40 protein-coding genes, 4 tRNA genes and 1 pseudogene are annotated in these 46,316 nt (G+C 66.9%); 22 read left to right on the forward strand and 23 right to left on the reverse strand.

All coding sequences use genetic code 11. The features are described from left to right. The first annotated feature begins 342 nt into the window (after positions 1 to 342). Positions 343 to 1,536, forward strand: coding sequence for a cytochrome P450 family protein (locus tag AC069I_RS19245; protein WP_478266095.1), 1,194 nt, complete (start codon positions 343 to 345; stop codon positions 1,534 to 1,536). Between the two features lie 161 nt (positions 1,537 to 1,697). On the opposite strand, the gene AC069I_RS19250 is transcribed toward AC069I_RS19245, so the two are convergent. Then, the gene (locus tag AC069I_RS19250) at positions 1,698 to 2,963 is read right to left on the reverse strand and encodes an MAB_1171c family putative transporter (protein WP_478266096.1); all 1,266 of its coding nucleotides are present in this window, start codon (positions 2,961 to 2,963) and stop codon (positions 1,698 to 1,700) included. A gap of 263 nt (positions 2,964 to 3,226) precedes the next feature. Between AC069I_RS19250 and AC069I_RS19255 the strand changes: the two genes are divergently transcribed. Beyond that, positions 3,227 to 5,530 (forward strand): AAA family ATPase, encoded by a 2,304-nt coding sequence (locus AC069I_RS19255; RefSeq protein ID WP_478266097.1) that lies wholly within the window; start codon positions 3,227 to 3,229, stop codon positions 5,528 to 5,530. Positions 5,531 to 5,533: 3 nt separating this feature from the next. Here the strand turns inward: AC069I_RS19255 and AC069I_RS19260 are convergent, their stop codons facing one another. From AC069I_RS19260 to AC069I_RS19285, 6 genes are all read right to left on the reverse strand, one after another. Further along, positions 5,534 to 6,169 carry a class I SAM-dependent methyltransferase gene (locus AC069I_RS19260; RefSeq protein WP_219152385.1) on the reverse strand — a complete coding sequence of 212 codons (636 nt, stop codon included), beginning with the start codon at positions 6,167 to 6,169 and terminating at the stop codon, positions 5,534 to 5,536. After that, positions 6,150 to 7,166 carry an ABC transporter permease gene (locus AC069I_RS19265; RefSeq protein ID WP_478266098.1) on the reverse strand — a complete coding sequence of 339 codons (1,017 nt, stop codon included), beginning with the start codon at positions 7,164 to 7,166 and terminating at the stop codon, positions 6,150 to 6,152. Before AC069I_RS19265 ends, AC069I_RS19260 begins: the two co-directional genes overlap by 20 nt. Further along, entirely contained in the window at positions 7,159 to 8,226 is a 1,068-nt protein-coding gene (locus tag AC069I_RS19270) for an ABC transporter permease (protein WP_478266099.1), read from the reverse strand. Before AC069I_RS19270 ends, AC069I_RS19265 begins: the two co-directional genes overlap by 8 nt. Continuing rightward, on the reverse strand, positions 8,223 to 9,689 hold the full coding sequence (locus AC069I_RS19275; RefSeq protein ID WP_478266100.1) for an ATP-binding cassette domain-containing protein: 1,467 nt from the start codon (positions 9,687 to 9,689) through the stop codon (positions 8,223 to 8,225). The genes AC069I_RS19270 and AC069I_RS19275 overlap by 4 nt, the downstream gene beginning before the upstream one ends. After that, on the reverse strand, positions 9,686 to 10,696 hold the full coding sequence (locus tag AC069I_RS19280) for a BMP family ABC transporter substrate-binding protein (RefSeq protein WP_478266101.1): 1,011 nt from the start codon (positions 10,694 to 10,696) through the stop codon (positions 9,686 to 9,688). Before AC069I_RS19280 ends, AC069I_RS19275 begins: the two co-directional genes overlap by 4 nt. Positions 10,697 to 10,834: 138 nt before the next feature. Beyond that, entirely contained in the window at positions 10,835 to 11,389 is a 555-nt protein-coding gene (locus AC069I_RS19285; protein WP_478266102.1) for a hypothetical protein, read from the reverse strand. 247 nt (positions 11,390 to 11,636) lie between these two features. On the opposite strand from AC069I_RS19285, the gene AC069I_RS19290 reads away from it, so the two are divergent. From AC069I_RS19290 to AC069I_RS19300, 3 genes are read left to right on the forward strand one after another with little or no spacing between them, the layout of a single operon-like run. Next, on the forward strand, positions 11,637 to 12,095 hold the full coding sequence (locus AC069I_RS19290; RefSeq protein WP_478266129.1) for a helix-turn-helix domain-containing protein: 459 nt from the start codon (positions 11,637 to 11,639) through the stop codon (positions 12,093 to 12,095). A 23-nt stretch (positions 12,096 to 12,118) separates the two neighbouring features. After that, positions 12,119 to 12,670 (forward strand): hypothetical protein, encoded by a 552-nt coding sequence (locus tag AC069I_RS19295; RefSeq protein WP_478266103.1) that lies wholly within the window; start codon positions 12,119 to 12,121, stop codon positions 12,668 to 12,670. Between the two features lie 9 nt (positions 12,671 to 12,679). Then, on the forward strand, positions 12,680 to 13,870 hold the full coding sequence (locus tag AC069I_RS19300; protein ID WP_478266104.1) for an MAB_1171c family putative transporter: 1,191 nt from the start codon (positions 12,680 to 12,682) through the stop codon (positions 13,868 to 13,870). Between the two features lie 58 nt (positions 13,871 to 13,928). Here AC069I_RS19300 and AC069I_RS19305 read toward each other — a convergent pair whose 3' ends face one another. Next, positions 13,929 to 14,654, reverse strand: a complete 726-nt coding sequence (locus tag AC069I_RS19305; protein WP_478266105.1) for a hypothetical protein — start codon at positions 14,652 to 14,654, stop codon at positions 13,929 to 13,931. Between the two features lie 1,182 nt (positions 14,655 to 15,836). On the opposite strand from AC069I_RS19305, the gene AC069I_RS19310 reads away from it, so the two are divergent. From AC069I_RS19310 to AC069I_RS19360, 11 genes are all read left to right on the forward strand, one after another. Beyond that, positions 15,837 to 16,136 (forward strand): hypothetical protein, encoded by a 300-nt coding sequence (locus AC069I_RS19310; RefSeq protein ID WP_478266106.1) that lies wholly within the window; start codon positions 15,837 to 15,839, stop codon positions 16,134 to 16,136. 95 nt (positions 16,137 to 16,231) lie between these two features. Then, the gene (locus AC069I_RS19315; protein WP_219152396.1) at positions 16,232 to 17,002 is read left to right on the forward strand and encodes a hypothetical protein; all 771 of its coding nucleotides are present in this window, start codon (positions 16,232 to 16,234) and stop codon (positions 17,000 to 17,002) included. Further along, positions 16,999 to 17,406, forward strand: coding sequence for a hypothetical protein (locus AC069I_RS19320; RefSeq protein ID WP_478266107.1), 408 nt, complete (start codon positions 16,999 to 17,001; stop codon positions 17,404 to 17,406). Before AC069I_RS19315 ends, AC069I_RS19320 begins: the two co-directional genes overlap by 4 nt. Before the next feature lie 360 nt (positions 17,407 to 17,766). Next, complete coding sequence (locus AC069I_RS19325; protein ID WP_478266108.1) at positions 17,767 to 19,692, forward strand: S53 family peptidase; 1,926 nt, start codon at positions 17,767 to 17,769, stop codon at positions 19,690 to 19,692. 91 nt (positions 19,693 to 19,783) lie between these two features. Then, complete coding sequence (locus tag AC069I_RS19330; protein WP_478266109.1) at positions 19,784 to 20,761, forward strand: L,D-transpeptidase; 978 nt, start codon at positions 19,784 to 19,786, stop codon at positions 20,759 to 20,761. 38 nt (positions 20,762 to 20,799) lie between these two features. Next, positions 20,800 to 21,495: a hypothetical protein gene (locus AC069I_RS19335; RefSeq protein ID WP_478266110.1), complete on the forward strand. Its 696-nt coding sequence runs from the start codon at positions 20,800 to 20,802 to the stop codon at positions 21,493 to 21,495. A gap of 191 nt (positions 21,496 to 21,686) precedes the next feature. Continuing rightward, a complete protein-coding gene (locus AC069I_RS19340; protein ID WP_478266111.1) occupies positions 21,687 to 22,301 on the forward strand; it encodes a hypothetical protein in 615 nt (204 codons plus the stop codon). 324 nt (positions 22,302 to 22,625) lie between these two features. Beyond that, the gene (locus AC069I_RS19345; protein WP_478266112.1) at positions 22,626 to 23,375 is read left to right on the forward strand and encodes a hypothetical protein; all 750 of its coding nucleotides are present in this window, start codon (positions 22,626 to 22,628) and stop codon (positions 23,373 to 23,375) included. Beyond that, entirely contained in the window at positions 23,375 to 23,629 is a 255-nt protein-coding gene (locus AC069I_RS19350) for a hypothetical protein (protein ID WP_478266113.1), read from the forward strand. Before AC069I_RS19345 ends, AC069I_RS19350 begins: the two co-directional genes overlap by 1 nt. Before the next feature lie 18 nt (positions 23,630 to 23,647). Beyond that, complete coding sequence (locus tag AC069I_RS19355; RefSeq protein WP_478266114.1) at positions 23,648 to 24,163, forward strand: hypothetical protein; 516 nt, start codon at positions 23,648 to 23,650, stop codon at positions 24,161 to 24,163. Further along, positions 24,147 to 25,208, forward strand: a complete 1,062-nt coding sequence (locus AC069I_RS19360; RefSeq protein ID WP_478266115.1) for a pyridoxal phosphate-dependent aminotransferase — start codon at positions 24,147 to 24,149, stop codon at positions 25,206 to 25,208. The genes AC069I_RS19355 and AC069I_RS19360 overlap by 17 nt, the downstream gene beginning before the upstream one ends. A 340-nt stretch (positions 25,209 to 25,548) precedes the next feature. Here AC069I_RS19360 and AC069I_RS19365 read toward each other — a convergent pair whose 3' ends face one another. The 3 genes from AC069I_RS19365 to AC069I_RS19375 all read right to left on the reverse strand — a co-directional run bounded on the left by AC069I_RS19365 (position 25,549) and on the right by AC069I_RS19375 (position 30,175). Beyond that, positions 25,549 to 26,280 (reverse strand): hypothetical protein, encoded by a 732-nt coding sequence (locus AC069I_RS19365; protein ID WP_478266116.1) that lies wholly within the window; start codon positions 26,278 to 26,280, stop codon positions 25,549 to 25,551. Between the two features lie 1,347 nt (positions 26,281 to 27,627). Further along, the gene (gene pdxS / locus AC069I_RS19370) at positions 27,628 to 28,566 is read right to left on the reverse strand and encodes a pyridoxal 5'-phosphate synthase lyase subunit PdxS (protein WP_478266117.1); all 939 of its coding nucleotides are present in this window, start codon (positions 28,564 to 28,566) and stop codon (positions 27,628 to 27,630) included. Between the two features lie 190 nt (positions 28,567 to 28,756). Further along, a complete protein-coding gene (locus AC069I_RS19375) occupies positions 28,757 to 30,175 on the reverse strand; it encodes an FAD-binding oxidoreductase (protein WP_478225930.1) in 1,419 nt (472 codons plus the stop codon). A 164-nt stretch (positions 30,176 to 30,339) separates the two neighbouring features. On the opposite strand from AC069I_RS19375, the gene AC069I_RS19380 reads away from it, so the two are divergent. Beyond that, positions 30,340 to 32,448 carry an elongation factor G-like protein EF-G2 gene (locus AC069I_RS19380; RefSeq protein ID WP_478266118.1) on the forward strand — a complete coding sequence of 703 codons (2,109 nt, stop codon included), beginning with the start codon at positions 30,340 to 30,342 and terminating at the stop codon, positions 32,446 to 32,448. 80 nt (positions 32,449 to 32,528) lie between these two features. Here the strand turns inward: AC069I_RS19380 and AC069I_RS19385 are convergent. From AC069I_RS19385 to AC069I_RS19415, 7 genes and pseudogenes are all read right to left on the reverse strand, one after another. Continuing rightward, positions 32,529 to 33,406 (reverse strand): annotated as a pseudogene (locus AC069I_RS19385) (IS5 family transposase). 47 nt (positions 33,407 to 33,453) lie between these two features. Further along, a complete protein-coding gene (locus AC069I_RS19390; RefSeq protein ID WP_478266119.1) occupies positions 33,454 to 33,927 on the reverse strand; it encodes an XdhC family protein in 474 nt (157 codons plus the stop codon). A gap of 12 nt (positions 33,928 to 33,939) precedes the next feature. Continuing rightward, positions 33,940 to 34,422 carry an NUDIX hydrolase gene (locus AC069I_RS19395; RefSeq protein ID WP_478225927.1) on the reverse strand — a complete coding sequence of 161 codons (483 nt, stop codon included), beginning with the start codon at positions 34,420 to 34,422 and terminating at the stop codon, positions 33,940 to 33,942. After that, positions 34,419 to 35,564, reverse strand: a complete 1,146-nt coding sequence (locus tag AC069I_RS19400) for a glycosyltransferase family 4 protein (protein WP_219153844.1) — start codon at positions 35,562 to 35,564, stop codon at positions 34,419 to 34,421. The genes AC069I_RS19395 and AC069I_RS19400 overlap by 4 nt, the downstream gene beginning before the upstream one ends. Before the next feature lie 22 nt (positions 35,565 to 35,586). After that, the gene (locus AC069I_RS19405) at positions 35,587 to 36,504 is read right to left on the reverse strand and encodes a phosphatidylinositol mannoside acyltransferase (RefSeq protein ID WP_478266120.1); all 918 of its coding nucleotides are present in this window, start codon (positions 36,502 to 36,504) and stop codon (positions 35,587 to 35,589) included. Beyond that, a complete protein-coding gene (pgsA, locus tag AC069I_RS19410; protein ID WP_125683102.1) occupies positions 36,501 to 37,142 on the reverse strand; it encodes a phosphatidylinositol phosphate synthase in 642 nt (213 codons plus the stop codon). Before pgsA ends, AC069I_RS19405 begins: the two co-directional genes overlap by 4 nt. A gap of 103 nt (positions 37,143 to 37,245) precedes the next feature. Beyond that, positions 37,246 to 37,788, reverse strand: a complete 543-nt coding sequence (locus AC069I_RS19415) for a MarR family winged helix-turn-helix transcriptional regulator (RefSeq protein ID WP_478266121.1) — start codon at positions 37,786 to 37,788, stop codon at positions 37,246 to 37,248. A gap of 118 nt (positions 37,789 to 37,906) precedes the next feature. Here AC069I_RS19415 and AC069I_RS19420 point away from each other — a divergent pair, with 118 nt between their 5' ends. Continuing rightward, a complete protein-coding gene (locus AC069I_RS19420) occupies positions 37,907 to 38,449 on the forward strand; it encodes a YceI family protein (protein ID WP_034307837.1) in 543 nt (180 codons plus the stop codon). Between the two features lie 551 nt (positions 38,450 to 39,000). On the opposite strand, the gene AC069I_RS19425 is transcribed toward AC069I_RS19420, so the two are convergent. From AC069I_RS19425 to AC069I_RS19445, 5 genes are all read right to left on the reverse strand, one after another. Beyond that, positions 39,001 to 39,537 carry an HIT family protein gene (locus AC069I_RS19425; protein WP_478266122.1) on the reverse strand — a complete coding sequence of 179 codons (537 nt, stop codon included), beginning with the start codon at positions 39,535 to 39,537 and terminating at the stop codon, positions 39,001 to 39,003. Then, complete coding sequence (gene thrS, locus AC069I_RS19430; RefSeq protein WP_478266123.1) at positions 39,534 to 41,594, reverse strand: threonine--tRNA ligase; 2,061 nt, start codon at positions 41,592 to 41,594, stop codon at positions 39,534 to 39,536. Before thrS ends, AC069I_RS19425 begins: the two co-directional genes overlap by 4 nt. A 138-nt stretch (positions 41,595 to 41,732) precedes the next feature. After that, positions 41,733 to 42,347 carry a malonic semialdehyde reductase gene (locus tag AC069I_RS19435; protein ID WP_125683095.1) on the reverse strand — a complete coding sequence of 205 codons (615 nt, stop codon included), beginning with the start codon at positions 42,345 to 42,347 and terminating at the stop codon, positions 41,733 to 41,735. A 108-nt stretch (positions 42,348 to 42,455) separates the two neighbouring features. Then, complete coding sequence (locus tag AC069I_RS19440; RefSeq protein ID WP_478266124.1) at positions 42,456 to 43,982, reverse strand: sugar transferase; 1,527 nt, start codon at positions 43,980 to 43,982, stop codon at positions 42,456 to 42,458. Positions 43,983 to 44,863: 881 nt separating this feature from the next. Then, positions 44,864 to 44,935: transfer RNA gene (locus AC069I_RS19445), tRNA-Val, on the reverse strand. A gap of 400 nt (positions 44,936 to 45,335) precedes the next feature. On the opposite strand from AC069I_RS19445, the gene AC069I_RS19450 reads away from it, so the two are divergent. The 4 genes from AC069I_RS19450 to AC069I_RS19465 all read left to right on the forward strand — a co-directional run bounded on the left by AC069I_RS19450 (position 45,336) and on the right by AC069I_RS19465 (position 46,141). Next, positions 45,336 to 45,761 (forward strand): SsgA family sporulation/cell division regulator, encoded by a 426-nt coding sequence (locus AC069I_RS19450; RefSeq protein ID WP_005159130.1) that lies wholly within the window; start codon positions 45,336 to 45,338, stop codon positions 45,759 to 45,761. A 135-nt stretch (positions 45,762 to 45,896) separates the two neighbouring features. Then, a tRNA-Gly gene (locus AC069I_RS19455) sits at positions 45,897 to 45,969 on the forward strand. 25 nt (positions 45,970 to 45,994) lie between these two features. Continuing rightward, positions 45,995 to 46,065, forward strand: a tRNA-Cys gene (locus tag AC069I_RS19460). Between the two features lies 1 nt (position 46,066). After that, a tRNA-Val gene (locus AC069I_RS19465) sits at positions 46,067 to 46,141 on the forward strand. Positions 46,142 to 46,316: the final 175 nt, after the last annotated feature.

A 46,316-nucleotide genomic window follows, 5' to 3' on the forward strand; every position in this document is an offset into this window, starting at 1 on the left:
GCGGAGTCGGAGGCGGGGGCATCGCTCCGGCGGGAGGGAACGACGACTGCGTAGTTCTGGGGCGGGGCGTGAAACCATGGTGCTGCTGATTCGGCGGCCCGTAGGGTCTCTCCGGCGGTGGAAAGCGCCCATTCATTCCTTCATCCTCCCTGTGGAACGATCTTGTAGATCGACATTGATTCAGCCTTGTGATGCCTATGCCGAGGCATCACATTCCCTGCATGGCCAGTCAGGCCCGCGATCCCGCCCGCACAGCGCGCGCCTGCTGCTGGAGCGGTGGTCTCCAGCCTGTCGCGGCGCTCTACGATCGGATTGGTAGTGCACCGACAGGGGAGGATCGACATGGCCGTGCCCGGCCACGACATTGTTCAGTTCGACACCACGTTCCTGAAGGACCCGGACGCGGCTTACGCCGCGCTGCGAACCGAGCAGTCTGTGCACCGTGCGGTGTTGTCGCCGGACGGTGCCCGGGTATGGCTCGTAACGCGGTACGACGACGTCCGAGCCGCGCTCGCGGACCCGCGGCTGTCGCTGGACAAGCGAAATGCGGGCACCGGCTATCGAGGTTTCGACCTGCCGCCGGAACTGGACGCGAACCTGCTCAACAGGGACGCGCCCGACCACAGTCGCCTGCGGCCGATCCTCGGACGCGGCTTCGCCCGAGCCCGTGTCGAAGGCATACGTCCCCGGATTCAGGAGATCGCCGACGGCCTGCTCGCCACCCTCCCCGACTTCGGCGAGGTGGACCTGATCGAGGCGTTCGCCGCGCCGCTGCCGATCACCGTGATCTGCGAACTGCTCGGAATTCCTTCCGCGGACCGTCCCGATTTCCGCTCCTGGACCGATCGGATGCTCGCCCCCACCAGCGCCGCCGACGTCGGCCTCGCGGTGAAATCGCTGAGGCGGTACCTGCTGGGGCTCGCGGCGGCGAAACGCGCGGACCCGGGTGAGGACCTCATCAGCGCGTTGATCGACGAACGCGACGTCGAAGGCCGGATGTCCGAGGCAGAGCTGATCAGTGCGCTGTTTCTCATCCTCGGGGCAGGCTACGAGAACGTGGTGCACCAGATCGGCAACAGCCTCGCCGCGTTGCTGTCCCGGCCGCAGCTTCTTGCTCGGCTGCGCGAGGAGCGTGCGCTGCTGCCATCCACTGTGGAGGAATTGGTGCGGTTCTGCTCTCCGGCACAGCTCGCCATTCGCCGCTTCCCCACCGTCGACGTCACCATCGGCGGGGTCACGATTCCCGCCGGCGACACGGTGATGCTGTCCTTGGCGTCCGCCGACCGCGACCAGGATCGCTTCGCCGACCCGAACGTCCTCGATCCGCGCCGCGAGGACAACCCGCACCTCGGATTCGGGCATGGACCGCACTACTGCATCGGCGCGCCACTGGCACGGATCGAGATCGAGGTCGGCCTGACCGCACTGCTCGACCGGTATTCCGAACTGACCTTGGCGCTCCCCCACGACCACTTGCGATGGCGGCTGTCGTTCCGTAACCGGGGCCTGCTCGACCTTCCCGTTCACGTCAGCTAGGTCAGCCCTGCGCAACCGCGTACCCGGAGGACAGCGTCGCCGGTCGCGTGGCGGCGGCGACAGGTCGTGAACAAGGCACCGCCTTGCGGTGCCTTGATGTGCCCACGCGCTGGATGTCGTGAGCAGCTGGACACGCGAGTCGCGACCGGCCGGAGCGATGGTCATGATCGACAGGAGGCGACCGGGGTGGCGGCGTGCTCGGGGTTCTCGGCGTGCGGGCGCAACGAGCGGCGCACGAACCGGACGGTGCGGCTAAACCGGAACGCCACAGCGACTGTCGCCAGGTGGCGGGCTTCGTCGAACGGCGTGGCCACAATCCGGTCGTGGTCGACGTAGTCGACCGCCGGGATTTCCGAGGTTGGATACTGCCGCCGTACACGGAAGCCGTCCAGCCCGGTGGCCAAGGTCGCGGCCTCGATCAGTGCGAGGCTGTGCTCGTGTGTGGGTTCCCGTCGTATTCGGGCCGCGGCCATGCGCTGGGCGTCTGGATGGACATAGGGCGTCAGCAGCAGTTGGATGTCCCGGATCTCGATCACCCGTCGGTACAGCATCGTTGTCCGGCCACAGTAGGCAACGTCGACTACGACCTCCGGGAAGGCACGGACCAGGGGACGCCACAGCAGACTGACCATGGCCAGCCCGAGCATGACCCGAACATGGGCAACTGGTCGCAGCAGAACCCGTCCAGTCCGGGTCCGCAGCAGCGGTGGCATCCACTCGGGGAAGGACACACCGGCGGCCAAGAGAATTGCGCACAACCCCGGTAGCACGGTGTGGCAAGCCACCGGCGTCGCGATCGGCCAGCTGGTGTGACGAGCGAGAACGTCCGCCAGCTGCGTCAGCAACCACAGGTAACCGCACCAGAGACCGCCCTGCACCATCCTGAATCCTGTTCGGGCGACGATCGTGGTCGATGGTGCGTGGAAGTAACGATGCCCCAGCAAATGGAAGGTCACCATGCTCCAGATCAGATATCCCGCATAGATCGCCAGGTAGAGGGCGATCAGCGGGTCGTGTCCATACGTTGAGACGAAGGAGCTGGTCTGTGCCGTATTCGCGGCGTCGAGCAGAACGGCCATCACCACGGCACCGATGACGAACACAGCCCCGTGGCGGAAGAGGCGGCGCCGAGGGTGGGGGTCTCGGTCGGGAGCTGCCGTCGACAGGGCGAGTATGCAGTAGGCGGCCCCCATCGCCAGGAGGTCCGCGCCGAGACGTCCCAGGTTCGGCATGGCCGCGCAAAGCCCGATAACCTGCATAGATGCGGGCGCGGCGAGCACCAAGGCAGCAGCCAATAGGAGCAGGCCGGTGATCAGGAACCGCCGGGCTCGTGTCCAAGGACGTCCTGAGTCGCGGGTGGCCAGAAACTTGGTCATAGCGGCGGCGATCGTGAGTAGCGCCGCGGCGTAGCTCAGCCAGCTAGTCACCCGTGGTCTCGCAGAGACTTCCAGAATTCATCATGTTCTCCCATCCCCATCGAGAATTCTGGCGTCACGGTGCGTGGCAGTGCTAGTACCTGCTGTTTCAAGTTCGATGTAACAGCTGCGGAAGCTACCGGCGGGTACTGTCGGCGTCGTCCTCCCTGCGTCGCCGCAGGTTCAGTCGGGTGTCGACGTTGTCAATATCGGCTTTGCCCGGTAACGATGTATGGCACGATCATGAAAGTGCAACGGGGTGGAAGAGGGGCGGAATGCCGAGGAAGTCCGGCGGCTCGAACTCTGAGCCGCCTACGGCCATTAAGCAGTTCGGGGATGCGCTCAGAAGCTGGCGGGAACTGCGCGGTCTGACGCTGCGCGATTTGGACAAACTCGGCGTCGGCTACAGCTACAGCATGCTCAGCAGGATGGAGAACGGCAGGCTACCGCCGACGATGGAGGGCGCAGCGCTCCTCGATAAGGTCCTGGAGGCTGGCGGAACCCTTATTCTCCTGGCGGCGGCCGCTAGGGCGGAACCGTATGCCGGGCTACCTCCGGCGACTCCGCATTTCGTTGGTCGCGAAGACGCACTCTCAGAGCTGACCTCCGAGTTGATCGATAAGGCTCGCTCGGACCGGTCGACCGTCGCCTTCGTGAAGGGACCTCCGGGGGTCGGTAAGACCGCGTTGCTACGCCGGTGGGCCAATACCCACCAAGAGAAGTTTGACCTGGTCTTATACGCCGACCTGCATGGTTTTGGTCCACGCTCTCCCGCGCAGACCGGGGACATCCTGGAGGCACTGTTACGTGGGCTGGGCGTCGACGACACTGCGCTCCCCGGCGCTGACAATCTTCGCCTGGCGTTGCTTCAGGGACGGCTGCGAGCGTTGGATGCTCAGCCCGTGCCCAAGCGAGTTCTTATTGTGCTGGACAACGCGAAGAACTCCCGCCAGGTCAGCGAGGTCCTTCCTGGTTCCCGTAACGCCTCGGTGCTGGTGGCCAGCCGGGTATGGCTGTCAGGCCTGGCAATGTCGTCGAAAGCGGAGGGGATTGACCTCGGTTCAATGGGCAAGTCCGACGCGATCATGTTGATCCGCAGCTTCGTCGGTGACGAGCGTGTTGATGCCGAACCTGACGCGGCCGCTCGCCTGGCGAATCTGTGCGGCATGCTTCCGCTGGCCTTGACCATTGCCGCCGAGCAGGTCGCGTCGAACGAGGCCCTGACGATCAGCCAGCATGTGGACAACCTGGCCAACCGCGCTCTGGAATTGCAGGTTGAAGACGACGTCGACAGCGGCGTCCGGGCGGCGTTCAACTATTCCTATAGCCGCCTCAACGGCGCACAGGCCCAGGCGTTCCGACTCTGTGGGCTTCATCCGGGCCAGCAGTTCAGCGCGGCATCCGTCGGCGCGCTACTCGGCGTTGCCGCGGACGAGGCGAATCGCTTGCTGGAACAGCTGGTGCAGTTCTCTCTACTGGAGCAGGTCGCGCTGCATACCTTCCGGCTGCACGATCTGTTGAGGGTCTTCGCGGCCGAGGAAGCGGCCCGATCCGAGTGGACCGACGAGCGGGAAGCCGCCGTTGACCGAGTGGTGCAGTGGTATCTCTATGCGGCCAACGCCGCGTCCTGGCGTATCACCCCTAAGCGGCCGGATCATCACATTCACCTTCCGCCACCGCCGGAGGGACTGAAACCGCCGGTGTTCGACTCGTTCGACGAGGCTTACAAGTGGTCGCAGCAAGAGCTGCCGACGATCGCGGGCATAGCGGAGCTGGCTTACAGGAACGGCTTGTTGTTCCCCGCGTGGCGGATTCCCGTGGAGTTCTTCGAGTTCTACATCCATCACAGGCCGGTCGCGGCTTGGATTGAGGGTCACGTGGTGGCCTACGAGGCCGCCGAGAAGTCGGGTGACCCGCTTCGGATCGCGCAAGCCGCCGAAGAGCTCGCCGAAGGCTACATCCGCCGCGGTGGCGCGGAGGATCTCGACCGCGCCTGGACGCTCAATGAACGTGCCATCCAGGTGTGTGAGGGCTTGGAACCGAACCGGTTCGTCGCATTTGCCTATGTCGAGATGGGAAACATTCAGTTCGAGCGGGGCGACTACGCCGACTCCGCGCGGCTATGCGAGTACGCGGTCCGTACGGCGCAGGCCGCCGGCGCGGTCATCGGCGAGACCCTCTCACGAACTCACCTGGGTGCAGCTTGTCGCGAGCTCGGGCAGTTCGATCGCGCGATAGAACACGGCTCCCGGGCCGTCGAGATGCTGGTCGAGACCGACGATCAACACGGGGTGGCGTTCGGGGCTGTGCCGCTGGCCCGAACCCACCGGGCCGCGGGGAACCTCGACCTCGCCCTGCGGTACTGCGAACAGGCACAAGCGGGCTATACCGCGACCAGCGACCCGCAGGGATCCGCGGAAGCGCTCGGAGAGAAAGCTCTCGTGCTCGCCCAGCTCGGCGAGCACGAGGCGGCCTCTGCCGCCTTTCGCAGCGCGCTGTTCCGGCTCCGGGAACTGGATCTCCGCAAAGCCACCGTGCTCGAGGCGGACTGGCACACGCTGACAGCCGGGTGTGGCTGAACCTCACGACGGGTCCGGCTTCAGCGCGGTGAAGTAAATTTGTGGCTCGGCGCCAGCTTGGTCGCTTGCCGGTTCGAACTCCACGAAGGTCTCGCGCACGACTCGCAGCCCTGTGCTCTCGATCCGTTGCCGCAACACCGGCGTCGGATAGCTGTAGGTCTGTACCCAGTGCCCCATCCACTCGCCGACCTTGCCGGGGTTGTCCCGGGGAACCGTCGCCAGGACGAGGTAGCCGCCGGGGGTGAGCCACTGTGCGAACCGGGAGATCATCGCGTCCTGGTCCACTCGTGGCAGCTGCAGCATCGAGAAGAACACGAGGACCGCGTCCCATGCCTCGTCGAAGTCCAGATCGCGCATGTCCTTCAGTTCGAATTTCGCAGTGGGTACCCGGGACCGCGAGAGCTTGATCATTTCCTCCGACACGTCGTAGCCGGTGACGTCATGTCCGGCGTCTGCGCAGGTCAGTGCCAGAGCGCCGGTCCCGGATCCGATGTCGAGAATCTTGGCCCGCCGCGGCAGCAACGGCAGCAGGTGCTCCAAGGTGGCGCACAAGGCGGGCTGGCCCCCGAATGCGTCCTCATACGCGGCGCCTAGGGCGTTGTAGAGCTGCGCCGCAGTTTTAGGAGTTCGGTCTGCCATGAGGGGAACCTTTCGGATGGGGACGAGAATCCTGCGTGTCCGATGGGAGGACATCGGCACCGGGTGTGACGGGCGAGGAGGTCGGGATGGGGCCGTCGCTGATCCTCCTGGTGTCTCGGCGGGTCTGCCGGGCGGCATGGACACACAGCACGATCAGCGCGGCGAGGTACGGCAGTGCGTGGTAAGCCTCGGTGGGGAGACCGAGATCGCGGGTCTGTGCCAATAGCCCCAGCCCGTCCATGACCGCGAACAGCGCGGCACCGGCCGCCACACCACTGGGTGTCTGGCGTCCGATGATGACGACCGCGAGTACCAAAAACCCTCGCCCACCGGTCATGAGCGGGGTGAAGGTTCCGATGGTGGTAAGGGTCAGAGTCGCCCCGGCGACCCCGGCGAGCCCACCGGCTATCAGCGCCGCCACCAGCCGGTAGCGGCCGACCGCGATGCCACGCTGCACTGCCGTCTCGCGATCGGCGGCCGCCCGCATCCGCAGTCCGGCGCGGGTGAACCGCAGCGCCCATGCCGCCACGATCGCCACGGCGACCGCCAGCCACAGCCCCACGCTCAGCGTCCGCAACGGCGGCCCCACCACCGGCAGTTCGGCCAGGCCCGGCACCGTGACCGTCGGCAGCAGCGGCCCGGAGATGTTCGTTTGGCCCGCCGGGGCGATGACCTCGAACGCATAGGTCGAGGCTCCGGCTCCGACGATCGAGATCGCGATGCCGGTCAAGACGACATCCAGCCCGAGAGCCACACTGACCGCGTACACGAGCCCACCTGCGACACCGACGGCGAGCCCGGTCAGCAACCCGACCCACGGCCCAGCGGCGACCGAGCCGAGCACGCCCGCCAGAGCCCCGATCAGCATGATCCCGTCGAGGCCGAGGTTGAACCCGGCCCCGCTGCGTTCGAGGACCATCTCGCCGATCCCGGCCAGGATCAAGGGTGCGGCCGCGATGAAGGCCGCTCCGAGGAGCAGCGTGAGGAACTCAGTCATCGGCGGACCTCCGGCGTGCCCGATACCGCTGTGTCAGCGCGAGCGCCAGTGCCACCGCGAGCAGCAAGACACCTTGCGTCACCTGCCCGATCGAGGACGGCGTCGTCGGAGAGTACAGCTGAATCCCGCTGGCCCCGGTGGTCAGCGACGCCATGATCAGCCCGGCGGCGACGATCGGGATCGGGCGGCTGGCGCCGATTACCGCCACGACCAGGCCGGTGAACCCGATGCCGCCGGCGACCCCGGGGGTGAGGTTGCCGTCGACTCCGGCGACCTGTATCCAGCCCGCGAGTCCGGCGGCCGCGCCGGACACCGCGCCGGCGCCCAAGATCGCCTGCGCGGGCGTCAGCTCCAGCCGCCCGGCGAGCCAGCGGTTCTCGGCGAAAACGTCGAGAACCCGTGCCGTTCGGGTGCGATGCCACCAGACACCGGCACCAACCAGCAGAGCTACCAGGATGATTCCGGCCGTGAGCCGGCCCGCAGTGGGCAGCAGCGGAATCTGCGACGGCTCGGGCAAGGCGGCACTGCGCGGTGTCGAGTGGCCTTCGGGATCACGCATCACCGTGCGCAGCAGGTAGGTCAGCAGGTACACGGCGAGGTAGTTGGCCATTAACGCGGTGAGGATCTCGCTGACCCGCCAGCGCAGCAACGGGATCGCGGGGATCATCGCCCATGCCGCGCCGCCGAGCGCGCCCACCATCGCGCCGACCGGTAACGCCAGCACCATCGGCAGGCTTCCCAGGGGTGACAGCGCGATCGCGGTCGACGCGATAGCCCCGGCGATCACCTGTCCTTCGGCGCCGACAACGATGACACCGGCCCGCAGCGCGGGTGTCGCGCCGAGCGCGATCAGGATCAGCGGTGCTGCGTAGGCAACGGTCTGACTGATCGCGTACGGGGTGCCGACCGCGCCGTAGGCCCAGCCGGACATCGTGACGGCGAGGTCGCCACCGGTGGCTGCGAGAATTCCTGCCACCACCGTGAACCCGCCGAGCACGCACGCCGCGCCGATGGCGTAGAGCCGGCCACGGCCGCTCGCAGGCACACGCAACCGCGTCATTGCCGGCCGTCCTCGTCCGGCCGGGCATCGACCAGGCGGTGAACGGCGTGGTCGTACTCGGCCGCGGTGTACACGCCGATGATGCGGCCATCGCGCAGAACCAGGACCCGGTCGGCGAGCGCACGGGCTTCCTCATGGTCGGCGGAGATGAGCAGCACTGCGGTGCCCGCGTCTGCCGTGTCGAGAATGAGGTCTCGGATTCGCTGTGTGGCACGCAGATCCAGGCCTTGGGTGGGGGCGTGCACGACCGCGACAGCGGGCGCCGTGTCGAGTTCTCGGCCCATCACCAGTTTCTGGGCGTTGCCGCCTGACAGGGCGCCAGCGGGCAGGTCCGGGTTCGGCGGGCGGACGTCGAAGCGGACGAGCAGGTGGCGTGCGAAGGTGTCGACGACGTCTTCGCGCAGGACGCCGAAGCGGGTGAAGCGCTTATCTCGCAGTCGCGGCAGGACCGCCGACCATTTCAGCGGCAGACTCGGTAGCAGCGCTTCGGCGCGTTGCTCGGGAATGTAGGCGACTGTCCCGGTGACTCGGCGAGTCCCGCGCTCGGGCGGCACGATGCCGGCAGCGGCCTCGGCGAGTGCCCGCTGGCCGCTGCCCGCGGTGCCGATGACGGCCACGATCTCGCGGGGCCGTACCCGTACGGTGATGTTCCGGACCGGCGCCAGGTCGTTGGCCGCTGCCCATAGTCCCTCGAGGACCAGGGCGGGCTCGGTGCTCTGGTCGATCGGTGCCCGCGATGGCGGAGTGCTGGCCTGAAGTTCGCCGACCATGGCCCGCGCGAGGGTTTCGTCGTCGACGTCAGCGACCTTTCCGCTCCAGGACACGGTGCCATGGGAGAGCACGGTGGCGGCGTCGGCGACCGCACGGACCTCGGCCAGCCGGTGGGTGATCAGGACGACCGTGATCCCGTCCTCGGCGAACGCCCGCAGGATGACGTGCAGCCCATGGATCTCGTCGGCGTCGAGGACGGAGGTCGGTTCGTCCAGCAGCAGGATCCGGGCTCCTTGCGCGACCGTGAGCGCGAGCTCGCCGAGCTGTTGCTGCGCCCGGCCCAGCCGCCGCACCGGTGTGGTGAGGTCTATTGCCACTCCGACGGAGGCAGCCGCGCGTTCCAGTTTTTCGCGGAGAGCTCGGCGCCGGACCAGCTGGCGTGGCTGAGTCGACGCGAGGTTCTCCAGCAGAGTCAGCTCGCCGATCAGGCTGCCAGTTTGCGGGATCAGTCCGATTCCTCGCTCGAGGGCCGAATCTCGTGTACGTAGCCGGACCGGGTTCCCGGCCATTTCCACGGTGCCGGTGTCAGGCTGGTCGAGACCGGCCAGGATCTTGATCGCGGTGGACTTGCCCGCTCCGTTCTCTCCGAGCACGGCGTGCACCCCAGGCCCGAAGTCCAGGTCCACCCCCAGCAGAGCCTGGACGGTACCGAACCTGCGGGACACGCCGCGCAGGGAAAGAACCGGATTCACGACCCGATCTTGATCTTGCCGTCGGCGATCTGCTGGGCGAGATCCTGCGCCCGGGCCTGAAGGTCGGCCGGAAGCGCCGGCGTCGCCTGGACCTTCGTGATGTTGTCCAAGACCAGTGAGCGGTTCGCGATCGAGCTCGTCGAGGTCTGATTTCCGAAGCTGCCGTCCTTGACCCGGTCGATGATCTTGCGCATCAACGCGGACATGTCCAGCCTCACCCTGCCGATGTTGACACGCGGTGTCTCCGGGCTGGCGGTGGGCGCAATGCCAATCGTGGCCACGTTTCCGGCCTTCACGGCGGCCGAGACAATGCCCGGCGTGAAGCCTTCGGCGTTAGTGGCGATCATGCGCACGCCGCTCCCGATCTGCGTGGTCGCAGCCTGATTCGCCAACAGGGTGTCCTTCCAGCTGCCGATGAACGTCGGCTCGCGAATCTCGGCGTCCGGCCGGACGGCTTTCACGCCCAGTGCGAAACCTTGCCACTTCTTCTTCTGCGCGGGCAGCGGCTCACCGTCGATGATGCCGATCGGCGACAGTTGTGCTTGTGCCGTGATCCACCCCAGCAGATAGCCGTAGGAGAGGTTGTCGTAAGTCCAGTTCTCCACGTTCGCGGACGGCTTCTGCTTGTCACTCGAGTCGCCGGTGATCAAGAACTTGGTCTTGGCGTACCGCGGGTCCGTGCTGAGCCTGTACAGCGAAGCCGAGAAGGTAGCCGACCAGCCGATCACCAAGTCGTACCCCTCCTCGGCGAACTGCTGGAAGTAGGCCTCTGCCCGGCGCAGGTCGGCTCCCTGCCGAACTTGCGTGGTGATCTTGCCTTCCTTCGTCAGGACGTCTAGCGGCTCGGCCCCCGACTGGTTGAAGCCGCCATCGTTTGCCTGACCTCCCAGAATAAGCGCGACACGCGTAGTGCCGGTGCCTGCCGCCGAGCCCGAAGGGCCACATCCGGTGGCCGATGCCACCACGAGAAGTACCCCCACGACAGCTGTCGCTGCTTTCAAGCGCATGTCTTTTCTGCTCCCCACTGAGTGCTCACCAAACTGTGCCATCTCTGGCCGTGTTTCACGGAAACCCGAAACAACCGCCGCAGGCGTACACCGCAGCGGCCTTCGGACAACGTTCGGGACGACGACGCCTAAGAGGCGTCAGAAAACGGGCTGCTCGCTGTCCCGCACCGGAACATCGAACAGCGCCCGCAGCCCGGAGGGGAATTCCTCGTCGACCCGCTGGTGAGGAACTTGGGCACGCAACTTGGCCTGCGCCATCGTCGCGAAGTATTCGGCCTCGTGCTCCTGCGTGTCCTCGTAGGTCGTGCGTGCGCGAAGTCTCGCGACCAGATCCGGATGCAGGTCGGGGATCAGCTGCCGGACTGCGCGTTCAAACTCATGGTTGCGCGGCGGTTCCGGGGCGTCAGCATTCGACAGGTGCAACAGCACGTGGGCCAGCTCGTGGTGGGTGATGTGCGTGCGGTGCAGCTTCGAGGTGTTGCGCGGGCAGAGAATCGTGTAGGTGGTGGCTGTTTCCAGCACCATGCCGAATGGCATCGGGCCAGACAGCTTGGCGGGCTGGACGATGACCCTCCGGCCGGTCTTCGCGCTGGTCGCATCCAGCAGATCCTGGGTGGTGAACCGGTCGGGCAGGTTCAGCGATCCTAGCGCCGCATGGCATTTCGCCTCGATGCGTCGCGTCTCGGCATTCACTACAGCAACCTCCCCATTGCCATAGACGGCTCCCCCCGCGCGCGTGGTGGCTACGTGAGAGAAACGCCGTTGATGAGCGAGCCCTGCTCTCGTTTGACGCTTGCGGCCCCGTCCGCGATGTGACGCCCCGTGAAGAGTTCCCGCGTTTTCCGTTATGTTGGGCGACGATAGCCCGGACAGGTCGTATTGTGCAACGAACTGCCGATTGTGCAGTACACTGCACATCCCAATGGGGGGAGTGATCGCGATGTCCGAATCAGCACCAGATGCGCTGCTGGAGACGGTGAAATCCGACGTCGGCCGCCGGTTGAAGTACGCCCGGACACATCACCCGAATGGCCGCCTCCGGACCCAGGCCGCGCTCTCCGAAGCGACAGGTGTGTCGAGGCGCGCACTCGGCGAAATCGAGGCGGGCACCGCCAACCCGAGCCTGGACACCCTGGTCAAGCTCACCGCCGGACTCGGTGTCGAACGCGTGGCCTATCTACTCGATGAAGCGGTGTTCGACCAGGTCAACAGCGAGTTCGACGCCCTAAGGCAGAATCTCGAGGCCAAGGAAGAACTCGGCGTGTCCTCAGTCGTGTTTCGAGCGGATTCGGAACCCCCGTCCCCACAGGACATGGGCGGCATTTTGCGGCAGCTGCAGAAATTGGTGACAGCGGCACAAAAAGCCAACAACCACGACGGCGGCTCCCCTCGGTCGTGACGGATTTCTATCGCTGGAGAGTCATGGAGCACGACACCGGGGCAGGCACCGCAGGAGACGGCCTGCGCGAGGACGCGCGCGAGCGGCTGGCGCGTCTCCGACTGCCGAGGTTCACGAAGATCCGTCTGCCCGAACTGTGCGAGCGGGTGGGCGAGGCACGAGGACGCGAAACCCGGCTCGTGCCAATGGAATTGCCCGACCAGGTCACCGGGATGTGGCTGTCGACCACGGCCGGCGTCGACTACATCGCGTTCGAGAAGCGGGCGGCGCCCGACTACCAAGCGGCCATCGTCCGGCACGAACTCGGACATGCCATCTGCGAGCATCAAGCAGGCCCTGTGGTCGACCTCACCGCGATCAAGACGCTGTGGCCCTCGCTCAGCCCGAGCATGGTCCAAGGCGTGCTCGGCCGAGACCATTCGGATTCACCCGCGGAGTGGCAGGCCGAGTACCTGGGAACCGTGCTCGCGAGCCGGACCCGCTGGACAGCGGACTTGACGCGCCGGATCAGCGGCGACCAGGAAATCCTCGACCTCGCCGCGCGACTGTCCGCGCTGTTCGCGCCTCGGAGCTGACCAGACCCAGTGACCACCATCGTGTACCCGCTGTGCGCGGGAATCGCCTTCCTCGCCCTGCTCTACCGCATCCGTAAGGCCGTCGCGGTCCCCAACCTCGCCAACATCGGCCTCTGCGGGATCTTCTGCTTCATCGTTCTCGGGTGGGGGCTGGTCACGCCGTGGCTGTGGCACCCCATCGCGGAGACCGTCGGGATCAGCTCGCTCGGCGGCCTCCTGGCGCAGATCTCGGTGATCGCGATCATCGCCTGCAACACCGTCGTCCTCCTGCACTACGGCTACGATCGCAAGGAAGCCTGGCGCCGGGTGACGCCACGGCTCGCCCTGGTCACCGCCGTCGTGATCACCATGGTGGTGCTGTTCAACGCCACATACACCGACGATCGCGCCGCATTCGCCGTCTCCCGCGCCATGTCCTCCCCCGCCTATCTCGCCGTGTACATCTCGGCGTTCGCCGTCGGGCAGTACGACGTCCGCCGCCTCGCCCGGCGCGCGATCCGCGCCGCGCCGACCATGTGGGTCCGGCGCGCCTTCCGTGTCATCATCGCCGCGACGCTGCTGCAGCTGATCTACATTGTCGGCCGCGTCGCGGACATCCTCGCCCCGCTGCTGTTCGGCATCTCCGGAGCGGCGTGGGAACCGATCACGGTCGCCGCACTCGGTGTGGGGTCGATCCTGTACACCGTCGGATGGTTCCTGCCCGACCTGGGCCCTCACCTCTCGGCGGCATGGGTACAGCTGCGGCGGCGGTCATTCGAACGCGAGCTGGCGGGATTGCACGCCACGCTCGTGACAGCCGTTCCCCAGGTCGATCGCCAGCTCACCGACCGGGACACCGGCGACGGCACAGCCTTCCGGATCACCCGGTACCTGGTGGAGAACCGGGACGCGCAACGGTCCCTCACGGCCTGGATGAACCCCGCTGCGACCGCGGCCGCCACGCGCATCGTCGACGCTGAGCGGCTGAGCCCGGAAAAGCGGGCAGCGGCGATCGAGGCAGCACAACTGCGGGCCGCGATCGCCGCCAAGACCAACGGGTTCCCCGCCGGGCCACTGGATCCCGACAGCCGGATCGCGGAACCGGACGGCAGAGCCGAGGAAATCCTGTTCCAGCTCAGGGTTGCACGCGCTTACCGCACTCCGCTGGTCGGCACGGCCACCAAGGCCATGATGGCCGATGTGAAGTCACACCGACTATGAGCGGCCCGGCCACCGAAACCGCGGGAACTGCCGTTACACCCGGCTCGTCTCATTGATTCTAGGACTCGGTGGCGTGCTCCCGTAGTGCTTCAACGGAGGCCCGGATTTCTGCCGCCAACTGCAGCAGGTGTTCAGAGTCCATCGCTTGCCCCGGTTTGAGCTGCCGGAAAGCGGCCTGGAAGTCTCCGCCGACCTCCCGTAGTTCACTCAGGGCGGCGATGAAGGCGCCCTGAGCTTCCAGCTTTTGCTGGTCGGCGCGCGACTTCTCGTCATCGAAGAAGAACGCCGGTGACACATCGAAAAAGTCCGCCAGGGCTTCGATCTTGTCCCTCGCGAGTCCCTGGGAATCGCGATCGTTGAGCAACTGGGCGATGTACTTGTATGTGCAGCTTCGACCCGTGTAGGTGCGGACATGCTCTGCGATCTGCTCGAGTGTCGGAGGCTTGCCGTTGAGTCGTTCCTGTCCGTACCGGTATCGCAGATGCTGGAGCCGTTGCCCGAACTTCCCGTGTGGATCCCCGCGGTCCTCCAGGTCGGCGAGTGATTTGCCGAACTGCGTCAGGATCGCTTCCAGCCGTTCGTCGTCCGGATGCCTGTCCAGCTGCCCCGTGAACAGCTTTTCGATATACGTCGGACCGCACCGACGGCCGGTCACACGGGTGACGGTGTCGGCGATCTCCTCGAAGCCGAGCATTCTGTTGCCCAGTCCTCGTTGCGTGAAGCGCATGTATTGCAACTTTTGCGCGAGACTGCCGCGCGGGTCTCCCCGATCCTCGTCCGACACCGTGCTTCAGCTCCAGCCTGTTAGACGCGGCACCTTGCGGCGCCGGTGTTCTCCCCAGTAGCGGACGCTAGCGGCTCCACCCGCGGCGTCTGCAGGTGCAGATGGTAACTGAGGCGACCATGGCGGAGAAACTTGTGTCGAGCTTGAGTGAAACAAAAAGCGCCGCGGGCACTCCTCTGACCTGCGCATACGCCTGAACGGGCGCTGAGTTTGTCAAAATCTGGTCAACACGCCAGAGGCAGATCGAGGCACGAGACAGGCGCTTCAGTTGACTTTCGTGGGTGACTCCATATGCTCGTCAACGTCGAAGCCGCCCGGAACACCGACGCGGCACTGGTAGCGGGGCAACGTTGCTGACCCGGATGGCATCGATGCAGGTCCACCGCCTGCGGGGATAGGGGATCAACAGGAGGGGCTGGGGCCGGTGAACACGCGGACGGGGATCGCGCACGGCGCTAACACGATCGTGGCGTCGCGGCGTGACGTGTTGACCGGCCTCAGCGAGCACGCCGCTAGCAGGCACCTGACGGTGATCGTGACAGGCCTGCGCCCGGCTTCCCAGGACGCGGCAGTCGACGCACTGGATTCGGTGCCCGGAACACATGAAACGGATACACCTTCGTGCCGTACGCAAGCTCCACTACGGCACCTGCCGGGCGGGCGCTGCCACCCTCGACTGCGGTAGCGCCCGCCCACCTTCTAGACCGAGAATCCGCGGGGTGCGCAGTGAGGGCCACGGCCCCGCACCCTTATCTGCACCTGCTCGATCAAGGCCTGACTCACATCGTCGAGCCCGACACAGGCTGACCACGACCAGCATTGCTCCAGGGGAAGACATGCACTCGATTGAGCTCTACAGGCTCGCACCCGCCAGGCCGGATCGAACAGCAACCCCGATCACCCGCCCCAAGCGCGGAGCCGGCGCAGCCTCTCACGGCGAGGTGCCCAACGCGTCGAGCCGGATGCCGCAGGACTCCTCCGCTCTGACCAGACCAACAGTATGCGCCTGGAAGCCGGGACACCTTACCTCAGCCTGAAATCGGCGGACTCGTCTCCAGCATTGCATTAAGCCGCTCGTACCTCACCGACCTTGCCCAGCGGGTCGCTCATCACCGCAACGATCGTCGCAAATCCTCACACGACCGCGACATCACACAGCACGAATCTTCAAGGAGGCACTTCATGACCGACTCCGGCATGCCCATCCCCCGGCTCCTGGTCCTCGTCCGAGACGAGGAATCGGGCTGGACGCACGTCGCTCAACAACCCCGCGATCCGCACGCTACCCCGCTTTTCACGGGATTTTTGCGCACCACTACCAATGGCGAACTGATCACCGCGATGCACAAAGCCCGCTACCACGCGTTCGCGACGTACTCGATCGACCACGATACGACCGCTTACTGGTTCGAGTCCATCTCACCACCCACATCGCCAGAACTCCCGCAGCCCGTCACGCAGTCGATGGCGGCCACGGCGTGACCAGACCAACATCCAAGGCCCTGGCCGGACCGTGGTGGGAAAGCGCTCCAGACGATCGCGGCCTCGTATTACACCTCGGAGAGCGCACCACAGCCGTGCCCGACGAAGTCGCAGAGGTGCTTCTCGAGCAACGTCAGTCCAGCGGTGACATCGCGGTCGATGTCCTGCGAACGGAGGCCCATCTCCGCGACCTCGAACGCAGGACTGCCGGCAAAGTCGCCAGCGAGATGGCTGAGTACGCACGGCTGCGCCGTTTGCTGGCGGACACCGGGTCATCGTGGTTCGCGCGCATTCGCCGCGCTGAACTGCGGGCCAAATCCGAGAGCGCACGTACCCGCTATCTCGACGCGAACCGAATCCACGCAGAAGTCGTGGCGTTGAAAGTGAACCTTCGATCATTCGTGATCGCCATGCAGCCCCAGGAGGGACTGCTCGCCGAGGCCGCCGCCGGCTGGACCCGCTCACCGGCAGTACCAGCTGGGGTGTCCGTCTTCGATGATGTCTCGTCGTTCCTGATCGATACCCGGCGCGACGCGGACCCGGACGGGCTCGCGGGCACCATCGGAGGTGAGGACTTCGGGGACCTGTGGCGACGCGATGGCGACGATCCGACCGCGCAACCTCTCGCTCGCGCCGGATGCTGGCTGGTGGGACACCTCGCGCGCACCGGAGAGATCTACGCAGTCCGGCGCTGCGGCACCCAGCTCAGAGAAGTATGGCTTATGGGCCGCAAGTTCAGCACAGCACGCGCACATGACCTATTGGCCCCGCTGATGTCCCGGATGCCGGAACCGAACTCGTTGATCCTGGTAGCGGAGGCCGTTGTCCAGGCGGCGCGCGACCATCGGCGCGACCGGCCATCATGAAACTCTGGAAAGGCAGATGTGGCCATGCCGTCATGCTTGCCGTGGCCGCGATATCGGTGACCGCCTGCAGCCACAGCCCTCCGGCACCGCTCTCACCACCGGTCACCGACCGGGTACATCCGGCACTGCCTGGCAAGCCCGGCCCCCAGATCGTCGTCGAGGGCACCGCGACGTGGCGTACCGACCATGTCGGATGCGCGACGATGATGACCGATCACGGCCAAATGCTTCGTCTTGTCGGTCAAGTCGCGACGGACCATGAACGAGCGGTGTTCGAAGGCGGCCCGACGCAAGAACACGTCCGCATCGTCGGTTACACCTTCGACCCGATGACCAACGCGACCGTATGCGGCTCAGGACTCCCGTTCGTCGCGGAAAAAGTGGAGCCAACGACACCTCAGTAATAGTACAAAAAGCTAATCAGTAAATATGCAGCCCGTTTGCAGCCCCTTGGGCTCACGGGCAATAAAAGCTGCACAAAAACAAACCCAAAAAGACGATTGTAAAATCGGCACGACAACCAGTTGACAGACCGTTTACCTGTTGTGCAAAGTTGATCCCGAGCCAGAAATCACAGCTCACAGGCCAGCGGAAATTGCTGGAGCCACATCGGAACCGCAAGCGGTCCGCAACGATCATGCCGAGATAACTCCTTCTTGATCACCAATGCGCCTTACTGACGTTTGGTGATCCGGTCAATGGTCCGCCGATACGCGAGCGACTCCGATCTATCACATACGCCAACCAAAACGGGGGCATCACCCATGTCAGTACGACCATCTCGCGCAGCCGGCGCAATTGCCGGATGCGCGGCACTCGCCGCGATCTCGGCCGCCACGCCCGCGATCGCCGTGACCGGGCAGGACGGAGAGCGGGTCGCCGTCGCGAGCAGCACACCGGCCTGGGCCACACCGGCTGCCAAGATCGGCGGCACCGATGGCGGCGCCCAGCGTCGCATCCAGGTCGCGCTGGCCCTGCGAGATCGGGCCGGCGCCGAGCAGCTGGCGAAGGCGATCAGCACGCCCGGCTCACCGCACTACCGCAAGGTCTTAACGGCCGGCCAGTTCACCCACCGGTTCGCCGCGACCAACGACACCGTCGACAAGGTCCGCGGCTGGCTGCAGAAGCAGGGCGTCCGCATCACCGAGGTGTCGGCGAACCGGCACATCATCGAGGCGGTCGCCGACAACTCCACCTTGGAAAAAGCCTTCGGCGCCAAGCTTTCCACCTACCAGCACCGCGGAAAGCACGGCAAGGTCGAGAACCTGGTCGCCCCGGAGTCCGCGATCACCCTGCCCGCCTCCCTTCGTGATGCGGTGACCGCAGTGGTCGGACTGGACGACTCCGAGAAGACCATCACTCCACAGCGGGTGGATCGCCGCGCGCCTGCGGCACAGGCACAGGCCGCGGACGGAACGGGCTGCGCGACGTACTGGGGCCAGACCGTCAACACCGGCGTGCCCCGCAAGTATCCCGATCAGTCCAACGAAATCTGCGGCTACAACACGGCGCAGACGCGGGGACTGTACGGACTGACAGCCACGCAGACCGGGGCGGGAACCAACATCGGCATCGTCGCCGCCTACAACGGCGACCGCACCTTCGCCGACGCCAACCGCGCGGCCGCGAAATTCGGCTCGCCGCCACTGGCTCCCGGCCAGTACACCGTGAAGCTGCCCGACGGCGGATTCAACCCGGACCCCGCCTGCGAGCCCGACGGGTGGGCAAGTGAACAAGCCCTCGACGTGCAGGCCGCGCACACCATCGCCCCGGCGGCGAAGATCACCTACTACGCCGGGCGGGACTGCCGCGGTCTCTACACCGCGCTCAACAAGGCCGTCGCGGACAACGAAGTCGGGATCATCACCAACAGTTGGGGCTACAACGGCGACGAGACGACCGCGTCGCCCGCGGCCCGGCAGTTGATGGATTCCATCGGTGTCCAGGCCGCCATCCAGGGTCAGTCGATCTTGTTCTCCTCCGGCGACGCGGGCGACCTGTCCGGTGTGACCGGCGGAAAGCAGTCGGCGACCTTCCCGAGCTCTCACCCGTGGGTCACCGCCGTCGGCGGCACCTCGGCCGCGATCGACGGCGCGGGCAAGAAACTCTGGGACACCGGCTGGACCTCCACCGGGCTGGTCCAGTCCGGTGACCGCTATGTCCCGACCCAGGACAGGGACGGGCCGTTCGCGGGCGGTGCCGGCGGTGGCGTGTCACAGGTATTCGAGCGCCCGGAATACCAGGCGGGCAAGGTGTCCAGCACCCGCCGAGCGGTTCCCGACATCGCCGCCTTGGCCGATGCCTACACCGGCTTCGCCGTGGGCCACACCGTTCCCGGTCACGGCTATTTCGAATACGCATCGGGAGGTACGAGCCTCGCCTCGCCGCTGCTGGCGGGCATGATCGCCACCTCCGCGCAGGCCGCGGGCATCGATCGGCTCGGGTTCGTCAACCCCGCGATCTACGACCTCGCGGGAACGCCGGCGATCTCGGACGTCAAGCACCGCGACGGCGGGGTCTGGACCGATCGGCTGGGCTCCTACGGCGGAGTCTCGGTTCCCCCGGGACAGGGCAGCTACCTCGTGGACTTCGACCAGAAGCCCCAGTCGCTGCAGAGCGGCCCCGGCTGGGACCCGCTGACCGGCGTCGGCACACCGGCCGCCGGCTTCCCCGCCGCACTCAGCAAGTAGCCCGGATCGTGCCGTGGCGGCGCTCCGCGCAGGAACGGCCCGCCACGGCACCCCGGCCACATCCCAGTAACCCCACGGAAAGGAGGCTCCGATGGACAAAGACGGCGACCAGACCCAGCGACCGAATCAGTCCGGACACGAGCAGGACGCCTCGCTCGGCCCGAACACCCCATTGGGACGGCGCGGCTCGACGGAGCCGCCCTCACGCGCGCGGAACCGCCGGACCGGACTGGCCGCGATCGCGGGGCTGGCCGCCGCCGCCATCGCGCTGGCAGCCGCGATCATCATCAGCTCCGGCGAGCCGACGGCGATGATCACCACCTTGCCCAACGCTCCGCACTCATTAGCCAGCGAACAGATCGTGGCGCCGCAGGAGATGAACGCACAGAGCCTCGCCGAACTCCCCCACGCTACGACCTTCACCACTATTACTGGCGCACCACAGGACCCCGCGCCCACTGCGCGCACCTCGGGCCGGATCATCCACCCCACCGCCACGATCGCGGTGTATGCGCAGCCCGGCGGGCCGCCGATCGCAGCACTCCCCGCGCAGCAGACGTTCGGCGAGCTGAGGACCGAAACAAAGGTCCCCGTGATCACGGAGGAACCCAGCTGGGCGCAGGTCCTGCTTCCCAGCCGTCCCAACGGATCCACCGGCTGGGTGTACCTCGACGACCCGGACGTCACCGTCGAACGGAGCAAGCACCGCCTCGTCGTCGACCGCGCCCGCTTCACCCTGACGCTGTTCGAGCAGGACCGCCATATCGGGGTCTGGACGGTCGGCATCGGCAAGCCGGGCGCGATCACCCCGGCGGGCCGAACCTTCATCCTCTCGTCCATTTTGGACACCAGCCCGAAAGCGTTCAGCCGTGTCGTCCTGCCGCTCGGGTCGCATTCGGACACCTACTCCAGCTATGGCGGCGGCCCAGGGACTGTCGGCATCCATTCCTGGCCCACCCCAGCGGTTTTCGGGCGGGCCTCCTCAGACGGCTGCGTCCGCGTTCCCGCCGACGCACTCGACGTGATCTCCCGAATCGTGCCCCTGGGCAGCCTCGTGGAGATCACGTGACCACCCGCATTCACTTCACTCAGTCAAGGGGGGACCACGTGGTCCACACACTCGATCGACCTGCCACCCGCCGGACGCTCGTGACCGCCGGTATCGGCGGCATCCTCGCCGCAGGTGTCATCGGCGTCACCGCCTCCACCACAGCACCGCCCGCCGCGGCAGCGGGGTCCACCGCGTTCGGTGTCAGGGCCACCGGAAATGAGAACAAGGCCGCCAACAGCGGCTCCCTCTCCGGGATGTCGTTTGCCGCGTCGGGAATCTCGACTGAGACCCGGCCCGGCTACGCCAAGGCGACCGTCGGCAGCTTGACCGTCGGCGGCAAGGCACTCGGCTCGGTCACCGCGACCTGCGAGCAAGGGGTCACCAAGGTCACCTTCTCCGGCAGCGCCCAGAACACCAAGTTCTTCCAGGTCGTCCCGGGGAAGGGCGGCGGTCCCAGCGTCGTCGGCGTCACCGTCACCATCACCGACGCCAAGGGCACGAAGAGCCAGACCGTGGCCGCCGCCGGAGTGAGCTGTGACAAGGCGACGACCCCGCCGACCACACAGCCGCCAACTGGCAAGCCCAACCCGACCGGCACGCCGGCCCCCACGGGCAAACCTACCGGCAAGCCCGCTACCCCGACGCAGGGAGCCGGCAAGCCCGGAACCGGCAAGCCGGGAACGGGCAAGACACCGGAGAAGGACGCCACACCGGTCCCGCCGCGACCGGGCCACCACGCGGTGACCGGGTAATACCCGCCGGGGCAGCGCCCGCCAGCGCTGCCCCGGCCCCCCTCTCCCGTTCCGCGGACAGGCTCGTCCACCTCACAGGCGTGCCGACCGTCCGGAACGGACAACAACCCGAGGGGAAACACCAGGTTTTCCCTCAATCCCAGCAGTGAATGAACGACGACGCGGCTGTCGCCGCACCTTGGAGGAGAAACGTGAACTCGACGACTACCACAACCGGCCGCGGGCGGATCGCGCTGACCGCGCTCGCGCTCGGCACACTCGTCGTGGGCGGGGCCGCCGTGACCACGAGCACCGCCAGCGCCGCACCCGCCGGGACCATCAGCATCGACGGCAACTGGGAGCCGGGCTCCGCGCACGCCAGACTGAAGCTCGCCCCGGACGCGGACGTCGGCCCCGTCCCCGGCGGCCTCGCGGGAAGCGACGTTCCCGCGATCGCGCCGGACGGGACGGAAGTCCGCGGCCTGCAGTCCGACCCGTGGTCGGGTCTGGCGCACCGCCGCGGCGACAACCAGGCCATGCGGTCCGCGGGCGGAGTGCAGGCGCAGGGCGGCTCCTACGTCGACATCACCGCCAACGGTGCCCGGCTGCGCGCGTCGGTCCCGAGTGGTCGTGTCCTGGCCTACGGCTACCGCAGCTCGACCGCCTACGTCGGCTGCAAGATCCCGCACCGCGGCTACACGTGGGGCTGGATGAGCCTGTACACCTCGGGCGGCTGGCGAAGCGGCTGGATGCGCAGCGACCTGTGGGAAGTCCGCCAAGGCACCGGCCCCGGCGGCGGCGGCACTGGTTACGTCCCGTGGTGCTGAGCCGAGACACCGAGCTGATCTAAACCTCTAGCTCACCCTCCCAGGGGCAGTGGGTCCGGACAATCACCGGTCCCACTGCCCCACCTGACCTGTGCAGCATCAACAAACTCGTTGAGCTGTCCATCACCCTCCGGCCTCGGGAGCCCTCCAGTGCTCACCAACTCACCGACCGATTCAGCCCCACCTCGCCCACCCGACCGGAGACGTCGCCGGTCACCGATCACGTGGTCTAAGCATCTCCGCCATCTCGCCTATGCATCTTTCCGCCACGCTCAGGGGAGTCAAGCGCTCCAAGTTCACTTTGTCCAAAGCTACCTACGGATCGTGCACGACCAGGGCGGGCCGATGACAATGCCTCCACGGCAACGATTCCTCGACCACGCGGCCTATCTGACTGTCCCCGCAGAGCACATGATCGTCGACGACGTCCTCGCACGGGCGCAGTTCTGGTTCTGGTCATACAATGTCTGGGATATCGCGCAATCAGTACTGTCTGGCAACACAGCCCTTCTGCCCGATCGCGCGCAGCTGGACAACCGAGCCCGCGGAGCGGGTGCCCGTCCGGGAATGAGCAGTTTCAGCGAAACCGAACTGGCCGACCTCGCTGCCGCCTTCGACGGCTATCGCAGCACCAAACCAGCGCGACTCAGTGGGCAGAACGTCGTGACTAGCTGGTTCCTGCCTCGACTGCTGAGCGTAGAACTGGGATTCCAGGGTTACGGAGACCGCTATCCGGCTCGACCGCGCGCCGACGGCGGCGACAAACATGAGAGCCGCATGCTGGGCCACTGCCTGAACGCGCAACGCCGTTTCGCCAGCGCGACGCCGTCCATCACCGACCAGGTCTACCGGCTGGTCTGTCGCGGGCTCGACAGCCCACAGCGTGGGCCTACCGGCCAGATCATCGCTGCCAGATACAGGCAGCTCATCGCGGCATACAACGTAAACCATCCAAGGGCCACAGTCTCCCGACTCCACGTTCCGGACTGTGACTTTCATGCGATAACCGAAAGGGAGCCAGCGGAAACGTCGTATCAGGCCACCGCCCCGCCACCCAACGACAAGGACGAATGATGACTCAGCTGACCAAGATCCTCGCCAGCGTAGTACTTCTGGCCACCGTCGCCACCTCTGTGGTTCTACTAGCCATTGGTGACACCGGCATGGCGATCGCACCAGGCGGCGCCGACGGGCTCGGCGTGCCCCACAGCGACACCGACTGGATCAGCCTCCTCGGCAACATCGGCCGCTTCGGCACCCGCATCACGTGTACCCGAGAACTCCACGAGCCCAGCCTCTCTACCCGTGTGCCCAGCATCAGCGCCTGAAATCCGGTAGGAGCAGTCATGACTCGCAGCATTCAGCATCAACTACATAGCACGAACTCGGTCGCCGACTACGCTGCCGTTCCGCAGCGTCACCAGCGTGTCCCCGCCGTGCACTCCGGGATCGCGCCGGTCGAGTCCTTGTCGTCTGGAATCGTACGCATGCCGGGCGACCACCACACTCGACCGGTACTGCGCCTGCGTTCGGAGAGCACAGCCTTCGTGGTCTACGGCCTCGTTGCCTCGCTGGTCGGACCGCAGCTGGAGCACACATATCTCCACTCTCCTCACTCGATCATGATGATCGGGAAGGGCGTGCCGCACGTTCGCGTGAACCTGGGAGCCGAGGTCGCCATGATCGTCGAGTCCAGCACTGACCCATACTTCGACTCTGACATCGAACGGCTTCCCCGCCTCAACACCCTTGCCGAAGCCCGTGCAGCCCAGGTCCAGAACTACTACCGAAACGGCCGATACCACGAACAGCTCAAAGCGGCCTCCTGGAGCACGGCGGTGTGGCATGTCGACAAGCACTAGCACCAGCATTCCGTCCGTCGGCAGCCCAAGTCGGATCAACGAGCTCACTGAACTCGCCGCCAACGAACTGCCGTACCCACCTCCCGCCTCCGTCCGCGCGGCCATCGCCGACCTGGCTCAGCTTCACCGGTATCCAGACCCGGCATCGACGGACCTGATCGCCTCGCTGGCCAAGAACCTCCAGATCAAGCCCGAACACATCATGCTCGGCGCTGGATCATCGTCGATTCTGCAGCGATTGATGCGCGTGGTATGCACACGTCCGGACGACACCGTGCTGTGGACGACGCCGGCGTTCGCCGCCTTCGATGTCTTCGCCCGGCAAGCTGGCATTCGGGCACATCCGGTGCCGCACGCTGGTGGCGAGGTACTCGACCTGGAGGCGATGCTCAACGCCGTATCCCCTTCCACACGGATGATCATCGTTGTTAACCCACACAATCCCACCGGAGCGATCGCCCGTGGGGACCAGCTGAGTACGTTCCTCAACTACGTCTCCGATGAGATCACCGTCGTCCTCGACGAGGCGTACATTGAATTCGCCACTGACCCACTGGTGGTCGATGGAGCCGAATTGGCAAAGACGCGGTGGGACGCAGGCCGAGAGAACATCGTCGTGACCCGAACATTCTCGAAGGCATACGGTCTCGCCGGCGCCCGGATCGGGTACGGCATCGCACCAGTTGCGCTTGCACGGTCCGTCAATGAGGCGGCGGTGCCGCGAGAGATCGCTGCCGATGCCCAGGTCGGGGCTGTCTCTGCCCTGGAAGACCAGGCTGCGATGCGGGAGAACGTAGGCCGCATCGCCGATGAACGTGCTCGGGTGATTGCAGAGCTACATCGGATCGGTTTCGCACCAGCAAACTCCCACGGCAACTATGTGTGGCTGCCGTTGGCCGACGACTCCCACCGATTCACCACGCACTGTCGCGACATGGGTGTGCGTGTGCTCGACGTTGCCGACCAAGGCGTGCGTGTCACGATCGGCACTCAGTCTGACAACGACGCCTTTTTACACGTGGCGCAGACTTGGGTCACGGGTTAGACGGCAGAAGCCAGCGGATCTGATCAGGGCGATGTCGCCGACCAGGTGCTCGACCAAGTCGGATGTCGAGCTTTGAAGATGGCGCGTCAAGCTAGGTGATCGTTATCAGCCGGCGCTGGACGACGCGTGGGACACGGCGATGATCAAGTACAACCCGTGCTGGCAGCGCGCGATCGCCTTGGCAGCGCTCGACCCGGTGTCCAGGCCGCGATCGGGATCGCGATCGCGGTATCAACGAGCCGGTGTTGCGACTGTTGCGAGCGCCTGGGCTGATCGTCCCGGCCGCGACGACCGGACCGGACGAAAAGGCCTGACTTGCTAGCGCCCGCGACTCGGGAAGCTACCCCCGGCGAGACGGTCTCGAACCAAACGCGAAGCCCGTGTGCGTTGCGGCAGCTCCCACGAACACCAGGCCGAAATCGGGACCCGGGATTGGCACAACCTTCTGCAATACCGACAGGGTTGATCCGAGTGTGAAGAGTATCCCGATCAGGACCAGGTTTCTGCGGATCCGAGGATCAGGTGGGACGGGCGACTCCATGCGAACGTCTACCTCGATCGGCACGATGGCCTGGAAGTCTGGCGGGTGCGGGCCGTCCACGAGGACGGTGTAGGCCAGTTTGTGGTCTCGCCGAAGCAGGGCGGGTTCGATCAGCAAAACGTCGTCCCCGGTACGGTTCCACACCGGTTCGGGGGTGCCTGGCACCCTGCTGGTGGCGCTGGCTTCCAGCACGCCCACGATGCGGGCACCGAACATCAATTCGATGGGGCCGTCAAACGCGTCCTTCCTGATATCCCGGCGGCCGCGCACGACGATTTCGACGGTGACCAGGTGCGGATTTTCGAGCAGATCCCCGTTCGACATGACTTCAAGCGCGAGCTGCTGACCCTTCTCGTGCACCAGCGGCGTGGAGCTGGAGACGAAGACATTCAGCCGGCGGCGCGGGTTCTGCGATCCGTATGCCGCCACGATCGCACCGATGCCGAAGATGACCGCCACGGCGACACCGATGATCGCCCAGAACGTGCCGGACGCGTACCAAGGGTCAGGCGGTGCGGATGCGGTAGGCATGGCACCCATCGAACCAAATGGTCCAGTTCTTCTAGCAAGTGCCCGGGCAACGAATCCGCCGCGGTCACAGAAACGGTCCCCGAAAGCGACTAGCACGATGCAGGCTCGAATACGGCGTTATACGGTCCGCGCCGGGGAGCAGCAGTCGTGCAAGAGATTCCGGGCCCAGATGGCATGGAATCGTCGATAGTCCCGACAGCCCAACCTTCCGGCTGGCCGTATAGATCCAGAAACTGGAGTCAGGCGACTGCCTAGAGCCAGCCCGAGCTGCTCCGCCTACGCCGCGGCCACTCCCGGCCGCAGAGTTCAGCCCCTTGCCTCGACGCTTTCCTCCGGGCATCAGAGTGTCACCCGCCCAGTGCTCCAGCGGATGTGTGCACTCGCAGGGAGCAACGACACCACGCGTCAGCCGACCGAAACGGCTGGACCAGTTCGGCGACGACGCCCAGTCAGTGCCAGATCTCCTCGTGGCTGCGCGACTGCTCCGGCCGGACGACGACTGAGTGGAATCACGCACGAGGCGCTCACCCGCTTGTCGCTACGGCTACGCGGATGACTCATCGATACCTCGACGCACTCCAAGGCGATAGCACCGACGCCACAAGGTTTCTCGGTGGCCTGAGCGGCCGACAGCAGTCGCATCGGGCCGCCAACGAAGCCTGGGCCCATCTGCGTGTGCTTATGGCATTGCTGGATGCGCTTCTCCGGCTCTCCGAGGGACGACGCGGTGCACCGAGTGCGAGGCGAGCAAGTTTTCGCAGTTCAGCCCAATGTAGCCCTCTCCTGAATGGGCCCCTACAGGAACCAGGGCTGAACACGGTCGACCCGACGCTGACGGGGCAACTCACTCGCTGCCTACCGTCTCGCCCCGACCGTCGACCCACTCCGCAACCTGCTCAGCACCGCCGTCGGGCCAGCACCACTGTCCTGCTCGGAAACGTGATCCAGCGAGTGGTGGTGCTGCCAGGGCGGGCACTCTAACGGTCAATGCGCCGGGCCGGGGGCCGGCCAATCGACGTCCGCATTCGCCGGAGCCGAGACGGCGCCCCCGCACGCAGCAGCCGATCCTGGAGTGGCGACTGCATGACACTACGACCGCTCTGAAGACTTGTGCCTGACGCGGATTTGATGGGTGTTCAAGCGGATGGCAGCTACTACCACTATCCGGAGTACTTCGCGGTAGCCACTGGCTGATGGCTGCGGACGACTTGGAGCCAGGCGGGCCATGGCGGTTCTAGCAGGCACTACCCCAGTCCCCTTGCGGCCGTAGCCACTAATGGTTCCAGTAGCCACGAGATGCCCCGTGAACAGCCGTTCACGGGGCATCTCAAATGACTGCATCGACTCCTACCAGCCGCGTTCGGACAAACTGGTGAACTCCGTGCGGACCGTCGTGTCGGCATCTTTGGACCACGGCACGTTGATCCCGACCATCGCTTCACCGAGACCGCGCGACACCTTCGCGATGACGTCCGGGTCGTCGTAGAAAGTGGTGGCCTTGACGATCGCCTCGGCGCGCTGCGCCGGGTTGCCGGACTTGAAGATGCCGGAGCCGACGAACACGCCTTCGGCACCGAGCTGCATCATCATCGCGGCGTCGGCCGGGGTCGCGATACCGCCCGCGGTGAACAGCACGACGGGGAGCTTGCCCTTCTCCGCGACCTCCTTGACGAGGTCGTACGGGGCCTGAAGTTCCTTTGCCGCAACGTAAAGCTCGTCCTCGGGCAGCGAGGAGAGGCGACGCAGCTCCGCGCGGATCTTGCGCATGTGCGTGGTCGCGTTCGAGACGTCGCCGGTGCCGGCCTCGCCCTTGGAGCGGATCATCGCCGCGCCCTCGTTGATCCGGCGCAGCGCCTCGCCGAGGTTGGTCGCACCACAGACGAAGGGCACGGTGAAGGCCCACTTGTCGATGTGGTTCTCGTAGTCGGCCGGGGTGAGCACCTCGGACTCGTCGATGTAGTCGACGCCGAGCGACTGAAGCAACTGGGCCTCGACGAAGTGGCCGATGCGGGCCTTCGCCATGACCGGGATCGAAACGGCCTCGATGATGCCGTCGATCAGGTCCGGGTCGCTCATCCGGGCGACGCCGCCCTGCGCGCGGATGTCCGCGGGAACCCGCTCGAGCGCCATCACGGCGACAGCGCCGGCGTCCTCGGCGATCTTCGCTTGTTCGGCGGTGACCACGTCCATGATCACACCGCCCTTGAGCATCTCCGCCATCCCGCGCTTGACCCGGGCCGTGCCGGTGAGCGAGGTGCTGGCCGTGTTCGTGGAGTCGTCAGACACTGCTGGACCTTTCGGAAAGCGCACGAGGTGGGGTGACGCCTCCGAGCGTAGGCCGGTTTTGGACCTCTGAAGCAGGCCAGTTCGCGGCGATTTCAGCAGTCCACTGGGTGATCTGGCCCGCGTTTGGTCCTCTGGATGCGGTAGTTGCGCGTGCAACTACCGCATCCAGAGGACCAAATGCGGAACAGGGCTAGCGGGCCAGGCCCTGGGTGAAGGCGAAGAGGCCGTCCGGGTCGTACTTCCGCGCCACCCGGCGCAGGCGCGGCAGGCTGTCGCCGTAGTACGCCTTCGCCCACTCGGGCATCTCTGGGTCGATGTAGTTGACGTACCCGGCCCGCCCGTATTCGCGGCCGAGTTCGTCCCGGACCCGGCCGATCACCTGGCGCGCGTACGCCTCGCCGCCCTCCAGGCCACGGATGATCTGGACACTGCCCAGCGCGGACCGGTGCGGGAAGCACGACTCGCTCGACGGCACCCGCGCGATCGCGCCGCCGTACGCGTCCACGATCGAGTACAGATGGGGATCGCTGCTCAGCAACGTCGCGAGCGCGTCGGGGTCGGGCACCGGATGGGTCAGCATCCGCGAAGTGGCCACATATTCCCCGCGCTGCGCGACCGCGGCCGGGAAGGCGGACTCCTGCGCGTAGGTCCGCATGGTGGCCAAGTGGCCTTGCTCGGCCACTTCGCGTTTGAGCGGCTGGATGCCGACGCGGCGGACCAGATCGTCCAGCAACGGGTTCACCTGCGCGGCGGAGCCCACGAAACAGCCACCGCAGTTCGCGGCCGCGGCGCCGAGGCCCATCCCCGACCACAACTCGTCCGGCATCGCGGGCTGCCACTCCTGCCAGGCCGCGACCAAGGCCGCCAGCGCGGCCGGAGGGAAGACCAGGTTGAAGTTCGTCAGCGTCCTGGCCGCCGCCGTGCGGAAGGTGAACGACGTGACGATGCCGAAGTTGCCGCCGCCACCGCCACGCAACGCCCACAGCAGGTCCGGCGCGGTCTCCTCCGACACCGGGCGTACCTCGCCGTCCGCGCCGACGAAGCGGACAGATTCCACATTGTCGCAGGTCAGCCCGTACTTACGGGCCAAGACGCCGATCCCGCCGCCGAGGGTCAACCCGGCGATTCCGACCTGGGGACAACTGCCGGCGGGCAGCGCGCGACCCGCCGCGGCCAAGACCTCGTACACCTGGCCGAGCCGCGCGCCCGCCCCGATCGCCGCGCGGCCGCCGGGCAGGATCTCGACCGTGTTCAGCCGGGACAGGTCGACGACCAGCCCTTTGTCCACAATGGAATAGCCGGCGTAACTGTGCCCACCGGAGCGGGCCGCGATCGGAATCCGCTGCCTGGCCGCGAAATCGACGCAGTGCCGCACGTCGTCCTCATTCGCGCAGACCGCGACACCGGCGGGCAGCCGATGGTCGTAGAGGCTGAAGAACCCGAGCCTCTTTTCGTCGTACCCGGGGTCGCCGGGCCGGAACAGCTCACCCGCCAACCGGGCGCGCAACCGTTCCCACGGACCACCGCCCCCGGGAAGCTCCGCGGGCACCGCCGCCATCACCGGGACCGCCCCCGCCAGCCGCAACACCGTTCGCCTGTCGAGCTCCATCGCTCATCCCCCACCGTCGGATTCGCCTCCGGGTGTCCGCCATCGAGCATAACGGCGCGTCGACATTAGGGGGTTCCCTCGCCGGCCGCCTTGCCGCGACGCCCGTCGCGGGTGTGTGATCGAGGACACATCTGTACGCGGCATCGTGTGGTGAGGAGACCGGCATGGCCGACAAACAGAGCAAGAACGGGGACTCCGGGGCCGCCGTCGCTGTGGACGACCCGGCGAAGGTCCGTAACGTCGTCCTGGTCGGCCCGTCGGGATCAGGCAAGACGACACTCGCCGAAGCGCTGCTCGCCGCGTCCGGCACGGTGACCCGGGCGGGCTCGGTCGTCGAGGGCACCACGGTATGCGACCACGACCCCGCGGCGGTCCGGCAGCAGCGGTCGGTCGGCCTCTCGGTCGCGCCGGTGCTGCATCAGGGCCACAAGATCAACCTCATCGACACCCCCGGATACGCCGATTTCGTCGGCGAGCTGCGCGCCGGGCTTCGAGCCGCCGACGCCGCGCTGTTCGTGGTCTGCGCGGCGGAAGGCGTCGACGCGGCCACGATCGCGGTCTGGGAGGAATGCGCCGCCGTCGGCATGCCGAGGGCGGTGGTCGTCTCCCGGCTGGACCATCACCGCGCCGACCCCGAAGGCGAAATCGCGGCCTGCCAGGAGGCTTTCGGCGCCGGAGTCCTGCCGCTGTACCTGCCCGCGCGTGATGGGCTCGTCGGGCTCATCACGCGCCGCTACTTCGACTATTCGAATGGTTTCCCACCCCAGGTCGGCGATCCGGACGAGGCCGATTTCGCCCGGATGACCGAGGCCCGCAACGAACTTATCGAAGGGGTCATCGCCGAGAGCGAGGACGAGTCCCTGATGGACCGGTACCTCGCCGGCGAGGAGATCGCCGAGGACACGCTGATCGCCGACCTCGAAACCGCGGTCGCCCGCGGCTCCTTCCATCCGGTGATCCCCGTGTGCGCGACCACCGGGGTGGGACTCGCCGAAATCCTCGACGGGATCGTGCGCGCCTTCCCCTCGCCGCTGGAGCACGTCCCTCCGGAGGTCACCTCCCCCACCGGCGAACCGCACGCCGGACTCCGGGCCGATCCCGACGGCCCGCTGGCGGCCGAGGTGGTCCGGACCGCTGTCGACTCCTACGTCGGCAGGGTGTCGTTGGTGCGGGTGTTCTCCGGGACGCTTCGCCCCGAACGGCCGGTGCACGTCTCGGGCCACGGGCTCGCCGAACGAGGGCACGAGGATCACGACGCCGACGAACGGGTCGCGCATCTGTACTCGCCGCTCGGAGCGAACCTGCGCGAAGTCCCGTATTGCGTCGCGGGCGACCTGTGCGCGCTCACCAAGGTCGGCTCGGCGGAAACGGGCGACACCGTTTCCTCACCGGACGATCCGCTGATCATGAAGCCCTGGGCGATGCCGGAACCGCTGCTGCCGGTCGCCGTCGTCGCGAAGACCCGCAGCGACGAAGACACTTTGGCGCGCAACCTTTCCCGGCTCGTCGCGGGTGATCCGACGCTCCGGCTGGACCGCAACGCCGAGACGAACCAGCTCGTGCTGTGGTGCATGGGCGAGGCCCACGCCGACGTCGTGCTGTCGCGGTTGCGCGCGGGAGGCGCCGACGTGGACACCGAGCCCGTCCGCATCAGCCTGCGTTCGACCTTCGCCGGTCCGGGCCGCGGGCACGGACGGCACGTCAAGCAGTCCGGCGGGCATGGCCAGTTCGCCGTCTGCGACATCGAGGTCCAGCCGCTGCCGAGGGGGTCGGGCTTCGAGTTCGTGGACAAGGTCGTCGGCGGCTCGGTGCCGCACCAGTTCATCCCGAGCGTCGAAAAAGGGGTCCGGGCCCAAGCTCAGCGAGGGATCGTCGACGGCCATCCGCTGATCGACATCCGGGTGACCCTCGTCGACGGCAAGGCGCACAGCGTCGACTCGTCGGACGCCGCGTTCCAGACGGCGGGCGCGCTGGCGCTGAAGGAGGCCGCCGCGGCGGGCAAGATCGCGCTGCTCGAACCGCTCGAAGAGGTGGCGATACGGCTTCCGGACGAGCATCTGGGCACCGTGCTGGGCGATCTCTCGTCCCGGCGCGGCCGCGTGCTAGGTACCGAATCAGGTGAAGGCGGACGCACGGTCATCCGCGCCGAGGTCCCCGCGGTCGAGCTCCTGCGCTACGCGATCGACCTGCGTTCGCTGACCTCGGGCACGGCGACGTTCACCCGCAGGCATGCCCGGTTCGAGCCGATGCCGGAAGGGGCGGTGGCCTACTGACGCCGCGTTTAGTCCTCTGAATGCGGTACTTGCGCATGCAAGGACCGCATTCAGAGGACTAGGGCGTGTCCTGGGGATCTTCATCGGAGGTGCAGGACGATGCAGGCGAGGATGATCTCGGCGCGGTGGTAGGCGGCTCGTTTGGCGAACCGTGTTGCCAGGCCACGGAATTGTTTGAGCCTGTTGAAGCATCGCTCGACCACGTTGCGGAGCTTGTAGAGGTCGGGGTCGAAGGCCGGTGGTCTGCCACCGGACTTGCCTTTGGCCTTCCGGCGGGCGATCTGGTCCGCGCGTTCGGGAATGGTGGCCTTGATCCTGCGCTCCCGCAGCGCTTTCCGGGTGCTCGGGTGGGTGTAGGCCTTGTCGGCCAGCACTCGCCCGACCCGCACTTTCCGCCCGTCCACCTCGATGTCACGGATCTCGTCCAGCAGGGGCAGCAGTTGCGGGTTGTCCCCGGCCTGCCCTGGCGTGAGGATCACCGCCAACGGCAGACCGGCGGCGTCGACAGCCAAGTGGATCTTGCTTGTCAGTCCGCCTCGGGAACGCCCGAGGCACTCGCCCTCGACGGCGAGCTCTTCGATCCAGTCCGCACAGCCCCCTTTTTCCGGGCACCGGCCGCGTGCTGATGCGCCCGGACACTCGTGGAATCGACACTGATCACAAACTCGATGTTGTCCTCGAGTGTCCCGAGGGAGTCGTCCTTGACGATCACGTGCTCCAGGATCCGGTCCCACGTCCCGTCCGCGGTCCACTTCCGTAATCGCTCATGAGCGGTCTTCCACGGCCCATACCGGTCAGGAAGATCACGCCACGGCGCACCCGTGCGTTCATGCCACAGAATCGCGTTGATCACCTGACGGTGACTACGCCACCGCCCACCCCTGCGACCTGTCTCCACAGGCAGCAGCGGCGCGATCGTTGCCCACGCCTTATCCGTCAACTCCCCACGACCAACCACGATCCATCATCTGCACACGATCATGAAAAAGATCCGCAGGACACGCCCTAAACGCTGGGCGGCGAGAACTCGAAGCCGCCCGGTCGCCCGTTCCGGTCGGCCAGCAGACCGGCCAGGGTGGCGACGGCGATCTCGGGCGGCGTGCGTGAGCCGATGTTCAGCCCGACCGGGCGATGGACCCGGGCGATCTCGTGGTCGGGAACGTCCAATGCCTTGAGCGCGGCGACGTGCGGGCCGGCGTGGCGCGGATTGCCGAGTACGCCGACCCACCTGGTGGGGCGGTCCAGCACGGCCTTGAGGACGTCGCCGAGCTCGGGCCGGTCGTGATCCGTGACGACGACGTCGGCGTCCGGACCGAGGTCCGGCACCGTCGTGAGGGCGTCCAAGCCGTCCCCGACGTCGGTCACCCGTGCGCCGTCCGGCTCGAACAGCAGCGTCTTGAAGCCGAGGTCCTTGCCGTAGCGCAGGAGGAACGACGCCACGGGCGTCGCGAACACCGCCACCAGCAGCCGCTCACTCATGGGCTCGTCCTCCTACAGCTCGGGTTCGGCGATCTCGAAGTATTCCGGAAGCCGGGCGGTCCCCGCGAGGCCGAAGTACCGGACCTTCCGCCGCCGCCTCAAGTGCAGGGTGTCCCGGACGGCGTCGTTGTGCACGCGCCGCGCGATGACGACGCGGTGTTCGGCGTCGGTCAGCTCCTCGGCCAGCGGCGTCGGCAGGGCCGCTCGGTCGACGCGTGCCAGCCGCAACGTCAGCTCGCTTTCCTCGGCTTCGCGATCCGGCCTCGGCGCCCGCTCGGCACGCTCGGCCAGCGCGCGCAGCTCCTCGTCACCCAGGATCGCCGCGGCCGCCCTGGCGACGACGGCGCGCCGCGCGAGGGCGGCGTCGAGCGCCGCCCAGCCCGCATCCGTCCGGACGTGCAGCCTGTCCAGCCTGTTCGCCGTCGCGAGCAGGAAAAGCCCGCCCAGTACGACGATCGCGGCCACGAGACCACCGATCCACACCCAGGTCGTCATCGGCTGAACTCACGTTCACCCGCGCCGACGCGCCGGGGATCGGCGGCGATCGCGGTCTCGTAGACCCGCAGCACCTGCGTGGTGACCACGGACCAGTCGAACATCGCGACGCGTTCCCCGGCGGCCGCCGCCAGCGACACCCGGCGGGCCGGGTCACCGAGCAGTTCGCGGAGGCCGTCGGCCAGCGCCGCGGCGTCGCCGGTCTCGGTCAGCATTCCGGCCTTGCCGTCGTCGAGCACCCGCCGGAACGAGTCCAGCCCGCTCGCCAGCACCGGCGTGCCCGCCGCCATCGCCTCGGTCAGGATCATCCCGAAACTCTCGCCGCCCGTGTTCGGCGCGCAGTAGACGTCGACGCTTCGCAGCGCCCGCGCCTTCGTCTCGTCGTCGACCTGGCCGAGCAGGTCGATATGCGGCGCCAGCTCAGGGCCGGCCTCGCGGCGGAGCTGATCGGCGTCGCCACGGCCGACGACCAGCAGGCGCAGCTCCTCGAACTCCGGCAACAGCATCCGCAACGCCTCCAGCAGTACTCCCATGCCCTTGCGGGGCTCGGTGTACCGCCCGACGAACCCGACCGTGCCACCCGCGCGCGGGTAGCCGTCCAGCGGGAGCGCGCGGGAGAAGAAGTCGACGTCGACGCCGTTGGGCACCTCGACCGCATCGCCGCCGGCGTGTTCGACCTGGACCCTGCGGGCCAGCGCCGAAACCGCGATCCGCGCGGTGATCTTCTCCAGCAGCGGCCGCAGCACCGGCTGGAACGCCGCCAGTGTGCGCGAACGCGTCGTCGCGGTGTGGAAGGTCGCCACGATCGGGCCGTCCGCGACCTTCAACGCCAAGAGGGAAAGACTCGGCGCGGCAGGCTCGTGCAGGTGCAGGACGTCGAAGTCACCGTCGCGGATCCACCGCCGCACCCGGGCGTAGGACACGGGGCCGAACTGCAACCGCGCGACGGAGCCGTTGTACGGGATGCCGAGCGCCTTCCCCGCCGGGACGACGAAATCCGGGACGTCGGAATCCTCGTCCGCCGGAGCGAGGACGGAGACCTGATGCCCGCGTGCCAGCAACGCCTTCGCGAGATCGATGACGTGTCCCTGCACGCCGCCCGGTACGTCGAACGAGTACGGGCAGACGATCCCGATCTTCATGACCCGCGCCTGAGCCATCGGCTCAGCTCGCTTCGCCGAGGTCGGCCTGTTCCCCGGCTTCGAAGTCGGAGAGCCAGAACTTCTGCATCATGTGCCAGTCGGCGGGATGCGCGGCGATGTCCCCGGCGAAGATGTCCGCCAGCGCCTGCGTGGCCGCCGGCACCTCGGACCGGTTCGTCACCCGGATCCGCGGATGCAGCCTGATCTGCCAGCCGTCCTCGGTGAACCAGCAGCCGGCCGGGATCAGCGCGGCACCGGTGGTGGCGGCCAGCCTGGCCGGCCCGCCCGGCATCCGGGTCTGCTCGCCGAAGAACTTGACCGGCACGCCGGAATTCGTCAGGTCCCTGTCCCCCACCAGGCAGATCGCCTTGTTCTCCCGCAGCCGCTTGAGCAGCACGCGCATCGCGGAGCTGTCGCCGGTCAGCGGGACGATCTCGAAGCCGAGCGATTCCCGGTAGGACACGAACCGCTGGTACAGCGATTCGGGTTTCAGCCGCTCCGCGACCGTGGTGAAACCACCGAGATAGTCCGCGAGCCAGACGCCCGCGGCGTCCCAGTTCCCGCTGTGCGGCAGCGCCATCACCGCGCCGTTGCCCTCGGCGAGGGCGGCGTCGAGGTTCTCCACGCCGGTGATCGACTGGGCGACCTTGCGGCTGACCTCCTTGTGGTCCATCGAGGGCAGCCGGAACATCTCGTGCCAGTAGCGGGCGTAGGAGCGCATCGCACGGCGGGTCAGCTCGTCGAGTTCGACGCCGTCGGCCTGCGGCACCACCCTGGCGAGATTGCGCCGCAGCTGGCGGACGCCGCCGCCGTCCCGCCGGACGGCCAGATCGGCGCCCAGCCCGAAGGTCACCGCGCCCGCCGACTCCGGCAGCCAGCGCGCGAGCCGCCAGCCCGCCGCGTAGCCGAAGTCGCTGAGCCGCTGGGAGAACCCGCTCATGCCCCGCCCTCCGCGGCGGGTGGCCCGGCCGCCTTGGCCGCCCTCGCCGCCTTGGCCACCGCGGCTGTCCGCTGCAGCAGGGTGATCACCGAAAGCACCGCGAGGAGCCAGAGCGAGATGTCCACGGTGTACGGAACGCCCAGACCGTGCAGCCCGGTTCCCACGAGGGCGATGATCAGGCGTTCCGCACGTTCGACGAGCCCGCCGTCCGCCTCCAGCCCGGAGGCCTCGGCGCGGGCCTTGACGTACGAGATGACCTGCGCGAGCACCAGGCAGATCAGCGCGGCGGCCGCGGCAGGGCGGTTGTCGTCGTGGACGAAGCACCACCACGCGATCGCGGCGAACAACGCGCCGTCGACCAGCCTGTCGCAGGTCGCGTCGAGGACCGCCCCGAACGCCGTGCCGTACCCGCGGGCGCGGGCCATCGCGCCGTCGAGCAGGTCCAGCATCGCGAAGCCCCAGACGGTGAACGTGCCCCACAGCAGCATGTCGTTGGGAAAGAACCCGAGCGCGCACAGCACCGCCCCGGCCGTGCCGATGACGGTCATCGCGTTCGGGGTCAGCCCGGCGCGCACGAGCACCTTCCCCATCGGGTCGGTGACGCGGGAAACGGAGGCGCGCGCGAAAATGTTGAGCATCGGTTCTTCAGGTGCACCTAAGCAGCAGGGTCGGGTGGCCTCCCGAAGCCTATCCACCCGCACCGACACTCGTCGTCGCGCCCGCCCCCGGACCGGGTTCCGGTCAGTCCGCTTTGGCCAGTTCGGCCGAGTCCCCGAGGTCCGCGAGGGTCTCTTCCCGCATCGCCAGTTCCGCCTCGGCGGCGGCGCATTTCGGCGACAGCCGCCCCAGGACGGCGGCGCTGATCTCGCCGAGCGCCTTCACCTGTTCGGGGGTCAGCGGGTCGAAGAGACTCTCGCGGACGGCCTCGACGTGCCCGGGCGCGGCCTCCTCCAGCGCGGCGAAACCCTCCGGGGTCAGCACCGCCCAGGAACCGCGCTTGTCGGTGGGACACGACTCACGGCGGACCCAGCCGTTCGCCTCGAGCCGCGCGACCGCGTGCGAGAGCCTGCTGCGCGACGCTTTCCGTGCGTCGGCCAGTTCGCTCATCCGCAGCCGCCGGTCCGGCGCCTCGGACAGGGCGACGAGCACTTCGTAGTACGTGTGGGGCATGCCCGCCTCGTGCTGAAGCTGGCCCTCCAGGTGCGCTTGCAGCATTCGCGTGGCCGCGGAGAAGTCGCGCCAGACTTTTTGCTCCTCGTCGGAGAGCCATCGGGGTTCGGGCATGCCACCCATTCTACCCCTGGTTGAACGCTCAACCAAATTGCGCTACAGTCATGGTTGAGCGCTCAACCAGACGAGGGTTCACCACGAACGCACCCAGACTTTTTGGAGATCGACTCTCATGACCACCACCGAGATCCCGGGCTACGTCGCAGGCAAGTGGACGATCGACACCGCCCACTCCGACATCGCCTACACCGTGAAGCACCTCGGCCTGGCGAAGTCCCGGGGCAACTTCACCGCCTTCACCGGTGAGGTCGTCACCGCCGACAACATCCTCGACTCGTCGGTCACCGTCGAGATCGACGCCTCGTCGGTCGCCAGCGGTGTCGACGGGCGCGACACGCACCTCAAGTCCGAGGACTTCTTCCACGTCGACGAGCACCCGGTCATCACGTTCCGCTCGACCGGCATCCGCGAGGACGGCGGCGACTACGTCATCGACGGCGAGCTCACCTGGCGCGGCAAGACCGTCCCGGTCTCGCTCGAGGCCGAGTTCAACGGCATCGGCACCAACCCGGCCAACGACAACGCCACCACCCTCGGCGTCTCGGCCACCGCGACCGTGAACCGTCGCGACTTCGGCATCGGCCCGGAGGGCAACGCCTTCCTGTCGGAGAAGGTCAAGATCGACATCGAGCTGCAGGCCGCGCTCAACGCCTGAAGCCCACCCGTTCCGGGTGACCACGGCGGCACGTGAGGACCACGGCGGACCGTGTCGTGAGTGGCGATTCGGGTTATTGAGGGGTACGGCAAACGTGCCGGGTGCGGTGGGCGGACAGCTCGCGGCCTTTCGCGACATGTACCCAGGCCGTGAGGCTCACCAACGCGTAGTGAAGGCCTCCTTCCCTACCCTGAGGGTAGGGAAGGAGGCCTTCACTACCGCCTGCGCCGACCTCTCGCACTACCCATCCCCGCTGACGTCGCGAAAGTGGCTTTCGCAACCTGCCCCTTTGCCCTACTCCTGAATAGAACCCTACTTACCACTGACGACCCCCTCGCCAAACCGGGCACATGGGCCTTGAAGCAGACATTTCATCGCCGGAAGCGTCCCTTGTGGACACTCAGAGCGCAGCTGACTCCTGCCGGCCAGTCCAGAACCACGCCGCGAAGGCCGTCTCTCTGCCCTTGCCCAGCGAAGGGGCCCAAGTACATGAAGGCCTCCTTCCTTGCGCCTGACGCAAGGAAGGAGGCCTTCATGTACTTGAGATCGATCTACCAGGCACCCGCAAGCAGTTGCCGCGTCTCCCCCAGCAACTGCGGCAGCACCTTCGTATGCCCGATCACCGGCATGAAGTTCGCGTCGCCGCCCCACCTCGGCACCACGTGCTGGTGCAGATGCGCGGCGATCCCCGCGCCGGCGATCACGCCCTGGTTCATCCCGATGTTGAACCCGTGCGCCGACGAAACCTCCCGGATGACCCGCATCGCGTGCTGGGTGAACTCCGCCACCTCGACGGTCTCTTCCGCCGTCAGATCCGTGTAGTCCGCGACATGGCGGTACGGCACGGCCATCAGATGGCCCGGGTTGTACGGGTACAGGTTCAGCACCACGTACACGGTCTTCCCGCGCGCGACGATCAGCGCGTCCTCGTCGCTCTTCTCGGGGAGATGACAGAACGGGCAGCCCTCGTCGGGTTTCTTGGACCCCTGCACGTAGGCGAGCCGATGCGGGGTCCACAGGCGCTGCAACGCGTCCGGGACCCCCACACCGTCCTGTCCGACGACTTCAGGGCCATCGGGGCCCGTCACCGGAGTACCGCCTCCAAGCCCGCCACGGTCGGCGAAGCGTTCTCGCGGCGCTGGACCCAGTCGGCGATCGCCTCGACCGCGTCGGCCACCGGGACGCCGTTGATCTGGCCGCCGTCACGGAACCGGAACGACACCGCGCCCGCCTCGACGTCCTTCGCGCCCGCCAGGAGCATGAAGGGCACCTTCTGCGTGGTGTGGGTGCGGATCTTCTTCTGCATCCGGTCGTCGCTCGCGTCGACGTTGGCCCGGATCCCCTTGGCCCGCAGCGCCTTCTCGACCCCGCGCAGGTGCTCGACCTGGTCCTCGGTGATCGGGATGCCGACCACCTGGACGGGCGACAGCCACGCCGGGAACGCGCCCGCGTAGTGCTCGGTCAGCACGCCGAAGAACCGCTCGATCGAACCGAACAGCGCGCGGTGGATCATCACCGGACGCTGACGGCTGCCGTCGGCGGCGGTGTACTCCAGTTCGAACTTCTCGGGCAGCATGAAGTCCAGCTGAATGGTCGACATCTGCCAGGTGCGGCCCAGCGCGTCCTTCGCCTGCACGGAGATCTTCGGCCCGTAGAAGGCGGCGCCACCGGGATCCGGCACGAGCTCCAGGCCGGAGTCCACGGCGGCGGTGCGCAGCACCTCGGTCGCCTCGGCCCAGACCTCTTCGGAACCGATGTACTTCTCTTCGTTCCGAGTGGACAGTTCGAGGTAGAAGTCGTCGAGACCGTAGTCGCGCAACAGGTTCAGCACGAAGTCCAAAAGGGACTTCAGCTCACCGGGCACCTGCTCGAGGGTGCAGAAGATGTGCGCGTCGTCCTGCGTCATGCCGCGCACGCGGGTCAGGCCGTGGATCACGCCGGACTTCTCGTAGCGGTACACGGAGCCGAACTCGAACATCCGCAGCGGCAGTTCCCGGTAGGAACGCCCGCGCGAGCGGAAGATCAGGTCGTGGAACGGGCAGTTCATCGGCTTGAGGTAGTAGTCCTGGCCGGGTTTGCGGACCGAACCGTCCTCGTTGTGCTCGGCGTCGAGGTGCATCGCCGGGTACATGCCGTCGCGGTACCAGTCGAGGTGACCGGAGGTCTCGAACAGCGCGCCCTTGGTGATGTGCGGCGAGTAGACGAAGTCGTACCCGGCTTCGACGTGCCGCTGGCGCGAGTAGTTCTCCATCTCCTGCCGGATGATCCCGCCCTTGGGGTGGAACACCGGCAGCCCCGAGCCGATCTCGTCGGGGAAGGAGAACAGGTCCAGCTCGACACCGAGCTTGCGGTGGTCGCGCCGCTCGGCCTCGGCGAGGCGCTCCAGGTAGACGTCCTGCGCCTCGGTGGATTCCCACGCGGTGCCGTAGATCCGCTGCAGCTGCGGATTCTTGTCGTCGCCGCGCCAGTACGCGGCGGCGACGCGGGTGAGCTTGAACGCCGGGATGAACTTGGTGGTCGGCACGTGCGGGCCGCGGCAGAGGTCGCTCCACACGCGCTCCTTGGTGCGCGGGTCGAGGTTGTCGTAGATGGTCAGCTCGCCGCCGCCGACCTCCATCACTTCGGAGGTGTCCACATCGGACTTGATGTCGACCAGTTCGAGCTTGAACGGCTCGTCGGCGAGTTCCTTCTTCGCCTCGTCGACCGAGTCGAAGACGCGACGGGAGAACTGCTGCGCGCCCTTCACGATCTGCTTCATGCGCTTTTCGAGCGCCTGCAGGTCTTCCGGGGTGAACGGGGTGTCGACGGCGAAGTCGTAGTAGAAGCCGTCCTTGACCGGCGGCCCGATGCCGAGCTTGGCCTGCGGGAACTGCTGCTGCACGGCCTGGGCGAGCACGTGGGCGGCCGAGTGGCGGATGACGCTGCGGCCATCCTCGGTGTTCGCCGCGACGGCTTCGACCTCGGCTTCGGACTCCGGGGCCCAGGAGAGGTCGCGGAGGTTCCCCTCGGCGTCGCGCACGACGACGATCGTGTCCGGCCCCTTGGTCGGCAGCCCGGCTTCGCGGACCGCGGTGCCCGCCGTAGTGCCCGCCGGTACCACCACGCGAGGGGCGGTTGCGGCTGCTACTGACGACGGCTGGGACACGATGGACTCCTTAGTTCAATCAACTCGGATATGCGTGATGCTAGTCGTCACCCGAGACAGGGTTCACACGCATTACCCCTAACAGCACGAAGGCCTCCTTCCCATCGGAAGAAGGCCTTCGCGTGTCGAGGAACGAGGTCAGACGGTCTCGACGACCTCGTCGAAGTCCAGCCGCGGCAGGCGGTCGAACCAGGGGTTGTCGCCCGGCTTGCCGACGTTGATCACGACGAGGGACTTCCACGGCTTGTCCGCGAAGAACTCCTTGTCGATGCCCTCGGCGTCGAAGCCGGTCATCGGTCCGGCGGCCAGGCCGGCGGCGCGGACACCGATGATGAAGTAGCCGACCTGCAGCAGCGCGTTGAGCTTGGCGGTCTCGACGCGGCCCGCCTCGTCGGCGAACAGGTCCTTGGCGCCCGGGAAGTGCGGGAACGTGCGCGGCAGGTTCTCGTGGAACTCGGTGTCGGCGGCCAGCACGACGGTCACGGGCGCGGCCTCGGTCTTGGCACGGTTGCCCTCGGACATCAGCGGGGCGAGGCGCTTCTTGCCCTCTTCGGTGCGGATCACCAGCGCACGCAGCGGCTGATTGTTCATCGACGTCGGGGCCCATTTGACCAGCTCGTAGATCGCGCGGATCTGCTCGTCGGTCACCGGCTCGTCGCTGAAGCTGTTCGCGGTGCGGGCCTCGCGGAACAACAGGTCCTGAACGTCCTGCGGGAGGTTCAAGGCTTCGGTCGGCTCAACGCTGGTGGTCATGGGTGGATCTTCCTTCCGTACGCGTCCTGTACCCATCTCAACCTAGTTGAGCGCTGAACTATTTCTCGCTCAACTATCTCTGCGTGTGGGTCCGGTCACAGGAAAGCGTCAGTAGGCGCCTCGCCCCTGCACCACGGCACGGAAGGTCTTCCAAAGGATCACCAGGTCGAGGGCGAGCGACCAGTCCTCGACGTAACGCAGGTCGAGGCGGATGCTCTCCGCCCAGCTGAGGTCGCTGCGGCCGCTGACCTGCCAGAGCCCGGTCAGCCCCGGCTTGACGAGGAGACGGCGGCGCGCGTCGGGGGCGTACTTCGCGGTCTCCTCGGGCAGCGGCGGGCGAGGGCCGACGAGCGACATGCGCCCGCTCACGACGTTGAACAGCTGCGGCAGCTCGTCGAGGGAGTACCGGCGAAGGAGACCGCCGACCCGGGTGACCCTCGGGTCCTTCCGCATCTTGAACAACGGGCCCGCACCTTCGTTGTCCGCCTGGAGTTCCTGCTTGAGCTTGTCGGCGTTCGTGACCATCGTGCGAAACTTCAGCATCGTGAAGGTGTGGCCGTCGCGGCCGACGCGGCGCTGCCGGTAGATCACCGGGCCGCGGTCGTCGAGCTTGATCGCGACCGCGATCGCCAGCAGCAACGGCGAAACGAGAGTGAGGAGCAGGGCCGAACCGATTCGATCGAGCGCCTCCTTCACCAGCCGGCGGCCGCCGGTGAACATCGGCGCGGTGACCCGCAGCAGGGGCATGCCGAGCACGCCGGAGACGTTCAGCCGGGGACCGGCGACCTCCATCAGCATCGGCGCGACCACCATCTCGGCCGAGGTGCCTTCGAGATCCCAGGCGAGCCGCTGCAGGCGTTTCGGGTTCCAGTGCTGATCGGCGGTCACGGCGACCACCCGGTAGCCGCCGCGGCGGACGTGGCCCGCGAGATCGTCGAGCTTCCCGACGATCGGCACGCCTTCCACCTCACCGCTCCCCCGTTCCGCACCGGCACCGGAATACGTGCAGACGGCTTCCACCCGCCAGCCGACATGGGGATCGGCCTTGGTGCGCGCGATGAGGTCGGCGACCGTGTCGGGGCTTCCCGCGGCGAGCACCGGCAGGAGACATTCACCGAGCCGCCTGCGCCGGTGCAGCACCTGTCTCAGCGCGTACCGCTGCAGGAACATGAAGACGGAGATCATCGGGACGACGATGAAGACCCACGGCTGCACGGCGAGCGCGCCGAAGAGCAGGCCGCCCAACGCGACCAGAACGGCGGTGGTCACCAGGCCACGCCCCAGCGTCCGGTACTCCTCCGCCCCCTCGCCCAGCACACGCGGACTCCAGGCGCGGCAGACCGACAACCCGAACAGGAAGGCCGCAGCGGTCCCGAGCGCGTGCATGTCGTGTGGATCGGATCGATCGATCAAGAAGGCGCTCATCACGATGAGCACGAAAGCGGTGAAAACGTCACTACCGACGACCCATGCTCGGTACCGCGATTCCCACGCCGCGTAAGGCGGCCGCGCCGACGTCGTGCCGACCGCGACGGCTGCCCCCGCACCCCGTTGCGGGGGGAGCGGGATCGACTGAAGGTCGATGTGCTGCGGCGTCCCGTTGACGGTGGACGACGGCCGCACCGACTCTTCCATCAGACCTCCCGGAGTGGGGATTCCCGAACGCCGGATCAACACGCTGAGTAAATGAGAACGATCTCGAAGAGTGATCGATTCTCGAGCTCTCTCAGCGGCCGATGGGGCGACACACGCCAAGGTATCGGCCACTCTCCGGCCATCGTTACAAGGATTTCCAGCCACAGCCTTGGCGGGCATCCGGCAAATGAATGCCGTGTTGATAACAACATGATGACGATGCGTAATAGACCGTATCCGCCGAACAACTACTCAAAGTAGTCACGAATTCCCCTGATTCGCGGCCACTTGGAGCACCGCGGCCCCGATCGGCCGATCAGCCCAGAAAACTCCACAGTGGACGGTTCGCGCGAGTCGACCTCCGGGCGGTCCACTGTGGATTTCACGCCACCGGCGGGCGGCCACTCGCCGGGCGCGGCCACCGCGAGCCGACCTACCTTGTCAATCGGTCACCGGAGTGGCGTTTCGTCACATCACGTCAGCATCACGGCGACCCCGTCGCGGCGGCCGGACGGGCGAGCCGTCAGGCCATGTCCCACATCACCTTCCCCATGGTCTGGACCTTTCGGCGGACACTTCGTGCCGAGGATCACAAAGATGTCTCAATGGTCCGACCATGCGACATTTCCACGGCGTGACGCAAGATATCCGATGAGTGTCCACACCGGCCGGAACGAGGTGCTTCGGAGATCTTCGAACCGTGGCGCCCCGACGGCCCGCGGCCACGCCGAGAGATTCGGCGGCACCGATGGCGCGGCGCGGGACGGCAGAAGTACCGCCCCCACATAACCCGCGTCCGACCTGGGGATCGAATGCCGCCGGACAGCTCACCCCGAGAATGAATCAAGGCCCCGGACCATCGGTCCAGGGCCTTCATCCGGTGGGCGATACTGGGATCGAACCAGTGACCTCTTCGGTGTGAACGAAGCGCTCTCCCGCTGAGCTAATCGCCCGCTCGCGGTGTTCCGGAGACTCTACCCCACGACTTTAGGGCGCCTGCAAACGGGTGGTTCCGTCCGACCACACTCCGCTCACCAGCAAATACGGAGCGAACAACCGCGAGCTAGCCGGGGCTTTCCCGGCAGGGGGCCGCCCGCGACGCGTTTCGACATTCGTGCGACGGTGCTATCGCGTGACGACTAAACCGCGCAGTATGTACATGTGGACTGCCTGCAGGACGCATGTAGGGCTGCGCGTCGCGCGGGTGATGATGGGGTGACGGAGGATGGCCCCGGGGTCCGATGACCCCGTCCGGGTGATCTGCGGCAAAACCGCGTTCCGATCAGCCGGCCGATGCGTCACATCATCGCCACTCGGTTCGACCGGGCCGGGAAGGAGACGAAGGGTAGGACGATGCGCAACGATCACGTGACGCTCCGCTCGACGGCGGTGTTCGACCTCCTGGCGCCGCGGACCCCCGCGGTTCCGGTCAAGGTGGAACTGCGATACGACACACGCGACCCGTACGCGGTCGTGGCCGCCTTCCGCACCGGCCGCGCCGGCTGGGTCGAGTGGGTCTACGCGCGCGACCTCCTCGCGGACGGCCTCCTGGCCGACGCGGGCGACGGCGACGTACGCATCCGCCCCTCCGTCGAAGACCCCGAGTCCGTCCTCATCGAACTGAACTCGCCGTCCGGGCACGCCATGTTCGAGGCGTCCGCTCAGGAGCTGGCCGACTTCCTCGACCGGACCTACGACGTCGTGCTCCCGGGCAACGAGCACCTGTGGGTCGACGTCGACGACGCCCTGACCCACCTGATCCCCAACGATCTGGCCTGATGACAGCCTTGCGAACAGCAAGTGGCACCCCGGTTGCAGGGCCGTTTTCGGGATCGGATAGTGTTCACACACACCACGGCGACGAGGTGAGGAACAGAACCACGAGGTTCTGAGCTTCAGCCGGACCGAGGATGTGCGGATGTAGCGCAGCTGGTAGCGCATCACCTTGCCAAGGTGAGGGTCGCGGGTTCGAATCCCGTCATCCGCTCGGAAGGCCCTCTCGGGCCTGACACGGTGGAGTGGCCGAGAGGCGAGGCAACGGCCTGCAAAGCCGTGTACACGGGTTCGAATCCCGTCTCCACCTCGCGCGATTAGCTCAGCGGGAGAGCGCTTCCCTGACACGGAAGAGGTCACTGGTTCAATCCCAGTATCGCGCACCATCTGTTTTCGCAGGTCAGAAGCCCTGCTCCTCCTCGGAGGGGCGGGGCTTCAGTCGTCAAATGGCGATGAAATGGCGATGTGAGGTTCACCCCGGGTAGTGGACACCGAGTTAGCAGGACCAGTCGTCCTGTTGAAAGGATGTCCTCATGCCTCCTCGTAAGCGCCGTTCGTACA

The organism is Amycolatopsis sp. NPDC043885 (assembly GCF_056435685.1).

What these genes read in the sequence shown, in the direction of transcription:
- AC069I_RS19245 (WP_478266095.1), top strand. Translation starts at nt 343, where the DNA reads ATGGCCGTGCCCGGCCACGACATTGTTCAGTTCGACACCACGTTCCTG.
- AC069I_RS19255 (WP_478266097.1), top strand. Translation starts at nt 3,227, where the DNA reads ATGCCGAGGAAGTCCGGCGGCTCGAACTCTGAGCCGCCTACGGCCATT.
- AC069I_RS19260 (WP_219152385.1), bottom strand. Translation starts at nt 6,169, where the DNA reads ATGGCAGACCGAACTCCTAAAACTGCGGCGCAGCTCTACAACGCCCTA.
- AC069I_RS19265 (WP_478266098.1), bottom strand. Translation starts at nt 7,166, where the DNA reads ATGACTGAGTTCCTCACGCTGCTCCTCGGAGCGGCCTTCATCGCGGCC.
- AC069I_RS19270 (WP_478266099.1), bottom strand. Translation starts at nt 8,226, where the DNA reads ATGACGCGGTTGCGTGTGCCTGCGAGCGGCCGTGGCCGGCTCTACGCC.
- AC069I_RS19280 (WP_478266101.1), bottom strand. Translation starts at nt 10,696, where the DNA reads ATGCGCTTGAAAGCAGCGACAGCTGTCGTGGGGGTACTTCTCGTGGTG.
- AC069I_RS19290 (WP_478266129.1), top strand. Translation starts at nt 11,637, where the DNA reads ATGTCCGAATCAGCACCAGATGCGCTGCTGGAGACGGTGAAATCCGAC.
- AC069I_RS19295 (WP_478266103.1), top strand. Translation starts at nt 12,119, where the DNA reads ATGGAGCACGACACCGGGGCAGGCACCGCAGGAGACGGCCTGCGCGAG.
- AC069I_RS19310 (WP_478266106.1), top strand. Translation starts at nt 15,837, where the DNA reads ATGACCGACTCCGGCATGCCCATCCCCCGGCTCCTGGTCCTCGTCCGA.
- AC069I_RS19320 (WP_478266107.1), top strand. Translation starts at nt 16,999, where the DNA reads ATGAAACTCTGGAAAGGCAGATGTGGCCATGCCGTCATGCTTGCCGTG.
- AC069I_RS19325 (WP_478266108.1), top strand. Translation starts at nt 17,767, where the DNA reads ATGTCAGTACGACCATCTCGCGCAGCCGGCGCAATTGCCGGATGCGCG.
- AC069I_RS19330 (WP_478266109.1), top strand. Translation starts at nt 19,784, where the DNA reads ATGGACAAAGACGGCGACCAGACCCAGCGACCGAATCAGTCCGGACAC.
- AC069I_RS19350 (WP_478266113.1), top strand. Translation starts at nt 23,375, where the DNA reads ATGACTCAGCTGACCAAGATCCTCGCCAGCGTAGTACTTCTGGCCACC.
- AC069I_RS19355 (WP_478266114.1), top strand. Translation starts at nt 23,648, where the DNA reads ATGACTCGCAGCATTCAGCATCAACTACATAGCACGAACTCGGTCGCC.
- AC069I_RS19360 (WP_478266115.1), top strand. Translation starts at nt 24,147, where the DNA reads ATGTCGACAAGCACTAGCACCAGCATTCCGTCCGTCGGCAGCCCAAGT.
- AC069I_RS19365 (WP_478266116.1), bottom strand. Translation starts at nt 26,280, where the DNA reads ATGCCTACCGCATCCGCACCGCCTGACCCTTGGTACGCGTCCGGCACG.
- AC069I_RS19375 (WP_478225930.1), bottom strand. Translation starts at nt 30,175, where the DNA reads ATGGAGCTCGACAGGCGAACGGTGTTGCGGCTGGCGGGGGCGGTCCCG.
- AC069I_RS19380 (WP_478266118.1), top strand. Translation starts at nt 30,340, where the DNA reads ATGGCCGACAAACAGAGCAAGAACGGGGACTCCGGGGCCGCCGTCGCT.
- AC069I_RS19390 (WP_478266119.1), bottom strand. Translation starts at nt 33,927, where the DNA reads ATGAGTGAGCGGCTGCTGGTGGCGGTGTTCGCGACGCCCGTGGCGTCG.
- AC069I_RS19395 (WP_478225927.1), bottom strand. Translation starts at nt 34,422, where the DNA reads ATGACGACCTGGGTGTGGATCGGTGGTCTCGTGGCCGCGATCGTCGTA.
- AC069I_RS19400 (WP_219153844.1), bottom strand. Translation starts at nt 35,564, where the DNA reads ATGAAGATCGGGATCGTCTGCCCGTACTCGTTCGACGTACCGGGCGGC.
- AC069I_RS19405 (WP_478266120.1), bottom strand. Translation starts at nt 36,504, where the DNA reads ATGAGCGGGTTCTCCCAGCGGCTCAGCGACTTCGGCTACGCGGCGGGC.
- pgsA (WP_125683102.1), bottom strand. Translation starts at nt 37,142, where the DNA reads ATGCTCAACATTTTCGCGCGCGCCTCCGTTTCCCGCGTCACCGACCCG.
- AC069I_RS19415 (WP_478266121.1), bottom strand. Translation starts at nt 37,788, where the DNA reads ATGCCCGAACCCCGATGGCTCTCCGACGAGGAGCAAAAAGTCTGGCGC.
- AC069I_RS19420 (WP_034307837.1), top strand. Translation starts at nt 37,907, where the DNA reads ATGACCACCACCGAGATCCCGGGCTACGTCGCAGGCAAGTGGACGATC.
- AC069I_RS19435 (WP_125683095.1), bottom strand. Translation starts at nt 42,347, where the DNA reads ATGACCACCAGCGTTGAGCCGACCGAAGCCTTGAACCTCCCGCAGGAC.
- AC069I_RS19440 (WP_478266124.1), bottom strand. Translation starts at nt 43,982, where the DNA reads ATGGAAGAGTCGGTGCGGCCGTCGTCCACCGTCAACGGGACGCCGCAG.
- AC069I_RS19450 (WP_005159130.1), top strand. Translation starts at nt 45,336, where the DNA reads ATGCGCAACGATCACGTGACGCTCCGCTCGACGGCGGTGTTCGACCTC.